Origin of the sequence: Mesorhizobium sp. B2-5-3 (genome assembly GCF_006441005.1) — a bacterium.
Lineage (GTDB): Bacteria > Pseudomonadota > Alphaproteobacteria > Rhizobiales > Rhizobiaceae > Mesorhizobium.
The window spans coordinates 110671-165265 of the sequence record NZ_VFUS01000011.1 but is presented as its reverse complement, the minus strand read 5'-3'; the positions used below and the strand labels follow the sequence as shown (position 1 = coordinate 165265).

The following is a 54595-nucleotide window of genomic DNA, read 5'->3' as shown; positions in this document are numbered from 1 at the left end:
GCCCTTCACCCTCCCCACAAGGGGGAGGGTGAAGGGCGCACCTTTGCTTCGCCGCTCGCGCGCCGTATTGCCAAAGAGGCGGGCGTCGATGTGTCTGCCGTGACCGGCACCGGCCCGCATGGCCGGGTGGTGAGGGCCGATGTCGATGCCGCCATAGCCGGCGGCGGCGCCAAGGCGGCACCCGCTGCCAAAGCTCCGGCTGGCGCGCCGGCCGCTGCTCCCGCGCCGGTAAAGGCGATGTCGGACGATCAGGTGCTGAAGCTGTTCGAGGAAGGCTCCTATGAACTCGTCCCGCACGACAATATGCGCAAAACCATCGCGCGGCGGCTGGTCGAGGCCAAGACCACCATCCCGCATTTCTACCTGACGCTCGACTGCGAGCTCGATGCGCTGCTTTTGCTGCGCACGCAGCTCAATGCGGCCGCACCGGTCAAGAAGACCGACAAGGGCGAGGCGCCCGCCTACAAGCTCTCGGTCAACGACATGGTGATCAAGGCGATGGCCATGGCCTTGAAGGCGGTGCCGGATGCCAATGCCTCGTGGACCGAAAGCGCCATGGTCAAGCACAGGCATGCCGATGTCGGCGTCGCCGTCTCGATCCCCGGCGGCCTGATCACGCCGATCATTCGCAAGGCGGACGAAAAGACGCTGTCGGTGATCTCCAACGAGATGAAGGACCTGGCCAGCCGCGCGCGCAGTCGCAAGCTGAAGCCGGAAGAGTATCAAGGCGGCACCACGGCGGTGTCGAACCTTGGCATGTTCGGCATCAAAGATTTCGCCGCCGTCATCAACCCGCCGCATGCGACGATCCTGGCGGTGGGTGCCGGCGAGGAGCGGGCGATGGTCAAGAACGGCGAGATCAGAATCGCCACCGTGATGTCGGTGACGCTGTCGACCGACCATCGCGCCGTGGACGGAGCGCTCGGTGCCGAACTGCTGGTCGCCTTCAAGAAGCTGATCGAGAACCCGATAGGCATGCTGGTGTAGGAAGAACAAGGCGGTGCGGAAATTCTTCACCGGCCTCTTCGCCGGCGGCTTGGAGGCGCAGGAATTCGCCGTCGTCACCAACGCCGAGGAAGAATACTCCCTCGCAAGGGCGGGTTGAGCAAGATGAAGACGGTTCTTTGCTACGGCGACTCACTGACCTGGGGCTACAATGCCGAGGGTGGCCGTCATGCGCTCGAGGATCGCTGGCCAAGCGTGCTGCAGACCGGACTAGGTGACGGCGTGCATGTCATTGCCGAGGGGCTGAATGGCCGCACAACGGCGTTCGACGATCACCTGGCAGGCGCCGACCGCAATGGCGCAAGAACGCTGCCGACGGTGCTGACCACGCATGCGCCGATCGACGTCATCGTCATCATGCTCGGCGCCAACGACATGAAGCCCTGGATCCACGGCAATCCCGTTGCGGCCAAACAAGGCATCCAGCGCCTGATCGACATCGTGCGCGGCCACGACTATCCGTTCGACTGGCCGCCGCCGCAGATCCTCATCGTCTCGCCGCCTCTCGTCAGTCGCACCGAAGATGCCGAGTTCAAGGCGATGTTTGCCGGCGGTGACGATGCCTCCAAAGAGCTTGCGCCGCAATATTCCGCGCTTGCCGATGAGGCTGGCTGCGGCTTCTTCGATGCCGGCACTGTGGCCAAGACCACGCCGCTCGACGGCGTCCATCTCGATGCCGAAAATACGCGAAACATCGGCGAGGCGTTGACGCCGCTCGTGCGCGTCATGCTGGAATTGTGATTGAAGGAGAAAACCGTGGCTGAGAACTACGACGTCATCATCATCGGCTCCGGTCCCGGCGGCTATGTCACGGCAGTGCGTTCCGCGCAGCTCGGTTTCAAGACGGCGATCGTCGAGCGCGAGCATCTCGGCGGCATCTGCCTGAACTGGGGCTGCATTCCGACCAAGGCGTTGCTGCGTTCGGCCGAGATCATGCATTATTCGGATCATCTGAAGGACTATGGACTGAAGCTCGACGGCAAGGTCAGCGTCGACACGTCGGCCGTCGTGGACCGCTCGCGCAAGGTTTCGCTGCGGCTCAATGGCGGCGTCGCCTTCCTGATGAAGAAGAACAAGGTCGACGTCATCTGGGGCGAGGCCAAGCTGACAAAACCGGGCGAGATCGTCGTCTCCAAGACGGCCAAGAAGCCGATGGAGCCGCAGCCGCCTGTGCCGAAAGGCGTCAAGGGCGAGGGCACCTACACCGCCAAGCACATCATACTGGCGACCGGCGCCCGGCCGCGGGCGCTGCCGGGCATCGAGCCGGACGGCAAGCTGATCTGGACCTATTTCGAGGCCATGGTGCCCAAGGAAATGCCGAAGTCGCTGCTGGTGATGGGTTCGGGCGCCATCGGCATCGAATTCGCCTCGTTCTACCGCACCATGGGCGCCGACGTGACGGTCGTCGAACTGCTGCCGGCGGTAATGCCTGTAGAGGACGCCGAGGTGTCGAAATTCGCCCAGAAGCAGTTCGAGAAGCAGGGCATGAAAATCATTCTCGAAGCCAAGGTAACCAAGGTCGAGAAAGGCGCCAACTCGATCACCGCGCATGTCGAGATGAAGGACGGCAAGGTGGAGAAGATCACGGCCGATCGCATGATCTCGGCCGTCGGCGTGCAAGGCAATATCGAGGGCCTCGGCCTGGAGACGCTTGGCGTGAAGACGGAGCGCGGCTGCGTCGTCGTCGACGGCTACGGTAAGACCAATGTGTCCGGCATCTACGCCATCGGCGATGTCGCCGGCCCGCCGATGCTCGCCCACAAGGCCGAGCATGAAGGCGTCGTCTGTGTCGAGAAGATCGCCAATTTCCCCGGCGTGCACGCCACCGACAAGCTGAAGATCCCTGGCTGCACCTATTGCAATCCGCAGGTCGCTTCGGTCGGCCTGACAGAAGCGAAAGCCAAGGCCGAGGGCAAGGATGTCAGGGTCGGCCGCTTCCAGTTCGCCGCCAATGGCAAGGCCATCGCGCTCGGCGAGGACCAGGGCTTCATCAAGACCATCTTCGACAAGAACACCGGCCAACTGCTTGGCGCCCACATGGTGGGCGCCGAAGTGACCGAACTGATCCAGGGTTTTGTCGTTGCGATGAACCTCGAGACGACCGAGGAAGAACTGATGCACACGATCTTCCCGCACCCGACGCTGTCGGAGATGATGAAGGAAAGCGTGCTCGACGCCTATGGCCGTGCGTTGAACGCATGATAGATTGGCCGCACGAGACTCAGATGCGAAAGCCGCAGGAGCTCGACCGCAAGTTAGTTCGGTTCCGGATGCGTTTTTTCTCAAGCAAGGAGAAGGCATATGGACGTGAATGGCGTGGGCTGGATCGCAGCCATCATCATCGGCGGCCTGGCGGGCTGGTTTGCCGAAATGGTCATGAAGAGCAATACCGGCGTCTTGATGAACATCATCTTAGGTATTGCCGGCGCAGTGGTGCTGAACGCGATCCTGCGAGCCTTGAACATCGGCGTATTTGGCGTCGGCTGGACCGCCTACCTGATCACCGGTTTCATCGGCGCCTGCCTGCTGATCTGGGCCGGGCGTCTGGTGCGCCGTTAGTCGGTATCGTTTCCGCCATGCGAAAACGGTTGTGGCGGCATGTACCGCCGCAGCCTTTTTCTTTGTGCTGAAAAGTCCTAGATGACGTGTAAGTGACGATCGCCGGCGGCGATCGCAAAGAAAACCAGGGTTCCGATGGTCACCGTCCTCAACACGATCGCCAATGCGCCGCGGCTGCGGCATCCGGAGAAGGCGCACAAGCCCGACCAGGACGTGCTGCGCAAGCCTGACTGGATCCGCGTCAAGGCGCCTGTGTCGAAAGGCTATGCCGAAACCCGCGAGATCGTGAAATCGCACAAGCTGGTGACGGTCTGCGAGGAGGCCGGCTGCCCGAACATCGGCGAGTGCTGGGACAAGAAGCACGCCACCTTCATGATCATGGGCGAGATCTGCACACGTGCCTGCGCCTTCTGCAACGTTGCCACCGGCATCCCGACCGCGCTCGACCCGGACGAGCCGGCACGGGTCGCCCACGCGGTCAAGCAGATGGGCCTCAGCCACGTCGTCATCACCTCTGTCGACCGCGACGACCTCGCTGATGGCGGCGCGCAGCATTTCGCCGACGTCATCCGTGCGATCCGCGCAGCGACGCCCTCGACCACGATCGAGATCCTGACGCCTGATTTCCTACGCAAGGACGGCGCCCTGGAGATCGTCGTGGCCGCCAAGCCGGACGTGTTCAATCACAATTTGGAAACCGTGCCGTCGAACTACCTGACGGTCCGGCCAGGCGCCCGCTATTTCCATTCGATAAGGCTGTTGCAGCGGGTAAAGGAGCTCGACCCTTCGATCTTTACCAAGTCCGGCATCATGGTTGGACTGGGCGAGGAGCGGAACGAAATCCTGCAGCTGATGGACGATCTGCGTTCAGCCAATGTCGACTTCATGACCATCGGCCAGTATCTGCAGCCGTCGAAAAAACACCACCCGGTAATCCGCTTCGTCACCCCGGAGGAGTTCAAGTCCTTCGAGACGATCGGCCGGACCAAGGGCTTTCTTCTGATGGCGTCGAGCCCGCTGACGCGCTCTTCTCACCACGCCGGCGACGATTTCGCCAAGCTGCGCGCCGCGCGCCAAGCGCAGCTCGAGAAATCGCTCTGATGCATGTCGCCCAAAGTGACTTCGGGTTTTGGGAGAACGGCATGCACGAAAACAAAGACTCTAAAGCGCGTCGCATGAGTCTGTGTCGACGAGACGCGCTTTAGAGCCGGTTCATGCCGAAATTCGAAGCCACCCGCCGCGTTTCCCACACACCGGAACAGATGTTCGCCTTGGTCGCCGACATCGAAGCTTATCCGCAATTCCTGCCGCTTTGCGAGGCACTGACGGTGCGCTCGCGCAAGGAGCGTGACGGGCGCACTATCCTCGTCGCCGATATGAGCATCGGCTACAAGGCGATTCGCGAGACCTTCACCACGCAGGTGCTGCTGAAGCCCGACGAGCGTGCGATCGACGTCAAATACATCGACGGTCCGTTCAAATATCTGACCAATGTCTGGCGATTCGACCCTGCCGACGGCGGCTGTGCCGTCTGCTTCTTCATCGATTACGAGTTCAAAAGCCGCATCCTCGGCGCCCTGATGGGCACGATGTTCGACCGTGCTTTCCGTATGTTTTCCGAGGCATTCGAGAAGCGTGCTGATGTCATCTACGGTGCAAAACCGGCGTGAGCATGCCCAAGCGCGTGCAATCCCAGCTTGAGTGCATGGCTGACGGTCTCCTGGCGAATGAAATCACGGCCTTCATCGGCGAACAGCACGCGCTCGGCCGTCACCGGCCGGCCGCTTAGGCCAATCCCGAACCAGACCAGGCCGACCGGTTTTTCCGGCGAGCCGCCGCCCGGTCCGGCAACGCCGGTAACGGCGAGGCTGAGCCCGGCACGGGAGCGCGCCAGCGCGCCGGTTGCCATTTCGATCGCTGTCTCGCGTGAAACCGCGCCATGAGCCTCCAGCGTGGCGGCGGAAACCCCGAGCATGTCCATCTTGGCTTCATTGGAATAGGTGATGAAGCCGCGATCGACCACGGCGGACGAACCGGCGATGTCGGTCAGCGCGACGATGATCATGCCGCCGGTGCAGCTTTCCGCCGTCGCAAGCATAATGCCGCGCTTCTGGCAGGCTCGCAGCAATGCGTTCGCCAGTTCGCTGTTGCTCATTCCGGCACCTCGCCGGGAAACACCACGCTCGCCGTGGCGATCGCCGCAATGCCTTCCTCGCGGCCGACGAAACCGAGCTTCTCGTTGGTTGTCGCCTTGATGGAGATGCGGTCGGCAGAGATGGCCAGCATCTGCGACAGGGCAGCCGTCATCGCCTCGCGATGTGGGCCGACGCGTGGCGCCTCGCAGATCAGCGTGATGTCGGCATTGGCGATGCGGCCGCCGCGCGCGCGCACCAGCTTTGCCGCATGTTCTACGAATATCCGGGAGGCAGTACCCTTCCACTGCGGGTCGGAGGGTGGGAAATGCGTGCCGATATCGCCGGCGCCGCAGGTCGCCAGCAGCGCATCGGTAAGGGCATGGAGCCCGACATCGGCATCGGAATGGCCGGACAGTTTCTTGTCATGCGGGATGGCGATGCCGCATAGCGTGACGTGGTCGCCGGGCTCGAACGCGTGGACGTCGTAGCCATTGCCGGTTCTGATATCGGGAAAGCGCATGCGCTCGCTGGAAAGTCGTTGGTCCGCCATGGCGATGTCCCGTGCCCAGGTGAGTTTGACGTTGTCCGGCGAGCCGGGAACGAGTTTGACCGGCATCTGCATCCACTCGGCGATCGCGGCGTCGTCGGTAAAGTCGGTTTTGCCGCTGTTATAGGCTTCCTCATGCATGGCCATAATCGCCAGGAATGGGAAACCCTGCGGCGTTTGCGCTGCGTGAAGCCCGCTCCGGGAAACCGTTTCGGCGACCATCCCGGCGGTGGATTCGCGTTTCAGCGTGTCGGCGACGGGCAACGCCGGGAGCGCGCCCTCGCGCTCGCCGATGGCTGCGATCGTGCGGTCGATCAGGTCCGCGTCGACGAAGGGGCGCGCCGCGTCGTGGATGAGAACCTTGTCCGGTGCGTGGCTTCTCAACGCCTGCAGTCCGAGTCGAACCGAGTCTTGCCTGGTGGGGCCACCCGCAATTGCCGTGACGCGATTGGAGTGTGCGCCGACGGCATGTCGAAAAAGTTCGTGATCCTCGGCGTGTATTGCCACGACGAGCGGGCCGATACGCGGATGCGCCAGGAAAATATCGATGACGTGGGCGATGACGGCGCGACCGCCGATCTGCTGATATTGCTTCGGGCCATCGGCCTGTCCGGCACGCGCGCCGCGGCCGGCCGCAACAATAACCACCGCGACCTTGCCGTTGGCCTCCAAAGCCTGATTTTCGCTCGCGTCAGTCATGCCGATTGGCTTAGCGCACGATCCCCAAAAGTGTAATCGGTTTTCGGAGAGATTGTAGGCCGAACAGGAAGCCCTAAAACGTCCATTGCGTGTTCGTGCAAGGCGCGGCGCTTTGCTCGGGACTGCAGCCGAGCTCGGCATTTCCCAATTGCGCCGTAATGTGGCGTCATTCCGCGTTGCACATTGCGGCCGATATGGCTAGAGAATGTGCAGCAAATGAACATGCTTGGTTTTTGTGCATGCTTGACCTGACCAAATTGACCGCACCTCTCGACGTCGGCGGCGTGAGTATCCGCAATCGCGTGTTCCTCGCGCCGATGTCGGGAATTACCGACGAGCCGTTCCGGCGACGCGCCCATGCGCATGGCGCCGGCCTGGTCGTATCCGAAATGGTGGCAAGCGGCGAGCTCGCCAAAGGCAGGGCCGGATGCGACCTGCGCATACGTCATTCGGGCCTGCCCGTCCATATGGTGCAGCTTGCCGGCCGCGAGGCGGCACACATGGCGGAAGGCGCACGCATCGCCGTCGGCGAGGGCGCCGACGTCATCGACATCAATATGGGTTGCCCCGCCAAGAAGGTGACCGGCGGCTATGCCGGCTCGGCACTGATGCAGGACCTCGATCATGCACTGTCGCTGGTCGACGCCGTGGTCGGCGCGGTCGCTGTGCCGGTAACGCTGAAGATGCGGCTCGGCTGGGACGAAACGGCGCTCAACGCGCCTGACCTGGCGCGCCGTGCCGAGCAGGCGGGCGTGAAGATGGTGACAGTGCACGGCCGCACGCGCTGCCAGTTCTATCAAGGCAAGGCTGATTGGCGCGCAATAGCCCGCGTCAAGGCTGCCGTGTCGATCCCGGTTGTCGCCAATGGCGATGTGTCTTCGCCTGCGCAAGCAGCCGCTGTTCTGGAGCAATCCGGCGCCGATGCGGTGATGGTGGGCCGCGCCCACTACGGCGCGCCCTGGGCCGCCGGAACCATCGCGGCCGCGGCGGCAGGCGAGGTTGGCCGCGTGCCGGAAAGCGCTGCGGAACTGACCGACTACATCATTGCCCATTACGAGGACATGCTTGCGCTCTACGGCGTCGAGAGCGGCCTGCGCCAGGCGCGCAAACACCTCGGCTGGTATCTGGACCGCCATGCCGGCGCCCTTGCCGACGAAAAGCGCAAGGCCATTCTCACGTCTTTCGATCCCGTGCGGACGATTACCTTGCTTCGCGAGGTGTTTTCGGCCGCCGAGCAAACACCCATGCGGAGCGCCGCATGAACGCCTCCGTCGGCCAGGGCCCGAAAATGGCGGATGCCGCCCAGATCGTGCTCAACACCATCCGCCGTCCGGTCATCATGATCAGCCCGGAGGGGTTCATCACCTTCGCCAACGCCGATGCGGAGGACTTCTTCCGCTCGAGCGCGACGATGCTCGCCCGCAACACGCTGTCAAAGCTCATCCCCTTCGGCAGCCCATTGCTGACACTGGTCGACCAGGTGCGCGAGCGCCGGGCCCCCGTCAACGAGTACCGGGTCGACGTGTCGTCTCCGCGTCTCGGCATCGAGAAGGTGGTCGATCTCTATGTTGCCCCGGTGCCGGAGTTTCCAGGCTCCGTCGTGGTGATGTTCCAGGAACGGTCGATGGCCGACAAGATCGACCGGCAGATGACGCATCGCGGCGCGGCGCGCTCGGTGACCGGTCTGGCGGCGATGCTGGCTCACGAGATCAAGAACCCGCTCTCCGGCATCAGGGGCGCTGCCCAGCTGCTTGAACTGTCCGCTTCCGACGAGGATCGCGCGCTGACGCGGCTGATAACCGACGAGACCGATCGCATCGTGTCGCTGGTCGATCGCATGGAGGTGTTTTCCGACGAGCGGCCGATTGACCGCTACCCCGTTAACATCCATGTCGTACTCGACCATGTGAAGGCGATCGCGAAGAACGGTTTTGCTAGGAAAATCAAGATATTGGAGGATTATGATCCTTCATTGCCTCCGGTTTTCGCCAACCGCGACCAGCTCATCCAGGTGTTCCTCAACCTGGTCAAGAACGCCGCCGAGGCGATCGGCGGCGATCCCCAAGGTGAAATCGTCCTGTCGACGGCCTTCCGGCCGGGCATTCGCGTTTCGGTTCCAGGCACTCAGGATCGCGTGTCGCTGCCGCTCGAGTTCTGCGTGCGCGACAACGGTTCCGGCGTCTCGGAGGATATCCTGCCGATCCTGTTCGATCCCTTCATCACCACCAAGCCGAACGGCTCGGGACTGGGCCTCGCGCTGGTGGCCAAGATCGTCGGTGAGCATGGCGGCATCATCGAATGCGAATCGACGCCGCGCGCGACAATGTTCCGCATCCTGATGCCGGCCTGGAAGGAAACGGCGCTCGGTGCCGATGAAGACGCTGAAGGAGACCGCAAATGACCGTTCGCGGCAATATTCTCGTCGCCGACGACGATGCGGCGATCCGTACGGTCCTCAACCAGGCCCTTTCGCGTGTTGGCCATGAGGTGCGCGTGACCTCCAATGCCTCGACGCTGTGGCGCTGGGTGGCGGCGGGCGAGGGAGATCTCGTCATCACCGACGTGGTGATGCCGGACGAGAACGCATTCGACATGCTGCCGCGCATCAAGAAAGCACGGCCGGAGCTGCCCGTCATCGTCATGAGCGCCCAGAATACGTTCATGACGGCGATCCGTGCCTCCGAGACCGGCGCCTACGAATATCTGCCGAAGCCGTTCGACCTCACCGAGCTCCTCAACATCGTCAACCGGGCGCTGTCGGAGCCTCGGCGCCCCAAGATCGACGCGCGGCCGGAAGAGCAGCCCGAGACCATGCCGCTGGTCGGCCGCTCGGCCGCCATGCAGGACATCTATCGCATGCTGGCGCGCATGATGCAGACCGACCTGACGGTGATGATTTCGGGCGAATCGGGCACCGGCAAGGAGCTGGTGGCGCGTGCGCTGCACGAATATGGCCGCCGCCGTGGCGGCCCTTTCGTTGCCATCAACATGGCGGCCATCCCGCGCGACCTGATCGAATCGGAACTGTTCGGCCATGAGAAGGGCGCCTTCACCGGTGCGCAGAACCGCTCAACCGGCCGCTTCGAACAGGCCGAAGGTGGCACGCTGTTCCTTGACGAGATCGGCGACATGCCGATGGAAGCGCAGACGCGCCTGCTGCGCGTCCTCCAGCAAGGCGAATACACGACCGTCGGCGGCCGCACGCCGATCAAGACCGACGTGCGCATCGTCGCCGCCACCAACAAGGATTTGCGCACGCTGATCAACCAGGGGCTCTTCCGCGAGGATCTTTTCTATCGCCTCAATGTGGTGCCCCTCAGGCTGCCGGCGCTGCGCGAGCGCTCCGAGGACGTGCCGGACCTCGTCCGGCACTTCTTCAAGCTCGGCGAGATGGAGGGTCTCCAGACCAAGCGTATCTCGTCGGGCGGCATCGAATTGATGAAGCGCTATCCCTGGCCGGGCAATGTGCGCGAACTGGAAAACCTGGTCCGCAGGCTCGCCGCGCTCTATTCGCAGGACGAGATTTCCGCCGAGATCATCGAGGCGGAACTCAAGACCGGCGAGCGTCCCGTGGTGCCGGGCGGCGGCAACCTCATTCCCGACGACCTGTCCATCGGCCAGGCGGTCGAGCATTTCCTGCAGCGCTATTTCACCTCGTTTGCCGGCGAATTGCCGCCTGCCGGGCTGTACCAGCGCATTCTCTCGGAGGTCGAATATCCGCTGGTGCTGGCCTCGATGACCGCGACGCGCGGCAACCAGATCAAAGCCGCGGAACTGCTGGGGCTCAACCGCAACACGCTGCGCAAGAAGATTCGCGAACTCGGCGTCAACGTCTACAAATCGTCGCGCCAAGCCTGAGCCGGGATAGAGCCGAAGCGCTTTTCCGGGGGACTGTGCGCGAAAGATTTCCGTCCAGGCCACACTTGTTGCATAATCGCCACAATGCGTTGCATAGATCCGACGCAATCACTGGCTCTAGACGGCGACATGGCTTCGCAGGCTCCGACACCGAACGAACCGCTTTTCAACGACCCCGGCACGCGTGACGGGCGCCGGCTGCTGGCGCTGCCCGGCGTGGTGGCGGTCGTCGGTGCGCTGGTCATGGCGGCCATTTCGTTCGCGATCCTGGTCGGCGCGACGCCGATTGCGCCCGATGCCAGGACAACCTGGGCGCTGATCGCGCTCAACGCCATCTTCGTCCTGTTGCTGATCGCACTGATCGGCCGGGAGGTGCATCGCATCGTCATGGCGCGCCGGCATGGCAAGGCAGCCTCGCGGCTGCATGTGCGCATCGTGGCCATGTTCGCGCTCGTCGCCGCCATCCCCGCCATCATGGTGGCCATCATCGCATCGATCACGCTCGATATCGGCCTCGACCGCTGGTTCGAGATTCGCACCAAGACGATCGTCAATTCGTCGCTTTCCATCGCCGATGCCTATGTGCAGGAAAACGCGCGCAACCTGCAGGGCACGACGCTGTCGATGGCCTATGACCTCGACGCGTCGCGCACGCTTTACGGCCTCGACCGAACTGGCTTCCTCGATCTGATGAGCAAGGAGGCGGTGGGCCGCTCGCTGGCGCATGCCGCGCTGATCAAGCCCGACGGCTCCTTCGTGATGAGCGCCAAGACCGATGCCGACTTCGCCATGCCGGAACCGCCGGAGGGAGCGGTCGCCAGCGCCACCGACGGCAAGCCGGTTCTGATCGAGCCGCGCACGCGCAACATCATGGGCGCCATCGTCAAGCTGCGTGAGATCGAGGGGCTCTACCTCTACACGATCCGGCTGGTCGATCCCGAGGTGATAAAGGCGCGCCAGATCGTCAGATCGAACACCGACGAATATCGCAATCTCGAAGACAACAGGCGCACTTCGCAGGTGGCTTTCGCGTTGCCTTATCTGTCGTTGACTTTGATTATCATCCTGTCGGCAATCTGGACCGGCATTGCCGTGGCCGACCGGCTGGTGCGGCCGATTCGTCAGCTCATCGGCGCTGCCGACGAGGTCGCGACCGGCAATCTCGACGTCGCCGTGCCGGTGCGCCCGTCCGACGGCGACGTTGCCTCGCTCGGCAATACTTTCAACAAGATGCTGCAGGAATTGAAATCGCAGCGCAACGAGATCCTGTCGGCCAAGGATCTGATCGACGAGCGACGGCGCTTTTCGGAAGCGGTGCTGGCCGGTGTCACCGCCGGCGTCATCGGCGTTGACCCCTATGGCATTATCACCATCGTGAACCGCTCGGCCGAGTCCATGCTGGCCATTTCGGCCAGTGCGGCGCTCGGGCAGAACCTTTCCGCCATTCTCCCGCATGTCGGCCGCGTCTTCGAGATCGGCCGCCAATCGGGCAAGCCCGTCTATCGCGAGCAGGTGACGTTTTTCCGCGCCGGCACGGAGCGGACTTTCAACGTGCAGATCACCATCGAGGCCGGCGATAACGGCACGGAGGAGAAATCCTACGTCGTCACGGTCGATGACATCACCGATCTGGTCCAGGCGCAGCGCTCCTCTGCCTGGGCCGATGTGGCGCGCCGCATCGCCCATGAGATCAAGAACCCGCTGACGCCGATCCAGCTTTCAGCCGAGCGCATCAAGCGCCGCTACGGCAAGGTCATCACCGAGGACCGCGAGGTGTTCGACCAGTGCACCGACACCATCATCCGGCAGGTCGAGGATATTGGTCGCATGGTCGACGAATTCTCCGCTTTCGCGCGCATGCCGAAGCCCGAGATGAAGTCCATAGACCTGCGTGAATCCCTGCGCGAGGCCTCCTTCCTGGTCGAGGTGAGCCGTTCCGACATCACGTTCGAGCGCATATTCGGCAACGAACCGCTCAAGGGTACTTTCGACAGCCGCTTGTTGGCGCAGGCTTTCGGCAACGTGATCAAGAACGCTGCCGAAGCGATCGACGGGCTGGAACAGAAGGACGGTTCGCACGGCATAATCCGGATTCAAGCCGGACGTCAGAATGGCGCGATTCGCATCGATGTCATCGACAATGGCAAAGGCCTGCCGCGGGAGAATCGTCAGCGGCTGTTGGAGCCCTACATGACCACGCGTGAGAAGGGCACGGGCCTCGGTCTCGCCATCGTCAAGAAGATCGTGGAGGACCATGGCGGCAGGCTGGAGCTCCACGATGCGCCTGCGGATTTCCATGGCGGGCGCGGCGCGATGATCAGCATCATCCTGCCACCTGCGGCCGTGGCGCCAGCGCGCGGCGAAAGCAGGACGGAACACGAAAGAGAAACTGAAAAGGTCGGTAATGGCGTCTGATATTCTGATCGTCGATGACGAGGAAGACATCCGTGAGCTCGTCGCAGGCATACTGAGCGACGAAGGTCACGAAACCCGCACGGCATCCGATGCCGACACCGCGCTGGCGGCCATCGCCGACCGAGCGCCGCGGCTGATTTTCCTCGACATCTGGTTGCAGGGTTCGCGCCTGGACGGCCTGGCTTTGCTGGACGAGATCAAGACCATGCACCCCAACCTGCCGGTGGTGATGATTTCGGGCCATGGCAACATCGAAACCGCGGTCTCCGCCATCAGACGCGGCGCTTATGACTTCATCGAGAAGCCCTTCAAGGCGGACAGGCTGATTCTGATTGCCGAGCGTGCGCTGGAAACCTCCAAGCTGAGGCGCGAGGTTTCCGATCTCAAGCTGCGCAGCGGCGAGACCTTCGACCTGATCGGCATGTCGTCGGCGATGAGCCAGTTGCGCCAGACCATCGAGCGCGTCGCGCCGACCAACAGCCGCGTCATGATCATTGGCCCCTCCGGATCTGGCAAGGAGCTGGCCGCGCGTGCCATCCACACGCTGTCGGCGCGCAAGAGCGCGCCTTTCGTGACGCTGAGCGCCGCCAACATCACGCCCGAACGCATGGAGATCGAACTGTTCGGCACCGAATCGAACGGCGTCGAGCGCAAGGTCGGCGCCCTGGAGGAAGCCCATCGCGGCATCCTCTACATCGATGAGGTGGCCGACATGCCGCGCGAGACGCAGAACAAGATCCTGCGTGTGCTGGTCGAACAGCAGTTCGAGCGCGTCGGCGGCACCAAACGGGTCAAGGTCGATGTCCGCATCATCTCCTCGACGTCGCAGAACCTGGAGGCGATGATCGCCGATGGCCGTTTCCGCGAGGATCTTTACCATCGCCTTGCGGTGGTACCGGTGACGGTGCCGGGACTTGCCGAGCGGCGCGAGGACATTCCTTATCTCGTTGACAATTTCATGAAGCAGATCGCCCGTCAGGCCGGAATCAAGCCGCGCCGCATCGGCGATGACGCCATGGCGGTGCTGCAGGCGCACAATTGGCCAGGCAATGTTCGCCAATTGCGCAACAATGTCGAACGGCTGATGATTCTGGCGCGCGGCGACAATGTCGATGCGCCGATCACCGCCGACCTGTTGCCGTCCGAAATCGGCGATGTCATGCCCCGCACGCCGAACCAGTCGGACCAGCACATCATGGCGCTGCCGCTGCGCGAGGCGCGCGAACAATTCGAGAAGGACTATCTGATCGCCCAGATCAACCGGTTCGGCGGCAACATTTCGAAAACGGCCGAGTTCATCGGCATGGAGCGTTCCGCGCTGCACCGCAAGCTGAAGTCGCTCGGCGTCTGACCTGAGAGGTTGAGCGGTTCGGCGTTTTATGCATTGCCGGCCCGGTTCGATACCTTGCTCAAGCAGTTCCGGCCGGAAAACCGTTACACGCTTTCTGGAATTGCTTCAGTGGCCCACGCGATTATCCATCACTGTTGAGGCGGAATCGCCTAAACAAGCCGAAGCAGATCCCCCGAGGTGACAAATGCCGCGTATTGCCTATGTGAACGGGCGCTACACCGCTCATGCCGATGCCGCTGTGCATATCGAAGACCGTGGCTACCAGTTCGCCGACGGCGTTTACGAGGTCTGCGAAGTGGCGCGCGGCTTCATCGTGGACATGCCGCGTCACCTTGCCCGGCTGGACCGTTCGCTGAGCGAGCTGTCGATCGGCTGGCCGGTCACCCCAGGCGTCCTGCCGCTCATCATGCGCGAAGTGGTCAATCGCAACCATGTCGTCAACGGCCTAGTTTACGTCCAGGTCACACGCGGCGTCGCCAGCCGCGACTTCGCCTTCCCCTCGGCTGATACCAGGCCGTCGCTGGTGATCACCGCCAGGAAGCTGGATCCCGCTGCTGGAGCCAAGCGGGCCGAGACCGGTATCGCCGTCATCACCGTGCCCGAGAATCGCTGGGATCGCGTCGACATCAAGAGCACCGGCCTGCTAGCCAATGTATTAGCCAAGCAGAAGGCCAAGGAAGCTGGCGCGCAGGAAGCCTGGTTCGTGGATACGGACGGCAACGTCAAGGAAGGCGGGTCGTCGAATGCCTGGATCGTCACCAGGGACGGCGTTCTGGTCACCAGGCCCGCCGAGCACGGTATTCTGCGCGGCATAACCCGCACCACCATGTTTGAAGTGGCGGCCAAGCTCGGACTCAAGATCGAGGAACGCGGCTTTTCCGTCGCCGAGGCCAAGGCGGCGAGGGAGGCTTTCATCAGTTCCGCGACCACGATCGCCATGCCGGTCGTGGCCATAGACGGCGACCCGATCGCCAACGGCCACCCCGGCTCGATAACACTTTCGTTGCGGCAAGCCTTTTTTGACATTGCGGAAAAAAGTCCAGCCTGATAACCGCACAGGTGGAATGAACATCAATATATCTCGTTCTGCTTGTCGTTACTGACGACAAGACGGTGTTTGCGCGCTTGACATGTGCTGGTTAATTTGGCGCATTGGCCTGCAAACCGAAGGGGATCGGCGAAAGACAAGAACAATGGCGGAACGATCGCAAAACCTTCAGGACCTGTTCCTGAACTCTGTTCGCAAGAGCAAGAACCCGCTCACCATCTTTCTCATCAACGGCGTGAAGCTGACCGGCGTCGTCACTTCATTCGACAATTTCTGCGTCCTGCTGCGCCGCGACGGCCACTCCCAGCTCGTCTACAAGCACGCCATTTCCACGATCATGCCGAGCCAGCCGGTTCAGATGTTCGATGGCGAGGAAAGCCAGGGCGCCTGATTGGCACGTGAGAAGGACCCGGACCGCAGCGTTCGCGGAAAATCAGCACATCAGCCGGGGACGGAGGCCGAGGGTCCGACCCGGGCAGTTGTCATCGTGCCGGTGCTTACCCGCCAGCCGCGCGGCGAGGACGACACCAGCCGTCCGCGGTTGACGCGCTCGGCAGAGGCCCGTCATGATGAGGCGGTCGGCCTTGCCCGCGCCATCGATCTTGATCTGATCCACACGGCCGTGGTTACCATCAACGATCCACGTCCGGCGACCTTGCTCGGCAGCGGCAAGGTCGAGGAGTTGGCGGAGATCGTCAAGGAAGGGCACGCGGAGGTGGTCATCGTCGATCATCCGCTGACGCCGGTGCAGCAACGCAACCTCGAGAAGGAATTCAACGCCAAGGTGCTGGACCGCACCGGGCTGATCCTCGAGATCTTCGGCGAGCGCGCCCGCACCAAGGAAGGCACGCTGCAGGTCGAGCTTGCCCATCTCAACTACCAGAAGGGCCGGCTGGTGCGCAGCTGGACCCACCTAGAGCGCCAGCGCGGCGGCGCCGGCTTCCTCGGCGGCCCCGGCGAAACCCAGATCGAATCGGACCGGCGCGTCCTGCAGGACAAGATCGTCAAGCTGAAGCACGAGTTGGAGACGGTGCGCCGCACCCGCGACCTGCATCGTGCCAAACGCAAGAAGGTGCCGTTTCCGGTGGTGGCCATCGTCGGCTACACCAATGCCGGAAAATCGACGCTGTTCAACAAGCTGACCGGGGCAGGGGTGCTGGCGCAGGACATGCTGTTCGCCACGCTCGATCCGACGCTGCGCCGCGTGCGGCTGCCGCACGGCACGCCGATCATCCTCTCGGATACGGTCGGCTTCATCTCGGACCTGCCGACGCATCTCATCGCGGCTTTCCGCGCCACGCTTGAAGAGGTGGTCGAGGCGGATCTCATCATCCATTTGCGCGACATCTCCGATCCTGACACATCCGCCCAGGCCGAGGACGTCGAGCGCATCCTGGCCGATCTCGGCGTCGACGCCGGCGATACCAAGCGGGTCATCGAGGTCTGGAACAAGGTCGACCTGCTCGATGAAGGCAATCGCGCACGGCTGCTTGCCGAGAGTACGGATGCCAAGGCGCCTCCCGTCGCCATATCGGCTGTCACGGGCGAAGGCATCGACGCGCTGAACGCGATCATCGAGACACGCATGTCCGGCGAGCTTGAAGATCTGACGGTGACGATCGGGCCGGCGCAGTTCGGCCTTGTCGACTGGCTTTACCGCAATGGCGATGTCGTTTCGCGAACCGACAATGACGACGGCAGCGCCACCATCTCCCTCAAGGCCACGCAAAGTGCCCGCGAAGAGATCGAAAGCAGATTGCGTCGCAAGAATAACGGCTAACGCCAGTTATTTCGCGCTCTTCGCTTCCTGCCAGAGCGCTTCCATTTCGTCCAGATCAGCCTTTTCCAGCGAGCTGCCGGAATTCTCCAGGGCCTGCTCGACATAGTGGAAGCGCGAACGGAATTTCTCGTTGGTGCCGCTTAGCGCTGCTTCCGAATCGAGCCTCAGGTGACGGCCGAGATTCACGACGGCAAACAGCATATCGCCGAATTCATCCTTGATCTCCGCGGTTTGGCCTTTGGCCAGCGCCTCGCGCAATTCGCGGATCTCTTCCTCGATCTTATCGAGGATGGGGGCTGCCTCGCTCCAGTCGAAACCGACGCGGGCGGCCTTCTCCTGAAGCTTCAATGCCCGCGTCAGTGCGGGCAGGGCGACCGGCACGCTGTCCAGAAACCCCTTGCCGTTGTCTTCCGGGTCGAGTCCGCGCGCGAGACGGGCGCTACGCTTCTCGGCCTTCTCTTGTGCCTTGATCTTCTCCCACATGCCCTTGGCCATGCCGGCACTGCGGGCCTGTTCGTCGCCGAAGACGTGTGGATGGCGGCGGATCATCTTCGTGGTGATGGCCTGGACCACGTCGCCGAAAGCGAACTCGCCGGCTTCCTCAGCCATCCGCGCGTGGTACACGACCTGCAAAAGGAGATCGCCGAGTTCGTCGCGCAGATCGTCGAGATCGTCGCGCGCGATGGCGTCGGCCACCTCATAGGCCTCCTCGATCGTGTAAGGCGCGATGGTCGAGAAATCCTGTTCGATATCCCAGGGACAGCCGGTCTTTGGCGCACGCAGCGCCGCCATGATTTCGATCAGGCGCGAAATGTCTTTCGATGGCTTCATGCGGCGGATGCTATCGCGCGGTCCGCCGCGCGGCCAATGCTGTCGGCGAGCGAAGCGGGCTTGTCCACAGTTGCGCCGAACAAGTCCGGTCAGTCGAGCACGGAAACGATCGCCTTGGCGAGCTTGTCCATGCCGTCTTCCGGCAGGCCGGCGACATTGATGCGGCTGTCGCCGACCATGTAGACGCCATATTCCGCGCGCAGCCGTTCGACCTGCGCTTCCGTGAGCCCAAGCCGGGAAAACATGCCGCGATGGCTGGCGACGAAATCGAAGCGGTCGGAATTGGACTGCCGGCGCAGCGCCTCGGCGAATTGCACCCGAAGCCGGAGCATGCGCAGGCGCATCTCCTCGAGCTCGGCTTCCCAGTCCGCGCGCAAGACCGCGTCCTCGAGCACGATGCGCACCGCCGCCGCGCCGTGGTCCGGCGGCATCGAATACATGGCACGAGCCGCCGACAGCATCTGGCCCAGCGCCACGTCGGCCTGCGCGCTGTCCCTGGCCAGGATCATCGCCGCGCCGACACGGTCGCGGTAGACGGCGAAGTTCTTCGAGCAGCTGGACGCGACGACCATTTCCGGAACTTTTTCGGCCAGCAGCCGCAGTCCGGCGGCATCGGCCTCGAGGCCATCGCCAAAGCCCTGATAGGCAATGTCGACAAACGGCAGCAGGCCGCGCTCGACGACGAGATCTGTGACAGCGGCCCACTGCGCGATGTCCAGATTGGCGCCGGTCGGGTTGTGGCAGCAGCCATGCAGCAGCACCACGTCGCCGCCCTTCGCCGTGCGCAGTGCTGCCAGCATGTCGTCGAAGCGAACGGCGCCCGATGTCGCGTCGAAATAGGGATATTCACGGATTCGCAGCCCGGCGGCGCGCATCACTGGCATGTGGTTCGGCCAGGTGGGGTCGGACAACCAGACCGTCGCGTCGGCACGGGTTCGCTTCAAAAGCTCGGCTACCAGCCGCAGCGCGCCGGAGCCGCCCGGCGCCTGCGCAGCACGGATCCGCGTCATGTCTGCATCCGCACCGAAGGCCAGCCTGGCCATCACGGTATTGAACCCGGTGTCGCCGGCGAGGCCGAGATAAGTCTTGGTGTCCTGACCCTGCAGCAGCCGCTTCTCCGCCTCGCGCACGGCCCGCATGACCGGCGTCTTGCCGTCGCGATCCTTGTAGACGCCGACACCGAGGTCGACTTTGTCGGGTCGAGGATCGGCACGATAGAGGCCGATCAGGGCAAGGATCTTGTCGGCGGCAGCCGGCTGAAGGTTTTCAAACATCTGCATGGTTCCGTTGGCGCGGCGGAGTGATACGCAAATCGACCCCCTTGCACCAGCGGTTTTAACTCGCGCCAGCCTGAATCGCATAGCCTGGCATCGCTGCGAGCTACCTCGGCGGCTGCATATCTGCGGCGTTTCGCGAAAAAATCTGCGGGGCCGGGATTAAAACCCCCACATGTTCCGTAAACAGGGCATGAAACGGTCGATGCCACGCTTCGATATCGTCGGACAACTCGGTTCGCTCAGGCGTTACGCGCGCTCGCTGACGCGCGACGGTGCCGATGCCGAGGATCTCGTGCATGACGCTCTTGTGCGCGCCTATGAGCGGCGCGGCACCTTCCGCTCGGGCGGGAACCTGCGAGCCTGGCTGCTGTCCATCGTCCACAACACGTTCGTCGACCGCATGCGCTCGCGCCGCTCGGAGGCAGCGCGCCTCGAACAGGCGGGATACCTTGCGGACGGCAGCGCGCCGGCGCCGCAGGAGCATTCGGTGCGCCTAGGCCAGGTGCGCGATGCTTTTTTCAGCCTGCCCGAAGAACAGCGCTCGGCCCTGCATCTCGTCGCCATTGAGGGCCTTTCCTACAGCCAGGCGGCCGATGCCAGCGGCGTGCCACTCGGAACACTGATGTCGCGCATCGGTAGGGCGCGCGCCGCGCTTCGGGAGATGGAGGAGGGGACTCCGACGAAGGCGAAAAATCACCTCAGGATTGTTGGAGGCCCGTCATGACAGGAACTATCGACCCCGTGACGGACGCCGATCTCGACGCCTATGTCGACGATCAGCTCGACGTCTCGCGCCGTATCGAAGTCGAGGCCTTCCTCTCCGCCCGGCCGGAAGCGGCCGCGCGTGTGATGTCGGATCTCAGGATGCGGGACGAACTGCGCGTGGCGCTGGCCGGATCAGGCGGCATGGCGAGGCCGGTGACGACCGATGCCGCGCGGCGCCTGGAGAGGGGGCTTGCCCGGGGCCGCATCTTCGGCGTCTTGCAACGTGCCGCGGCGGTGGCCGCTTTCGTCGCCGCCGGCTGGCTGGCCAACGGCATTGTCGGGCCGATGTCGGTGACCAGGGTCGTCGCCTCGCCGCAGCCGCCCGCCTATGTCGACGAGGCGGTGCGCGCACACAGGACGACCCTTGTGCGCGAAAGCATGTCTTCGCAGGCCGAGGCGCCAAACTACAATGCCGGCGAAATCCGCGCGGCGACGGCCATCGTCATGCCGTCCTTGCCCAAGGACTGGAAGGTCCGCGACGTGCAGGTCTATCCATCGCGCTTCGGCCCCAGCGTCGAGATGGCGGTCGAGACCAAGGAGATGGGCCTGGTGTCGCTGTTCGCGATACGGCCGGGAACCTTCGACGTGGTCAAGCCGACCGTCGCGCCCTCGGGCGACATTTCCTCGGCCTATTTCCAGATCGGCGAGGTCGCTTATGCGGTGGTCGCGCAGGGCGAGGTGCGGGACCTCGACCGCGCCGCCGAGACGCTTGCCAGAACGCTTTACTGATCCGTTCACAAAGGAGAATGCAAATGAACACGCCCAATCTGGGATACCGCGTCGGCGCCGGCGCCCAAAGCGGCGCCCTCTACGACGAGGGCCTGCGCCAGCACATGCTGCGCGTCTACAACTATATGGGCCTCGGCCTCGTGGTCACCGGCCTCGTCGCGTTCATGGTGTCGTCGACGCCCGCGCTCTACGTGCCAATCTTTTCCAGCCCGCTGAAATGGGTGGTGATGCTGGCGCCGCTCGCCTTCGTCCTGCTGTTCTCGTTCAAGATGCAGACGATGTCGGCGGCAAGCGCGCAGGCGATGTTCTGGGCCTTCTGTGCGGTCATGGGTCTGTCGTTGGCCTCCGTCTTCCTGGTTTTCACCGGAACCAGCATCGCGCGCACCTTCTTCATCGCCGCCACCATGTTCGGCGCCACCAGCCTCTACGGCTACACGACCCGGCGTGACCTGACCCAGTTCTCGTCCTTTCTGATCATGGGCCTGATCGGCGTGGTGATTGCCAGCATCGTCAACATCTTTCTCGGCTCGACCGCTTTGCAGTTCGCCATCTCGGTGATCGGCATCGCCGTGTTCATCGGCCTGACCGCCTGGGACACGCAGTCGATCAAGGAACAGTATGCGGAGAACTTCGACGCGGAGTCGCGGCAGAAGCTGGCCGTTTTCGGCGCCTTCTCGCTCTACCTCAACTTCGTCAACATCTTTCAGCTGTTGCTGAACTTCACCGGCGAGCGGGAATAGTCCGAACTGTAGCAGGCAACACCCTGCATCTTGCCGTGGCCGGAGGGAAATCTCCGGCCACTCTTCATTTGAGACGGCGCCTGGCCCACTTGTGCCATCGCACGTTCATCGTGACTGTGTGAAACGCAATGCAAACCGCCGCCTTGAGTTCACGCCTGGCCATTTGCTAGCCTGCCGGCCAAGCAAAGACAAACCGCGAGAACATATGGCACAGGACAGCCAGACACTTCATGGCGACGACATCTCGGCCGTTATAGTCGGGCAGGGGGCCGAACTGGTCTCGCTGCGGGATGCGGATGAGCTGGAGCTTGTGTGGCAGGCCGGACCGGCCTGGCGCCGTCATTCCCCGGTGTTGTTTCCGATCGTCGGCCGGCTGAAGGGCGACCAACTGCGCCATCGCGGCCAGACCTATCCGATGACGCAGCACGGCTTCGCCCGCGATAAGTCGTTTGCCTGGGCGGAGAGGGGTTCTCGGTCCTGCATGCTGGTGCTCACCGACGACGCGGAGACCCGAACGCACTACCCCTTCGCCTTCCGTCTGGCGGTAACCTACACTCTCGACGGCCGGCAGCTTGGCGTCACGTTCGAGATCACCAACACCGGCGACGAGCCGCTACCGGCGTCGATCGGGGCGCACCCGGCATTCAACTGGCCGCTGCTGCCGGACCTGCCCAAGGAGGCCTACCGCCTGACCTTTGCAAAGCCCGAGCATGCGCCGATCCGCCGTCTCAAGGACGGGTTACTGCTGGCGGCAAGGCAGCCGACGCCCATCGAGGGCAACATTCTCGCTTTGTCGGATCGGCTGTTTGACGAGGATGCCTTGATCCTGGACCAGCCTTCCAGCACCGCTGTGCGTTACGGTGCCGATCGTGGTCCGGCGATCGAGATGCATTGGAACGGATTCCGGGAATTGGGCGTCTGGTCAAAGCCGGGCGGCGCGCCATTCCTCTGCATCGAACCCTGGCACGGCCTCGCCAGCCCGGTGGATTTCGATGGCGAATTCGCCGACAAGCCAGGAGTGATGCTGATCGAGCCGGCCGGAAGGCGCGTGCTCGGCTATCGGATCGAACTTCAACCGCAGACGCATTAGCTGAAAGGCTGGCGTCGCGTTCATGGATGGTGGAGTTGTTCGTAAACATCCAGCTCGCTTGATTTGGAGGAATGCAGCATGGACCGATTCACCGGCGGTTGCCTGTGCGGCAACGTCCGAATTGTGGCGACTGGACGCCCATACCGGGTGGGCCTTTGTCACTGTCTCGACTGCCGCAAGCATCACGGGGCGCTTTTTCATGCTTCCGCGATTTTCCCTCAGGATGCGGTGACGATCGATGGCGAAACCCGTGACTACGCCGGGCGGTTCTTCTGTCCCCGTTGCGGCTCGACCATTTTTGGTCGCACCGCCGACGAAATCGAAGTGAACCTGGGATCCCTGGATGCCCCGGACCAACTGACGCCAACGTACGAAAGCTGGATCGTCCGTCGCGAAACCTGGTTGCCGCCGTTTCCGCTCACGAGACGATATGAGCGCGATCGTGACGCCACGGGTCGGTTCGAAGAGTAGGCGGCACGAACGGCGGGAAGGCGCCATGACCAAGGGACCGGCGGCGCTTCAATCCGGAAGGCCGGCCTTGCGGAAGCCATCGACGAAATGGTCGAGCATCGCCGGATCGCGGAAGGGCTCCGTCCAGACCCAATGGCTGGTGGTGAAATGCGGATTGCCGACGAGGAACAGTTCGACTTCCGCGCGCGCCTCGTCGAGCCGGCCGAGCTGCGCGAGGCTGGCCGCCAGGAAGCGGCGTGAGCTGGTGCGGTAAGTCTCGTCCCGGCGCAGTGTCTTGACGGCGGCTTTGTAGTCGCGCGCCGCATATTGCGCCGCGCCGAGCGTCAGATAGTACCAGCTTGCCGGAAACGGGTTGAGCCGGAACGCCTTGCGGATCTGTTCGAGTCCTTCCTCGACCCGCCCGGCCAGCACGGAGATGTCAGACAGTGTCGCCCAGGCATCGGCCTCGTTGGGGTCGAGCTCGAACGCCCTGGCGAACTCGGCATCCGCTTCGGCGAAGTCGCGCTCATAGGCAAGCAGGTTGCCGAGCACCCAGCGGCAGCCGGCGTCGTTGGGATCGATCGCCACCGCCTTGCGCGCCAGCTCCAGGGCAATGTGGCGGTTGGGTTCCACCGGTTCGCCCCAATGCACCCATCCCATCCAGTGGTTCATGGCAAGCCAGCGATAGGCCTCGGCATAGTCCGGATCGAGCGCGACCGCGCGCGTCAGCATCAGATGCGCCTCCCGCGCCGTCTGCGGCGAATCGTCGATCAGCTTGCGCGCCCGCACGCACAGATCGTAGGCCTCGAGAGTCTTGGGCCGATTGCGCGGCGGCGGCGCGCGCAGCCGGCCAAGCAGCGCCTCCACGATCTTGGCCGTCACCTCGTCCTGAACGGCAAAGATATCGTCCAGGCCGCGATCGAAGCGTTCCGCCCACAGGTGATCGCCGCTCGCCGCGTCGACCAGCTGGGCGTTGATGCGCACGCGCCCCGCGGCACGTCTTGCGCTGCCCTCCAGGAGGTAGCGCACGCCAAGCTCCCGGGCGATCTCGCGCACGTCCGCCGCCTTTCCCTTGTAGGCGAAGGTCGAATTGCGCGCGATGACGAACAGACCCGAGGCCCTGGACAGGTCGGTGATCAGGTCTTCGGTCAATCCGTCGGCGAAGGGCTCCTGTTCGGGGTCGTTGCTGAGATTGACGAAGGGGAGCACGGCTATCGACGGTTTGTCGGGCAGCGGCAAAGCTTTTCGGTTCGCGCCATCGAGGGGTTCGACGATCCCCGTGAAGCGGTAGCCGACGCGCGGAACAGTGGTGATCCATTCACCGCCGTCGGCGGACGGACCAAGCAGCTTGCGCAGCTGCGCGATCTGGACGGTGAGATTGCCTTCCTCGACGGCCGTACCCGGCCACGCCGCATCCATCAGCTTGGCCTTGTCGAGGATTTCGCCAGGCCGCCCGACGAGCGCCGCCAACAGCTTCAGCCCGCGGTAGCCGACGGCAACAGGATCATCGTTCCGAAGCAGCGTTCCCGCATCCGGATCAAGCACGAACGGACCGAAGGCAAAGCGCGATCCCTGCATAAGGCGCATCTATAGCCCGTTTGGAACTTTTGAGAACTATTTGGGAGAGCTTAATTACGGCACTGTTCGCATCCGGCACAATTCAACCTCTTTCAGGTCGAGGTCCCAAGTCGAGGACCCACCCTCAAACCATAGGAGGTTGCCATGAACGATACTCTTGCATGGACGCGGTGTCCGACCGTGCGGCCGAGAATGCCTGTAGTGCTGGCGGAAGCGTCGCGTCGGTACTTGGCGACCCTGCGAAGCATTGTCGCGGCCTGGCACGATCGGACCTGGCGCGAGCGGATACGCTTTCGCTGGGAGCTTGAGCGAATGTCGAAGGACAATCCCCATCTGATCCACGACATCGGATTGACGAGACGACAGGTCGAGGCAGAGCTGGCAAAGCCCTTCTGGCAACGGTAGACCGAATGCTGCAACCAGAGCGAGCGGAGCTCATTGAAAGTTCTGGGGTAGGGAGGTTGCCTCGAGAAGCCGGGGGCAAACCAGCAGCGCGTCGCCAGATCCAAAGCACGAACTCGCCGAGGTCATCGACCAGGTGGATCCTTACGGCTGCATCATGGCCGGCGAAATGATCTGGTTGAGCGCAAGGACAGGAGTTCCAGACCGCGGCCTCGGCCCAGCTGGCGCCCCTCGTCAACAAAATGGTTGTGGCCCAATGTTTTCTGCGCCGCTACCGATGACTTTATCGCATTGCGAGGCTATTCGGACTTATTGCTATATGCTTGGCGTCTAAATATTCATATCCTAATAAGGCTTCGCGTTGCTCACCCACATTCTTGATTTGTTCCGGGCCACCAAACACAGGCACCGGGAAATGCTCGCTCCCTTCCCGATAAACCCACAGCCGTCCGGCAACCCGGACAAGGCCGGTGAAATCGTGGCGTTCTTTACGATCAACTCCTTCTATGAGACAGAAGCCGCTCGCATGACCGCGTCAGCGTGGCGTCTTGGCCTTTCTGTCCAAGCCCGGCCATTCGCCGACGCTGGATCCTGGGTGCGCAACGCGAGCCTGAAGCCGACATTCCTTGTCAATATGCGTAGGAGGCTTCAGGGACCGCTGCTGTATGTGGACGTCGACACGGTCTTCCATCATGATCCCTGGCCGGAGCTCGCCGGTTTTGATTGCGACATCGCGGTCTATCGCGAAAGTGGCCGGCTGATGGCTGGAACCATCCTCATCAACGATACGCCGGCTGCTCGCGAGATCCTCGCCTTGTGGAAGAAGCGCAGCGATGAAAACCCGGAAGTCTGGGATCAGGTCGTGCTGCAGGAAATCCTCGACGAAGATCAGGCCTCGGCAAGCCCGCGCTATCGCGAAGGCCAGCTCCCGGCGCCGTTCTGCTGGGTGTTCGACCGCCTTGAGAATGGGAAGCCCGATAAGGTGTATATCGAGCAGCTCCAGGCGAGCCGGGAAATCTATGAGCGGCACGCTCGCGGCAAAGCACGCAGAGGTCTCAACCGTCGGCAGGACCGAGTCCGGACCATTGAGCGCATTCTTGACGAACACAGAGAGCGGCTACGCAGGTAGCCGACGACAGCCATTGCTGCAGCTTCGACGCCCTCGCGGGCGGCGACGAAGCGGCTGCCATGTGGCCCGTGATCTGCAAAGCGTTCATTCCAATTCACCAGTTTAGCAGAACGGGCACCAAAAACCGTGTCAGGAGAGTTGAGGTGGGGAGATTGGCTGCGCACAAGCAGGAGCGACATTCCTACCTTGCCGAAAGTCGCATAAGATAGATTATGGAACTAAGCTTCCAGCTCGGGTCTCAGGATCGGCCGTCGGTTGCCGGTCGAATGCGATCTTACGTCCGCCGGTTCCGGTGTGGAGACAGGGTTCACAGACTGAACCCCGTTCAACGGAGCAGCCCGCCTTGGGCGGGCTGCGTTGGCACATCCTAGGCAAGTTTACTCGGCGGCGCCGATCGCCTTGAGCCCGGCGGCGGCGCATTTGGCGTCGATATCGCCCGAAGGAGCACCGCCGACGCCAATGCCGGCCACCAAGGCATCGCCGAACTTGACCGGCAAGCCGCCAGCCTGGATCACCATGCGAGGATCCATGTCACGCATGCCGTCATTTGCCGGCTTGGAGGCTATGAATTCGGCGAGCCCCGCAGTGTCGCGACCCAAGGCTGCCGCGGTGAAGGCCTTGCCTTCGGCGCTGGATGCGGTGTGTGCGCCGGAATTATCGGCCTTGAGCAGCACTTGCGTCGCGCCGCTCCGCGCCACGATGGCGACGCTGACATTGCTGCCTTCGGCAGCGCAGGCCTCCAGCGCGGCTTGTGCTGCCTTGGTTGCCCGCTCAAGCGGCAAGTAAGGGGCGGTTGGCAATTCCTGCGCTGTGGCAGCGATAGGAGCAAGAAGCGTCACTGTAAGTATGAGTTTGCGAATCATCGGGCCTCTCCTTTCCAACTAACGGGCAAAGGTTAGCGCCTCTTGCTCTCAATGTATATTTTAGGAAGCCATCACATAGACTGCCTGTCAGGCCTGCAATGCAGATCGACAAGCATCCACCGGCCTGACAATGCAATCCTCTTTTGGCATTTTGCAATCTTGAAGCGACAGCGAACTGGCGGCGGCCGTGTGGCGATCCCAGGTGCAGGATCTCGACATCGGACCTGTATCGGCGGCTCGCTGCCAGGCGATCAGTGCCATCCAGCTATGAAGAGAATATTCTATCCGTCTGATCTATAAGGAATTTCAAGCGCCATGCCATCAAATGCCGGCTCGACATTTGCCGGAGTCTCAGCCATCACGGTAGCGTAGTCCAGCGGCCCATGCATATGGGTCAGCACAGCCTGTTTCGGGGCCAGCCGCTCGATCCACTCAAGCGCCTCGCCAAGCGACAGATGGCTCGGGTGCGTCCTGTACTGCAGCGCGTCGATGATCAGGACATCGAGATTACGCAGCCGTTCGGCAGTGGCAGCCGGAAAATCGCTGATGTCGGGGCAATAGGCTAGTCCGCCGATACGGAAGCCGAGCGATATGATGTCGCCATGGACCTGCGGCAGCGGCTCGAGGGTGAGGGCACCGCCCTCGCCTTCGATCACGACGGGCTTTGCGTGATCGATGATATGGGCGTCGACGATCGGCGGATAGGAACTGCCTGGCGGCGTCTCGAAACAGTAGCCGAAGGCCTGGCGCAGCCGCAGCATCGTTGGCTGATCGGCATGGATATCGATCCGCTGCCGCTGGTCGAGCACGAAGCCGCGCAGGTCGTCGATGCCGTGGATGTGGTCGGCATGTGGATGGGTGTAGACGACGGCATCGATGCGCTTGACCGAGGCCATCAGCATCTGCTGGCGGAAATCCGGTCCTGTGTCGATGACGACGGTGGTGCGGGCGCCGCTCTCGGCAATCCGCTCCACAAGGGCTGCCGTGCGCATGCGCCGATTTTTCGGATTTTGCGGATCGCAATTGCCCCAGTCGCCGGTGATGCGCGGCGTGCCCGGTGACGAGCCGCAGCCGAGAATGGTGAGGCGCAGCCGGTCTGTCATCGTTCAGGCGCTTTGCTCGGCGGGGCGCGGCATCTTGCCGAACAGCCGGAAGAAATTATCGGTCGTCAAAGCTGCGATTTCACCTTCGCTGACGCCGATCGTCTCGGCCAGAACCCTGGCCGTGTGCGCGACATAGGCGGGTTCATTGCGCTTGCCGCGAAATGGGATCGGCGCGAGATATGGCGCATCGGTCTCCACCAGCAGCCGGTCGTGCGGCAGGTCGGCGGCTATGGCGCGTATTTCGGGCGAATTCTTGAAGGTCAGGATGCCGGAAAACGAAACATAGCCGCCCAGCGAGACGCCGACCTCGGCCAGCCTGCGTCCCGACGAAAAACAGTGCAGGACGAATGGGAAGGCGCCCTTCCCCGTTTCTTCCTCAAGAATATGAGCCATGTCGTCGTCGGCGTCGCGCGAATGGATGACCAGCGGCAGGCCCGTCTCGCGAGCAGCGGCGATGTGGTTGCGCAAACCCTGCGCCTGCGCATCGCGGGGCGCCTTGTCATAGAAATAGTCGAGCCCGGCCTCGCCGATCGCCACCGCCTTTGGATGAGCGGACAGGCGCACGAGATCCGCCGTCGTCACGTCAAGCTCTTCGGCGGCATTGTGCGGATGGGTTCCGACGGAGCAGTACACTTCGTCGAAAGAATCTGCGATTTCAAGTATTTGCTGAAATCGCTTCACGCGCGTCGAAATGGTTACCATGCGGCCGATCCCGGCGGCCAGGGCACGGGCGACGACGGCCGCCCGTTCCTCGGCGAAGTCCGGAAAATCCAGATGGCAGTGGCTGTCGACGAGCATCAGCCGTTCGCTTCCGGCTGATCGACATAACGCGGAAACACGCCTTCTGGCACAGGCAACGCTCTGCCCGGCACAAGCGCATGGTCGGCGTGGAGATGCACGAAATTGCGCTCGTCTGCCGGCACCGCCAGCAGGTCAAGCAGCTTCGCGGCCGATCCTGGAATAAAGGGTTGGCACAGAATCGCCACGCGCCGGACCACCTCGGCCGTTGTCCACAGCACCGTTTGCATGCGCTCGGGGTTGGTCTTCTTCAGTGCCCAGGGTTCCTGTCCGGCGAAATACCGGTCGGCTTCGGCCACCACGCCGAAGATCGACGCCAGCGCCAGATGGATGCCCTGCTCGGCCATTGCCTTGCGCGCGGCGGCAAGAGCGGCCGCCGCCTGATCGAGGATTGCCTTGTCGGCATCCGTCAGCTCGCCGCGCGTCGGCACCACGCCGCCGCAGTTCTTGGCGATCATCGACAGCGAGCGCTGCGCCAGATTGCCGACGCCGTTGGCAAGGTCGGCATTGGTGCGGTTGACGATCGCTTCGTGGCTGTAGCTGCCGTCCTGGCCGAACGGCACCTCGCGCAGGAAGAAATAGCGCACCTGGTCGAGCCCGTAATGCTCTATCATGGTGAAGGGGTCGATGACGTTGCCGACCGATTTCGACATCTTCTCGCCGCGGTTGAACAGGAAGCCGTGGCCAAAGACGCGCTTCGGCAGCGGAATGCCTGCCGACATCAGGAAGGCCGGCCAGTAGACGGCGTGGAAACGCACGATGTCCTTGCCGATGATGTGCGCATCGGCCGGCCAGAATTTCCAATTATCTGCGTTTTCATCGGGATAGCCGACGCCGGTAATGTAGTTTGTCAGCGCGTCGACCCAGACATACATCACGTGCTTTTCGTCGCCGGGCACCGGCACGCCCCAGTCGAACGTCGTGCGCGAGATCGACAGGTCTTTCAGTCCCGATCTGACGAAGCTCATCACTTCGTTGCGCCGCTCGGCCGGGCCGATGAAATCCGGCTGGCCCTCGTAGAGCGCCAGCAGTTTGTCCTGATAGGCCGAAAGCCGGAAGAAATAGCTTTCCTCCTCGACCCATTCGACCGGCGTTCCTTGCGGGCCATAGCGGATATTGTCGGGACGAACCTCGGTTTCCTCCTCGCCGTAATAAGCTTCGTCACGCACCGAGTACCAGCCGGCATAGCCGCCCTTGTAGATGTCTCCATTGGCAGCCATCGCCTTCCAGATCGCCTGAGAGGCCGCGTAGTGCCGCTCTTCGGTGGTGCGGATGAAATCGTCGTTGGAGGCGTTGAGCACGGTCGCCATGCGCTTGAACTCAGCCGAATTGCGGTCGGCCAGTTCGCGCGCAGAAATGTCTTCCTTCTTCGCCGTCTGCAGCATCTTGATGCCGTGTTCGTCGGTGCCGGTGAGAAAGAAGACCTGCTTGCCGTCGAGCCGCTGAAAGCGGGCCAGCGCATCGGTGGCGATCAATTCGTAGGCATGGCCGATATGCGGCTTGCCATTGGGGTAAGAGATCGCGGTCGTGATGTAGAATGTATCGCGTGACATGAATGAACCGTCATGAATGTCTGAATGGAAGGCGTGGCGGTGGATATCGCATCGGGGTGGCGATTGCCATCCCGAGGGAACCATCACATTCGCATTGCAGACTTCAGGCGGTCGATCATGGTCAAGGCGTGCTGCTTCTTGTCGAGATTGTAGGTATCAGTCTCAGATATAGCGTCCAGCGCCTCATGCCAAGTGTCCGACAGCGTTTTGGCTCGTGCGAGATCGCCGGCCAGCGCCGCCCGGCTCGCCGCATCGGACAACAGATCGAGCGCGCGGCGGTTGAAGATATCGAACTGGATCGCCTGGTCGCGCCCGGCCACGACCTCGGCAAGACGATAGGCGCCGGCGATGTCGCTCTTGCCGGCGCTCACCAGGGCATCCAGCGTCTCGGCGATCTCCAGTCCGCCATACTGCGTCAGAAGGATCGCATTGCGGGCGCTGCCGCCTGCCCGCGTGGCCAGCGCTGCCCGCGCGGCCGGATCGCCCGGCGGCGGCGGCTCGGCAGTTTCCAGCACCGCCATCAGCTCGTCGGCATCGAGCGGCGACAGCCGAACCAATTGGCAGCGCGAGCGGATCGTCGGCAACAGGCTGCCCGGTGCATGGACGATTAGGATGAACAGCGTTCGCGCCGGCGGCTCCTCGAGATTCTTCAGCAAGGCATTGGCTGCATTGGTGTTCATGTCATCGGCCGGATCGACGATCACCACCCGGTAGCTGCCGTCATGCGAAGTCAGCGACAGAAAGCGATTGACCTTGCGGATCTCGTCGACGGTGACGACCGTCTTGAAGTTCTTGGTCTTGTCGTTCAGCGGACGGGTCAGATGCAGCACGCCGGGATGCGCGCCGGTGGCGATCTGGCGAAACAGCGAGGACGCCGGATCGGGAACGGCGAGCGTCTCCGGCGCCTGCTCGAAGGCCGGATGCTTCAGGAGATGATGCGCCAGATGGAAGGCGAGTGTCGCCTTGCCGATGCCGAGCGGTCCGGCGAAGATCAGCGCGTGCGGCAGCTTTCCAGCGCGATAGGCGGCGGCGAGCATGGCCGCGGCCTGCCCGTGCCCGACTAGGCGTGGCGTTTCGGACGGTTCGGGGACGCCGTCCAGCGTGTCATGCTGTTCCGGCGCGATGCGTTCGAAGATCATGCGGGTGCGGTCTGTCTGTTGCGCATGGGCGCCCTCGCCTCCAGTGCCGCGAACACCGTGGCGGTGACGACATTTTCTACCGCATCGGGAGCGGCGGATGCGTCGATCACAACGCAGCGCTCCGGCTCGGCCGCGGCGATCGCCAGGAACGCCTCGCGGCGCGCCTGGTGGATGGCAAGCGTTTCCTTTTCGAAGCGGTCGGGGCCGGCGCCGGCGCCGCGACGCACTGTTGCGCGTCTCAGGCCTTCCGTGGGATCGATGTCGAAGATCAGCGTCATGTCGGGCATCATGCCATTGATGGCGACCTGCTCCAGCGTCTCCATGAACACCGGGTCGAGGCCGCCGGTGACGCCCTGGTAGACGCGCGAGGAATCCAGGAAGCGGTCGCATAGGACAATGGAGCCGCGCTCGACCGCCGGGCGGATGACCTGCTCGACATGGTCGGAGCGCGCCGCGGCGAAAAGCAGCGCTTCCATCTTCGGCCCGAACGGCTCGGCGGCGCCCGAGAGCAGCACATGCCGGACCGCTTCCGCGCCCGGCGAGCCGCCCGGTTCCCGGGTGACGAGGACGTCGTACTTCTTGGCGCGCATCTTTCCCGCCAGCCGCTCGATCTGCGTCGACTTGCCTGCTCCTTCGCCGCCTTCGAAGGTGATGAAAAATCCGCGTGCCAATCGAAAGGCCTTTATCCCTTATTTGAATGGATTCTAGCGCTCTAGATAGTCCGCGTTCGGGAAAACGTCCATGCCGCCGGCGTTATCGTATGTCGCTCAAAAGCGATCTCGGCTGGAGAGAACGACATGCATAAACAAAGACGCTAAAGCGCATTGCGTGAATCCGGTTCAGCGCGACGCGCTTTAGCGGAGCCAGCCGACGGCCAGTTCCTTGACAGCGTCGAGGGCGCGTTGCGGCAGCGTGCCGATGCCGATCGATTCGGCGGCGAAAAGCGGCGTCTCCTGGCTCAGTGTGTCGCCGATCCAGACCCGCAGCACGCCTACCGGCTGCCCCTCCTCCACAGGTGCGGCAACCGGTCCGTCATAGACGATGCTCGCCGTCAGTTTGTCGCGGTTGGCTACCGGCAGGAAGATGGCGATCGGCCCTTTCGCCTTCAGCGTCACGCCGGCCTTAATGCCGCCGAAAACCTGAGCTTGGCCCACCACCTCGTCCTTGGCGAAGATTTGCGTCTTCTCGAAGGAACGGGCACCCCATTCGAGCAGCTTGCGCGCCTCCTCGGCGCGTTCCTTGTCGCTGGCGAGCCCGCTCATCGCCGCGATCACCCGCGCGCCATTGTGGCCGACCGAGCCGACTATGCCAAAGCCGGACACCTCACTGCTGCCGACCGCCAGGCCGTCGGCGCCGATGTCCATCGCCAGCAGCGGGTTGCGATTCCTCTGCGAAATCTTGTTCCAGGTAAAATCCTTCAGGCCGTAGTAGCGATAAAGGTCCGGATACTCGCGCCACAGATGCAAAGCCAGCATTGCCAGCTCGCGCACGCTCGTCTGCTGGCCCTCCGCCGGCAGCCCGGTCGAATTGACGAAAGTCGATTTGGCCAGGCCGATCTGGCGGGCGCGTTCGGTCATCTGCGCGGCGAAATTGTCCTCGGACCCGGCCAAGCCTTCGGCCAGCACGATACAGCCGTCATTGGCCGCCTGCACCGTCACGCCCTGGATCAGGTCCTCGACCCGGACCGCCGATTTGAGCTTGGCAAACATCGTCGACGTTCCCGAAGGGGCGCCGCCCGTGCGCCAGGCGTTTTCACTCACCACGAACGTGTCGTCGAGGGTCAGGCGCCCGGACTTGATGGCGTTGAACACCACTTCCATCGTCATCAGCTTGGCCATCGAGGCCGGCTGTATCGGCTTGTCGGCGTCCTTGGAAAACAACACCGTCCCTGTGTCGGCGTCTATCATGAAGGCCTGGGCTGCCTTGGTCTCGAAAAGCTGCGCGCTGGCGGGCGCGATGCAAAACAGCAGCAGGGCCAATCCCAGAAATCCGGCCAAAGGCGGAAAGACGCGCAACTGCATGAAATCTCGACCCGTTTGCCGGTTCTGGCGCAGCCAAGCTATCAGGGTTTTTTCCGCAGGATCAACCGTGCGGGAAAAATAGATCAGTTGCGCACGGCCAGGGCGTCCGGCGCACCATGCGACCAGGCCGCCTGCAGCAGATCGTCGACGCCGCCATGGCCGTCCGGGTAGAGGTTTACCGCATACCAGTCCTTGCCGTCGAATTCGGAACGCTGGATCTCTATCCTGCCGAAGGGCTCGAGCGCGGCGGCCACGCGTTTTGCCTCGGTGGCGTCATCGAAAGTGCCGGCCGCGACATAGGCCGGCGACGGCGCCTGGGGATTGGCGCTCTTCCATGAGCGCAGGATGTCGGCGGGCGACATGCCGTCGTCGTCAAGTGCGGCAAAGACATCGGCGCTCCGCACGCGCTCGTCGGCATAGGAGAGCGAGGCCACCGAAAACGGCGATTGCGGCGGCAGGCCGATATCCGGACGCTCTGGCACGATCGGACCGAAGTCGGGCAGCGCCAGGTCACCCAACGCCGGCGATTGTGCCGGCACCTGCCCTTGCGGAACCATATCGGAATTCGTCAGCTGACCCGGAAACGGCACGGCGGCAGCACCCACCGGCAGGCTGGGCGACGGTCCGTTCATGGCCACCATGACGCCGGTCGGCAGGCCGTCCGACGGATCCGGTATCCTGTTGCCTGGATGGTAGGAGGCCATCAGATACTGGTCGTCATTGCCGTCGAGCGGCGCGCGGCCAACATATTCCACCTTCACCTCGGCCGTGCCGACATTGGCATAGTCGAGCATCTGGGCGGCGCGTTCCGAGACATCGATGATGCGGCCCTGGTGGTAGGGACCGCGATCATTGACGCGCACGATGACCGAACTGCCGGTCTTGAGATTGGTGACGCGAGCGTAGCTCGGCAGAGGCATGGTCGGGTGCGCCGCCGTCAGATGGCTCATGTCGTAGACTTCGCCGTTGGCGGTCAGCCGTCCATGAAAGGCATCGCCGTACCACGACGCCAGGCCGACCTTGGCATAGTGCTTGTCTTCCTTCGGATAGTACCACTTGCCGCGAACCTGGTAGGGTTTTCCGAGCTGGTCGCGGCCGCCGCCACGCCGCATGAAGGCGACGCGAGGGCTGGCCTTCACGCCATATTCGGTTTCGGCGAAATATTCCTTGGAACGGGTCCTCTTGTGGACCATCCCTTTTGGTTCAGGCTGCGACGCGCAGGCGGCAAGCAAGGCTGCCGACATGGTGAATAGCGCGAAAGCGCAAGCACGGCGTAGACGCGGGCGCGCCGTAGTTTGCATTTTCTGATGTCCCCTACAGTCTCGACCAAAAACGCCGCGGCTTGAACGTCGCAGGAGCCAAAGCTTACCTGACCAATACCAACGACGCCTCGAACCCCTGTCCTTTGTGCGCAGGAATTGTTTATCACGCTATTAATCGATTGTGGCCGGAACCGGGCAAGATTGTGACGCCACCCTGCCCGGCGTCGGCTGCCGGGAAACATGCGGTCCGCGCATGCCGGTTGACAGATCTTTGCCGGGCACACTAGAGCATCAGCGAGATGGCTCTCTTCATTCGCCGCCAGGCTCGAATATCTGATCGAGTGACGTTGGGCGAAGAGATGTCGCTGGAGGGATGGCCGAGCGGTTTAAGGCACCGGTCTTGAAAACCGGCGTGGGCGCAAGTTCACCGTGGGTTCGAATCCCACTCCCTCCGCCATTTGCATAAAAATTTCCGCCGCGTGCAACGCCACCGCGTAATGGTTCAATGCGCTGTTCCTGCGCTGCTGCTCACAGATGGGCGGCCAGCTTGCGACCGCAAAAGTCCGGCTGTTGTGCGGACGTTGGCTGTGGAGGCGACGGATGTTGCTGCGGTACTCGAACAGTTCAAGCTTCGGGAAGTCGTCACAGAGCGCGCGAAAGCCGTCCGCCGTAAGGAAGCCCTTAGGGTTGCGCCACGGGAACGGCGCCCTGCTTTTTGAGGTGTCAGCGCCAAAGCAGCGCAGCAGTTCGTAGTCAATGAAAGTTTCACTCAGAGAGAACGTCTTTCCGTGATCTTCATCAGGTCTGCGAATTCACCGGTAGCACCTTGATTACGACCGTATTTCTTACCGGAGCTGCGTAGGAGCAGCAAGCACCAGTTCGGCTCGCGCTGCCAACGCCTCTGGACCAAACCGAATACCTTGATTTTGTATCAGCAATGAAATAACCGCCCAGCAGTGACTGCAAAAGCCGGGGGGCTTTTCGTGAATTCCTATGTAATTAACCTAGACCGGAGTCCGGCTAGGTCGGGACGGATGTATGAACGCTTTGCGTCGATTGGTTTGGAATTTGAAAGAATTCCGGCGGTTGATGGAAAGTTGCTTAGCGAAAAAAGGATGTCGGACGTTTACCAGCCGGTGCCCGGCGCAGTTTCGCTAACCAAAGAAGAGGTGGGCTGTTTTCTCAGCCACCGACGATGCTGGGAGGAAATTGCTTCGGGCCTCGAGCCGTTTGGCTCCGTTTTCGAGGATGATGTGATCATCTCCTCGCATTTACCTAGATTCGTTGGCAACGACACCAGTTGGATTCCCGTCGACGCCGATATCGTTAAACTAGAGACGGTCCTGGGAAGGGTGTGGCTGGACCGCGTGGTTTCTATGCTACCCGGCGATTTCCGCCTTAGCCTCCTGCGTAGCCTTCACTTCGGGACGGGTGGATACATAATCTCGAAAGCGGCGGCAGAACGGCTGTTAAAGCTGACCGAGCGATTCTCCGATCCCGTAGACCACGTGATGTTTAATCCTGCCTGTGGCGTCGCCAGAGGTCTGAAGACGTATCAAATACTACCTGCGCTCTGCATCCAGTCGTTCCATCTGTATCCGAAAGGATCTGATCTGGTCGACTCGCGCGCGCTTACACAGCACAGCGCCGTGCGATTCCCGGACAATTTGGAAAACATGCCCTGGTTGAAACGGAAAACAATATCGGCGCTCCGGCGCACTTGGCGCTTTCTGCGCCGATATTGGAGAACCGAAATTCCCTTCGCCGACGACCTAAACAGGGCGTGACCCCGACGGCCGAAACGCAAATATGGGCTGTTCGCTGCGGCAATACGGCCGGAGTCGGAATGGCATTCCATTCAAACCGACCGACGGCGAAATTGCCACTAGACGAACGAATCGGACAACGCATCGGGCGGCGCTTCATCGGTTCAAGCCTGAGCGGCCATGATTCCGTTCGGCGTCGGCCGCAACCCCGTCTGTTGCGGATAGCTCACCGCAACGCTATAGAGCCGCTGTCGGAAAAGGCAGACTTGGTTTGGTAAGCCCAAGTCCTTTCGGTAACGAAAGCTCTGGTCTTTGGCCTCCTGCAGGAGATCCCCACGACGAACATCGGACGCTTCTCTCGCGTCCAATCGTTCGTCCGTGTGGTTCTCAAATCCGAGGAACGCTCCGGTCGAACATCGACAAAGGAGCAGTTCATGCACAGCCGCCATCTCGATCCCATGACGTAATAATCGCTGGTGCAGGCCCTGTCGGTCTGTTCCTCGCCTGTGAGTTGCGCCTCGCCGGCCTCTCGGTGCTGGTGCTGGAGCAAGCCGAAGACCCGCACTCCCCGTTGAAGCAGCTTCCGTTCGGGCTGCGCGGCCTCTCGGTGCCCACCATCGAAGCCCTCTACCGTCGCGGTCTGCGGGACGACATCGCCGCTCCACCAAATGCGAGGGATGGGACGGGCAACGGTGGCGCTGCGACTGGCGCGCACTGGCTGGATCAACCGCGCCGTCCGGGTGGCCATTTCGCAGGTATCCAGTTCTTCCACGATGCCATCGACGCCGCGAAATGGCCCTACCGCCTGCCAGGTTCGGCCACCACCGCAATCGCGGTCGAGATGGCGCATCTCAAATCCGTCTTGGCCGCGCGCGCAATCGCAATGGGAGTCGAGATCAGGCGCGGCTTCGGTGTCGAGAACTTCGACCAGACGCGTCACCGTTCGCGCCGGCGGTGAGATTTTTCGCGGATGCTGGCTTATCGGCTGTGACGGCGGGCGCAGCACGGTGCGCAAGGCCGGCGACTTCGCGTTCGTCGGTACCAATCCGGAATTCACCGGCTATTCCGTTCAGATCGAAATGGCCGACCCGGACGGGCTCACGCCCGGCCGCCACTACACGCCGACCGGCATGTACACTTATCAAAAGCCCGGTACCGTCGCGATGGTCGAGTTCGATGGCGGGGCTTTCCACCGAACCCGGCCAATCACCTGCGACCACGTGCAGGCGGTTTTGCGCCGAGTATCCGGCGCGGACCTTACGCTGACGGCCCTCAAACTCGCCGCCACCTGGACGGATCGCGCCCACCAGGCAACGACCTACCGCAAGGGACGAGTGCTGCTTGCCGGCGACGCCGCGCATATCCATTCTCCCTTGGGCGGCCAGGGTCTCAACCTCGGGCTCGGCGACGCGATGAACCTTGGCTGGAAACTGGCCGCCGCCATCCGCGGCGACGCGCCGGACGGTCTGCTCGACAGCTATTTCAGCGAACGCCATCCGGTCGGGGCGCAAATCCTCGACTGGTCGCGCGCCCAGGTCGCGCTCATGCGGCCAAGCCCGGCAACGCGCGCGCTCGAAACCATCATCCGTGACCTGATCGACACGCGCGACGGCGCGACAGACTTCGCCGAACGGGTATGGGGTATTTCTCTTCGCTACGATCCTGGCAGCGGCCACCGGCTGGTCGGGCGCAGTGTTCCCGATTTCGAGCTGAGCGAAGGAAGAAAAATCAGCGAACTCCTCAGCCCGGGCAAGGGCCTGTTCCTTGACTTTGACGCTCGCCCATCGCTTGAAGCGCTTGCAGGCCGCTGGGGCGACCGGATCACCTACGTCGCCGGTAAGGCCAAGGATCAACTGGGCCTGAGCGCCGTGCTCGTGCGCCCCGATGGCTTCGTGGCCTGGGCCGCTGGGGATGACCCCAACCCGGAGGAAGCCGCTCAAGCCGCATCACGATGGTTCGGCGAACCCCGGAAAGGCATGTAGGCCTGCCCCCGAGGCTTTTCGTGCCGAATCGGCTAAGCCTTGAGCCTATGAACGAAACCTCCCTCTACGCGCCGGTGAAGCGGTTTCTCGAAAGCCTGGACTTTGCCGTGAAGGGCGAGATCGGCGGCTGCGACATCGTCGCGCTGCGTGAGGGGGAGCCGCCCGTCGTCGTCATTTGCGAGTTGAAGCTGGCGTTCAATCTCGAACTGGTGCTGCAAGGCGTCGACCGCGCGACCGCCTGCGACGAGGTGTGGCTGGCCGCGCGCATGTCGGCCAGGGGCAAGGGACGCGAGAGCGACGCCCGGTTCCGCAATCTTTGCCGCCGGCTTGGCTTCGGCCTGCTCGGCGTGACGGCGAGCGACCGGGTCGAGGTGCTCCTGAGTCCGGTCACCGTCGCGCCGCGCAAGAACCCACGGCGCCGCTCGCGGCTGGTCGACGAGCACCGCCGGCGCCGCGGCGATCCTGTCGCGGGCGGGGGATCGCGCAATCCCATCATGACAGCATACCGCCAAAGCGCCCTCGCCTGCGCCGCGGCATTGGCCGACGGGCCCAAGCGCCCGCGCGATCTCAAGGCGCTGACGCCGCTTGCGCCGAAAATCCTGCTGCACAATGTCTATGGCTGGTTCGCGCGCGTCGACCGCGGCGTATACGATCTGACCGACGCCGGCCGTGCCTCGCTGATGCGTTGGCCGCAGCCATCGCACGATGAATCCCGACACGGGATTTTGAACGCGCCGAGTGCCTGAGCGCGGGACAACGCCCGGCCCTTTGGTTGATTTTTCAGACAAAATATGCTGCTTGTCCCGCCCATGAAGACACTCTGCACGACGGTCATGGCGTTCTTGACCCTGGCTTTTCCGGCCAACGCCATGGACAGCGCCTTGCGCGCAGGCCTCCTGAAACTCGACCCGCAAACCCGCCTCGAACAGCGCTGTGATGCTGAAGTCCTCGACCGGATCACCCATGACGACCGCAAGTACAAGGCGGATCGGGTGGTCGCTTACGCCTTTGCCACGCCGGTCATGAGCGACGACGCCATTAAGAGCCCGGGAGCCGCCTTCCGCAGCAAGGGGCAATGGTACCGGCTGAAATTCAAGTGCGAGACGGCGCCGGACCATATGGAGGTTTTACAGCTCCGCTACCGCATCGGCGACGAGATTCCAGAGACCGACTGGGCAAAATACAATCTCTACGATTAGGTTTTTCACTGCCGTTTCGACTCGCTCGGCCGCGATTGTCGAATCCCCTCAATGGCGCCGCTGCAACGAAAGCGGTTTTGCGGCGTTGCCCGAAGCGATGTCTTGACGGCAAGGAACCATGCCTTTAGGGCGGGCTGGGCGATCGACAACGAACACTCGGCGAACAGGCAAGGGCTTCCAGGTCGATGGAAATATTTACTGCCGCAGGCTTATCGGCCCTTTTTCAGGTAATCGCGATCGATCTTGCGCTGGCTGGGGACAACGCCATCGTCATCGGCCTTGCGGCGGCCGGCTTGCCGGCCAGTCAGCGCAAACGGGCCATTCTGGTCGGCATCATCGCGGCCACCGTCCTTCGCATTTTCTTCGCCCTGATCACGCAATGGCTGCTGACAATTGGCCCCATGCTCCTCATCGCCGGCGGCCTGCTGCTGCTTTGGGTGTGCTGGAAGATGTGGCGGGAGCTGGGTGTCAGCCACGAGCAGGAGCGCGACGCGACCGAAGCGCTGTCGAATGGCGATTTCGACAAGGATGGGACCATTGCCGGCAAGTCGCCGCGCAAGACCTTCTCGCAGGCCGCCTGGCAGATCGTCATTGCCGACGTCTCCATGTCGCTCGACAATGTCCTGGCCGTGGCGGGAGCGGCCATGAACCATCCGACGGTGCTGATCATCGGCCTCGCTCTGTCGATTGCGCTGATGGGCTTCGCCGCGTCCTTCGTCGCGCGCCTGCTGCACAAATACCGCTGGATCGCCTATATCGGCCTGCTGATCATCCTTTACGTCGCCGTGAAGATGCTTCTCGACGGCGCCGTGCAGCAGTTTCCCGACCAATTCGCTTTCCTGGCGCCATGGTTCGGGTCGAGCGGCCACTGATCTGGAACCCTCGCGCCCGCCGATGTTGGTCAGTTTGAAATTGCAGCGTAGTGGTTCATTCTAATTGGGATTGAACCGGTGCCCATCGGCGCGAAGAAGCACGTCCACCTATATCGCTGGTAAGGATCAAACTTCATATGGGGAATGATCGTTCGATAAAACGTCATTAGACGCTCGCAGATGTGGTATCGATCATCGGGCGCAGCCTGGACACGTTCTCTCGGGATAAACCACTCTGCTTCTTGTGGCTCATTCAAGTAGGTAGGGTGCAGCCTGACAAAATAGCCGTCTTTGGTCATCCTGACATCGTTGGAATCGATGGGGCGGCAATCCTTGTTTCCGCAGCAGTCATAGTGAAGAACGGGATCGGTCTTGCCCGTATACCAACCGTGTGCGTCCGCATCGCCGGGCAGCACAAGCCACGCCAATGCAATATGTCCTAGCAACTGTTTCATGGGACTAGCCCCTCACCATTCTGCCTATAGCATATTAGTGAGTCCTAATCATAGCGCTGAAAGTCGCGTTGACTGGCTGCCATTACCCGGCAATTCGCTTTAAGAGCCGCGAACCAACGGCTTTCGGCTTCTTCGCTTCGATCTGCACAACGAGATCGCCGATGTCGCAGAGCTTGCCTGTTTGCCTGTTCGGGCGAGCCGTGCTATTGCGCCGCCCGAATTGAGCTCCCGCCAGAGCCGTGCAAACCGTTATATGTCGAGACTTCGAGCCGGATCAGCGTTTCCGGTTCATGTCCATTGGAACCTTGCCCATGTCCGCCCCGCGCGTCAGCTTCGTCAGTCTCGGATGCCCCAAAGCCCTGGTGGATTCCGAACGCATCATCACGCGCCTGCGCGCCGAGGGCTATGAGATCGCGCGCAAGCATGACGGTGCCGATCTCGTCGTGGTCAACACCTGCGGCTTCCTCGATTCCGCCCGTGATGAATCGCTCAACGCCATTGGTTCGGCGCTTTCGGAGAACGGCAGGGTCATCGTCACCGGCTGCCTGGGCGCCGAGCCCGATGTCATTCGCGAGAAGCATCCCAACGTTCTCGCCATCACCGGTCCGCAGGCCTATGAGAGCGTCATGGCGGCCGTGCACGAGGCGGCGCCGCCGAGCCATGATCCCTATATCGATCTCCTGCCGCCTCAAGGCGTCAAGCTCACGCCGCGCCACTATGCCTATCTCAAGATTTCGGAAGGCTGCAACAATCGCTGCACCTTCTGCATCATCCCGGCGCTGCGCGGCGACCTTGTCTCGCGGCCGGCGGCCGATGTGCTGCGTGAAGCCGAGAAACTGGCCAAGGCCGGCGTCAAGGAACTCCTCGTCATCTCGCAGGACACCAGCGCCTACGGGATCGACATCAAATACCAGGCCAGCATGTTCGGTGATCGTGAAGTGCGGGCGAAATTCCTCGATCTGTCCGAGGAACTGGGCAAGCTCGGCATCTGGGTGCGCATGCACTATGTCTACCCCTACCCGCACGTGGCCGACGTCATCCCGCTGATGGCCGAGGGAAAGATCCTTCCCTACCTCGACATCCCCTTCCAGCATGCTTCGCCGCAGGTGTTGAAGAACATGCGCCGGCCGGCACATGGCGAAAAGACGCTCGAGCGCATTCGCGGCTGGCGCGATGTGTGTCCCGACCTCGCCATCCGCTCGACCTTCATCGTCGGCTTTCCCGGCGAGACCGACGAGGATTTCGAGATGCTGCTCGACTGGCTGGACGAAGCGAAGATCGATCGCGCCGGCTGCTTCAAATATGAACCTGTACGGGGCGCGCGCTCCAACGAACTCGGCCTTGAGCAGGTGCCGCAGGAAATCAAGGAGGCGCGCTGGCACCGCTTCATGCAGCGCCAGCAGAAGATCTCGGCGACGCAATTGGCCAAGAAGGTCGGCAAGCGCCTGCCGGTGCTGATCGACGAAGCGCATGGCACATCGGCCAAGGGCCGCACCAAATACGATGCGCCTGAGATCGATGGCTCCGTCCATATCCAGTCGCGCCGCCCGCTGCGCGCCGGCGACATTGTCACCGTCAAGGTCGATCGCGCCGACGCCTATGATCTCTACGGTTCGGCCGTCTGAGGACCACGATTTACCACATTTCGCGATAGTTCCGGCCATTTACCCTGTTTGGCCGCCGCCTGCCTTATGGTTTCCGGACCGTAAACGCAGGAACTCAGGATGGACCCCAGACCTGTCCGCCAGGATTATATCGCGACGCTGGACCTGTTGAGGCTGGCGGCGGCGCTGGCCGTTGTGCTGTTTCACTATTTCTTCCGCGGCGCGGCTGCCGACGGCTTTCTCACGACGGGCTATCCTCATGCCGCTCCACTCGCTCTGTACGGCTATCTCGGCGTCAATCTTTTCTTTCTGATCAGCGGTTTCGTCATCGCATGGTCGGCGGAAGGCGGCGGCTGGGAAGAATTCGCCGTCGCGCGTTTCGCGCGTCTATATCCGGGCTTTCTGCTCTGCATGACGATAAGCTTCGCGGTTATCGCCTTTTCCGGCACGCCGCTGCTCCCAGCCTCCTTCAGCCAGTATCTCGCCAATCTCACAATGTTCGCGCCGGCCGTCGGCCAACCTTTCATGGACGGCGTCTACTGGTCGGTCGTGCTTGAAGTGGTTTTCTACGGCTGGGTGACGCTGGCCCTGATTGCCGGCGTTTTCCAGCGATGGAAATTGGGGCTGATCCTCGGCTGGCTGGCGATCTCGGCGGTCAATGAACTCTTGCTCGGCAGCGGCGCGGCGCGGCTTCTGTTTCTCACCGAGTTCGGGCCGTTCTTCGCCGCCGGCATGCTGGTCCATCATCTCCACGCGCATGGTCGCTCAGTGCCGGCCTTGCTGTTGCTGGCGGCGGCCTTCGTGCTCTCCAGCTATACGCTATCGGTGACGCAACAGTGGATGATCGGGCATTATGGCATTGCGGTCTCGTCCGCCCATCTCGTGGCCGCCAACCTAGCGATGCACGCGGCGCTGATCGGCGCTGTCCTGCTGCGCGACCGGATCAGACCGTCGCCGCTCACGCTGGCTCTCGGCGGGCTGACTTACCCGCTTTACCTTCTTCACCAGAATGCCGGCTATCTCTTCATCAACGCCTTGACGCCGCTGGCCGGCAAATGGGTTGCAGCGTGGACCTGCGTGGCGCTCATGGTTTTGGTGTCGTGGGCGATCTGGCGCTATTTCGAGCGGCCGGTGCAGCGTTGGCTCAGGATCCGGCTCAGTCTCGTGGTGGACGCCGGCCTGGTGCGGTTTCGCCATGTCTCGGTGGCCGCGCAAGCCGCCGAATGAGAAAGGGCGCCGCGCGGCGCCCTTCCCTGACGAACGTACGTAGAGCTTATTGCGGCAGCTTGTCGTCGACGCCCTTGACGTAGAAATTCATGCCGAGCAGCGTGCCGTCATCGGCGACCTCGCCGTCCTTCAGCCATGGCGAGCCGTCCTGCTTGGCGATCGGTCCGGTGAAGGGATTCCAGCCGCCGGCAATTTTCTTTTCGGTCGCCTCGGCCATTGCCTTCACGTCGTCGGGCATATTGGTGTAAGGCGCGAGCTTCACCGCGCCGTCCTTGATGCCGAGCCAGACATTGTCGGGCTTCCAGGTGCCGTCGATCGCTGCCTGAACCCGGCTGGTGTAATAAGGTCCCCATTCGTCGGTCAGCGAGGTCAACTGCGCGTTCGGCGCGAACTTGATCATGTCGGAGGACTGGCCGAAGCCGTGCAGCTTGCGCTCCTCGGCCACCTGCAGGGCCGCGGTCGAATCCGTGTGCTGGACGATGATATCGGCTCCCTGGTCGAACAGGGCCTTGGCCGCATCGGCTTCCTTGCCCGGATCGAACCAGGAATTCACCCAGACGATCTTGGCCTTGAAATTCGGATTGATCGACTGCGCGCCGAGCATGAAGGAGTTGATGCCCATCACCACTTCCGGGATCGGGAAGGAGACGATGTAGCCGGCGACGCCGGACTTCGATTCCTTGGCCGCGATCTGACCGAGCACATAGCGGCCTTCATAGAAGCGCGCATTGTAGATGCCGAGATTGTCCGCCGTCTTGTAGCCGGTGGCGTGCTCGAACATCACCTTGGGGAACTTCTTGGCGACCTTCACTTCGGCGTCCATGAAGCCGAAGGACGTGCCGAAAATGATCTTGCAGCCTTCGCGCGCCAGCCGCTCGAAAGCACGGTCGGCATCGGGGCCTTCGGAGACGTTTTCAAGATAGGCGGTCTCGACCTTGTCGCCGAGCGCCTTTTCGACTTCGAGGCGGCCCTGGTCGTGCTGGTAGGAATAGCCGAAGTCGCCGATAGGGCCGGTATAGACCCAGCATGCCTTCAGCTTGTCGGCGGCCTCCGCGGACGCGACCAGCGAAAATGCCGCTGTCGTCGTCATCAGGGCAATAAGCAGTTTTTTCATCGTGTTACCTCTCTGAGTTAAGCCTTGGAGCTTCCCGTCTTGTTATTGTTGTCAACGATCCGGAACGAATGGCTGCCCCAAGGAAGCCGGTGTGTTCATCATCGTCAGACGCTTGTTGCGCGAGATTAGAACGAGAACCACGACCGTCGCCAGATAGGGCAACGAAGAAAGCAGTTGCGAAGGCACCGGAATACCAAAAGCCTGTGCATGAAGCTGGCCGATCCACACCGCGCCGAAGATATAGGCGCCCGCCAGCACCCGCCACGGCCGCCAGGACGCGAACACCACCAACGCAAGCGCGATCCAGCCGCGGCCCGCGCTCATGTTCTCGACCCATTGCGGGGTGTAGACCAGCGAGAGATGGCCGCCGGCAAGACCGGCGCAGGCGCCGCCGAAGATCACCGAGAGATAGCGGTAGCGGATGACCCTGATGCCGAGCGCATGCGCCGAGGCGTGGCTGTCGCCGATCGAGCGCAGCGTCAGCCCGGTGCGCGTCCGGAACAGGAACCACATCACCGCCGCCGTCAGCGCTATCGAGATGTAGAACAGCGGATCCTGGCCGAACAGCAGTCTGCCCACCACCGGGATGGAGCTGAGCCCGGGAATATCGAGATTGGGCAACCTGACGCCGGGCTGGCCGACGAAACTGGTTCCCATCATGCCGGAGAGGCCGAGGCCGAGCAGTGTCAGCGACAGGCCGGTCGCCACCTGGTTGGTGGCCAGCGACAGCGTCATGACGGCAAACAGCAGCGAGAACAGCGCGCCCATGGCGATGGCCGCCAAGAGCCCGATCCAGGGCGAGCCGGTCAGATAGCCTGCGCCGAAACCGCCGACGGCGCCCATGATCATCATGCCTTCGACGCCAAGGTTGAGCACGCCGGAGCGTTCGACCACCAGTTCCCCGATCGCCGCAATGAGCAGCGGCGTCGCCGCCGTGGCGATGGTCAGGAGGATGTTGACGGTGATGTCCATCAGCGGGCTTCCTTCAACTTTGGCGCGGCCTCGAGCTTCGCGGCACTCTCCGATTTGGTCAGCGCCAGACCGATCAACCGGATGCGGTAATGGATGAGCGTGTCGCAGCCGAGCACGAAGAACAGCAGCATGCCCTGGAACACGCGCGCCACCTTGTCGGAGATGCCGAGCGCGCTTTGCACCGCCTCGCCGCCGAGATAGGTCAGGGCCAGCACCAGGCCCGCCGCGACGATGCCGAGCGGATTGAGCCGGCCAAGGAACGCCACGATGATGGCGGTGAAGCCGTAGCCGGGCGAAATGACGGGCTGAAGTTGCCCGATGGCGCCGGAAACTTCCGATATCCCGGCAAGCCCGGCCAGGGCGCCCGACAACAGGAAGGCGAAGAAGACCATGCGGTTGAGGCCGAAGCCGGCGAAGCGCCCTGCCCTCGGGCTGGAGCCGAGCACGCGAACCTCGAAACCCTTGAGCATGCGGCTCATCATCAGCCACACCAGCACCGCCGCGACCAGCGCGAACACGAAGCCCCAATTGGCGCGGCCGGCATCCGGCATCAGTTCCGGCAGGATGGCGGAATCGCCGAATTGGATGGTCTGCGGGAAGCCATGGCCCTGCGGGTCGCGCCAGGGTCCGCGCACCAGCCAGTCGAGGAAGAGCTGTGCGACGTAAACCAGCATCAGGCTGGTCAGGATCTCGTTGGTGCTGAAGCGGGTTTTCAGAAATGCGGGGATAGCCGCGTAGGCGGCACCGCCGACCATGCCCAGCAGAAGCATCAGCGGCAGCACCAATGGGCCCTCGAACCCAGGAAACAGCACCGGAACGGCCGAGCCGAAGATGGCGCCGAAGACGAACTGGCCTTCGGCGCCGATGTTCCAGATGTTGGCCTTGTAGCAGACCGACAGGCCGACCGCGATCAGGATCAGCGGCGCCGCCTTGATCGCCAGCTCGTGCAACTGCCAGACTTGGCTGACCGGCTCGATGAAATAGATGTTGAACGCGCTGAACGGATTGACTCCGAGCAGCGCGAACATGATGCCGCCCGCGATGATCGTCAGCGCGAAGGCGATGAATGGCGACAGCATGGAAAACAGCGCCGAGCGCTGCGGCCGTTTGACGAGTTCGAGGCGCATCATGCCGTCTCCAGCGTGTGTTCGGCGTGGCCTGGTTCGGCGCCGCCCATCAGCAGGCCGATTTTTTCGAAGGTCGCCTCGGCGATCGCCAGCGGCCTGGACAGTTCGCCATTGTGCATCACCGCGATCGCATCCGATATCTCGAACAGCTCGTCGAGATCCTGGCTGATGACCAACACCGCCGATCCGCTGCGGGACAGTTCGATGAGTGCCTGGCGGATATGGGCGGCTGCGCCTGCATCGACACCCCAGGTCGGCTGGTTGACCACCATGACGTCAGGCCTGCGGTCGAGTTCGCGGCCGACGATGAATTTCTGCAGATTGCCGCCGGACAGCGCTGCCGCCTCCGGATCGGGCGCGCTCTTGCGCACGTCCATCGCCTCGATGATGCGCTGGGCGGCGGCATAGACGGTGCCGCTCTTGACCATTCCGCCCGTCCCGACGAAGGTCTTGCCGTCGGTGGCATGGCGCGACAGGAGCAGGTTTTCCGAAAGCCGCATGCGCGGGGCGGCACCATGGCCGAGGCGCTCCTCCGGCACGAAGGCTGCACCCAGCAGCCGGCGCCCGGTGATGCTGAGGCTGCCCGCATCCTTGCCGCGAATGCGCACCGAGGCGGCATCCGGCTGCGGGACTTCACCGGAAACGGATTCGAAGAACTCGCCCTGGCCGTTGCCCGCGACACCGGCGATGCCGATCACCTCGCCGGCGCGGACGGTGAGATTGATATTCTTGAGCGGGATCGAAAACGGCGTCGCCGGCTTGCGGCTGAGGCCGCGGATTTCGAGCAGGGACTGTGCCGTTTCGATGCCCGCGACCGGCGCGCGCACCACGGCCTGCACTTCGTTGCCGACCATCATGCGGGCCAAGGACGCGGCGGTCTCCTCGCGCGGATTGCAGTGGCCGACCACCTTGCCGTGCCGCAGCACGGTGGCGCGGTCGCAGATGCGTTTGACCTCCTCCAGCCGGTGCGAGATGTACAGGATCGATTTGCCTTCCGAGCGCAGACGTTCGAGCGTCTCGAACAGCTTGTCGGCCTCCTGCGGCGTCAGCACCGAGGTCGGCTCGTCCAGGATGATGAGTTGCGGCGTCTGCAGCAGGCAGCGGATGATCTCGATGCGCTGGCGCTCGCCCACCGACAGGTCCCCTACCAGCGATTCAGGATCGAGCGGCAGGCCGTAGCTGTAGGAAAGCGCCCTCGCCTTGGCCGCGATGCTGCTGATCGGGGAGCCGTCATCCAGGGAAAGCGCGATGTTCTCGGCCGCCGTCAGCGCCTCGAACAGCGAGAAGTGCTGGAACACCATGCCGATGCCGAGCTTTTTCGCGACGCCCGGGCTGGTAATTCTGACGGCCTGGCCATTCCAGAATATTTCGCCGGAATTGGGCTCCAGCGAGCCGAACAGCATCTTGACCAGCGTCGATTTGCCGGCGCCGTTCTCGCCGAGCAGCGCGTGGATCTCACCCTTGGCTATGTCGAGGTCGACATGATCGCACGCCGTCAGCGTGCCGAAAATCTTGGTCAGGCCGCGAACCTCAAGCAGATTCGCTCCGTTATGATTTGCACTCACAGTGCCTCCCATCCGGGTTCCCGGATATGTTCTGTGTTCCCGCAAGCATCGTATGCGCGGCCAGCTCTCATGCGAAAGCAGCACTCGACTTGAAAGAGCTTCAAGAATTTCAGCGGAAACTCAAGGGCAAAGATCAGTCTTCTTCGCGCAACCACGCGGCGGGCCGCCTTTTCGCGCAAACCGTGCCCGCACCTGCGGCAGAGAGCTCAAAACCAGGGCAGTTCCCGTCAGGGAACCAGTATGGTCGTGCCCGTGGTCCGGCGGCCTTCAAGATCCGCATGGGCTTTGCCCGCGTCCTTGAGTGCATAACGCTGGTTGATCTTGATCTCGACGGCGCCGCTAAGCACGACTTCGAACAAGGCCGCGGCCGAGGCGTCCAGATCCTCGCGTTTTGCATTGTAGACGAACAACGTCGGCCTTGTAGCGAACAAGGAGCCTTTCTGCGCCAGCAGCGACATCGAGAATGGCGGGATCGGTCCCGACGACTGGCCGAAGCTGACGAACATGCCGAGCGGCTTCAGGCAGTCGAGCGAGGCCGGGAATGTGTCGTTGCCGACGGAGTCGTAGACGACGTCGCATTTTTTGCCGCCGGTGATGGCCGCGACGCCGGCAACGAAATCCTGCTCCTTGTAGTTGATGACATGGTCGAAGCCGTGTGCCTTTGCGAGTTCGATCTTGTCGCTCGAACTTGCCGTGCCGATGACGGTCGCGCCCAGATGCTTCGCCCATTGGCCGAGAATGAGCCCGACGCCGCCGGCTGCCGCATGGAACAGGATGGTGTCGCCTGCCTTGACCTTGAAGGTCCGGCGCAAGAGATATTCGGCGGTCATGCCTTTCAGCATCATTGCTGCCGCCTGCTCGTCGCTGATGCCGTCCGGCACCTTGACGACCTTGCTGGCATCGATGACGCGCTCCTGCGCATAGGCGCCTGTGGTGACGGCATAGGCGATCCGGTCGCCGGGCTTCAGCCAGTCAACGCCCTCGCCCACAGTCAGGACCAAACCGGCGGCCTCGCTGCCGGGAATAAGCGGAAACCCGCCGGGCGGCGGATAGAGACCGGAGCGATGATAGACGTCGATGAAATTGAGGCCGATTGCCGTGTGCCTGACCAGGATCTGCCCTGATCCCGGTTGGCCGGGATCGGTGTCCTCATAGGTCAGGACTTCCGGACCGCCATGGGCGTGGATGCGGACTGCTTTGGGCATGGTGGGCTTCCTTGAGAAATTTGCCGATCAGGCTTTTTTGGCACCGAGATTTGGAAAGAACTGCATGATGCCGCCGATACAGGCGAGATAGAGCCCGGTAACGGTAATGCCAATCTTTATGAAGGTGCTGACCTGCGCGCCCAGCACGCCGATCTGGTCATAGAAGGCGGCGAGTGCCGCTTGCGCAAGCGCAAGCGCGCCGAAAGCGCACCACAAAAGAGTCATTGCGAGATTGATGCGCCGCAGCCGCACCACCCTAACCGGATGGATGAAGTTGATCGGAACGAATGTCAGGATGCCCGCCACCACGACCACCGCGAACGAGACCCATTGTCCCGGCTCGATGACGAAGAGCGTGAACACCACCATGTTCCAGACAACGGGGAATCCCTTGAAGAAATTCTCCTTCGTCTTCATGCCGGTGTCTGCATAGTAGATCGCGCTGGACACCACGATGATGGCCGCCGACAGGAACGACAGGCCCTCGCCCATGAAGCCGCGCTGATAGAGCGCGAAGGCCGGGATCAGCACATAGGTGACATAGTCGATGATGTTGTCGAGGAGCTCTCCCGACCATGTTGGCAGGATTTCCTTGACCTCGAGCTTGCGCGCGATCGGCCCGTCTATGCCGTCGACGAACAGCGCCAGCCCCAGCCACCAGAACATGGCCGTCCAGCGCTCCTCGCTCGCCGCCACCAGCGACAGGAAGGCCAGGAACGAACCCGAGGCGGTCAGGAGATGCACCGAAAAGGCGCGCGCCTGCGGCCAGGTGACTTTCTTCTTCGGCCGCGGAATCCGGTCGGCGATTTTCTTGGCGGCTTTCCTGGCCGTTGTGTTCTTGCTCACGGGCCCTGCCAGTCCAGCTTGCAGATTTCGGCTGAACGGCCGCCGAAATTCCAGTTGCGACCAAAGGCTCGCATCTTGCTCTTGTCGGACTTGGCCACGATGATCTCCGGCGCGATCCAATATTCGGAATTGCTGATCACCGTGTCCTTGTCGCGGTCCTTGCCGGCAATTGGCGTGACCGCCCCATCGATGATCTTCGGTATCTGGAAGATACGCGTCTTGTCGCGTGTCTCATAGGTAATCGGCACTTGTTCGACACCGAGGAATTTGCCGACGAGGATCGAAAGCAGCGACGTCGTCCCGCCCGCCTTGCCGGTGAAAATCTTCGTCAACGCCTTGACCGCATAGATCGAGGCTCTGACGTCGATGAACAGGCCGGCGGTCCAGTTGCCGCGGCTCATATAGCCGGGGATTTCCATGATCAGCCCGAGATTAAGCCCTGACAGGTCGACCTCTCCGAAATGACCGGCATCGATACGGAAACCCGCCCAGGTCTGGCAATAGCCTTCGGTCGGAGGATGGCTGCCCAGCGACAGCACGCAAGGGCAAAAAACCGTGCAATTGCAGGAGAGTACGAGCTCCCCCTTCATTGCCCAGCTCGGATCCGTCATCGAGTTTCCCCCACTCATAGCGAGACTACTAGCAGCGCGGCTGCCCAGACAAGCAGTATCGCACCGGCCAGCCGGGTTGGAAGCCTGCCCGCGGCTTGTTTTTCGATCAGGGTGAACAGGCCGATCAGCGCCATCCAGAAGACGTTCATCACGCCCACGGCGAACATCACCAGCATCAGTGCCCAGCAACAGCCAAGGCACCAGATGCCTTGCGCGACGCCGAGCCGGAAAATGGCTGCAGGCCGCGCGCTCCAGTTGGCAAACAGGATCGCGAAGGGGTTCCTGCATTTCTTCAGGCAGGCCTCCTTCAGGCCACTGAACTGGTAGAGGCCGGCGACCAGCAAGGCGACAGCGCCGGCAATGCCCAGAACCGGATCGAACATCTGGCCTGACGAGGCGAACGCATCGATGGCGAGCGTCAGCGCCGCAAACCCAGCCGACGCGGCCAGCCATGTCGAGAGATAGCCGGCGACCAGCACCAGCGGATGGACGACCGGCTCATGCCTGATCCTGGCCGTATCGGCGATCTCGCAATAGGTTCGGATCATCGGCGCCGCCGAGGGCAGCATCGTCGCGGTCGCCATCAGGAACCACATTGCCGTCAGCGCACCGGCGCGCGGGCCGATATCTCCGTCCAGGGGCGCGGCCGAGAGGCAGAGGGCGAAGAACCGGGCCAGCGAATCGGGCAACGGCAGCTGCGGCAGGGTTTTCAACAAGGCGTCGCCGGGCGCGCCGATACCCGCGGCGCGTCCCTCCGCGGCGCGGACCGCCATTGCGGCCAGGGACAGCCAGGCAAGCAGGATGCCGGCGCCGACAACGAGGTTCACCGTCAAACGCGGGTTGCGTGCGATATCGGCCGTCGCACGGCCTGCGCTGTCGAGATGGCTGAAGTCGTCCTGGCGGCCGGTCATGACCTTCGAATGGGCCGAATCGCCCCGTTGATCAAGCCGTATGACCTGACCTATATGCTCATCGAGTGGCGGGGCGCGTGCGCTGCCCCGCATCGCAAGCCGGAAGTCGATCTTGGAGCATCAGAAAACAGCACGGATACTCATCGCCGGCACGGGGCCGGCAGGGCTGATCGCCGCGCTCGGTTTCGCCGATGCCGGCTTTCCGGTGACGCTCGTCGGGCCGGAGGCATCCGCCCGCGATGGCCGCACGACGGCACTGATGAACCCTGCCTTGAAGGTGCTTGAGCGGCTGGGCGTCCTCGCCGACATCAAGCCGCAGGCCGCGCCCCTCAAGGTGATGCGCATCGTCGACGCGACCAACCGGTTGATCCGCAGTCCGGTCGTCACCTTCCGCGCCAGCGAGATCGACGAGGATCAGTTCGGGCTCAACCTGCCCAATAGCGTCCTCATTCCCGCGCTCGCCGGCAGGGTTGCCGCGCATTCCGGGATCGCGTGGCTGACATCCATGGTCGATGCCTGGCATCTCGGCGCCGATAAGGCTCGCGCGGCCCTTGCCGACGGCAGCGTGATCGAAGCATCCCTGGCGGTTGCCGCCGACGGACGCCTGTCGCCGGCGCGCCAGGCGGCGGGCATCTCGACCGCCGCCCGGACTTATCCCCAGGCAGCGCTGGTGCTCAACTTCTCCCACGGCCGCGATCATGCCTTCACCTCGACCGAGTTCCATACCGAAACCGGTCCGTTCACGCAGGTTCCGCTGCCCGGCAACCGCTCGAGCCTGGTCTGGGTGGTCAAGCCGGAAACCGCCACGGAACTTGCCGCGCTGGACGATGCGACGTTGTCGCTGCGGGTCGAACAGCGGATGCAGTCCATGCTGGGCCGGGTGACGGTCGAGCCAGGCCGGCAGGTCTATCCGCTTGCAACGGCGACGCCGCTGCGTTTTGCGCGCGACCGGGTGGCGCTTGTCGGCGAAGCCGCCCACGTATTTCCGCCGATCGGCGCGCAAGGGCTCAATCTTGGCATCAGGGATATCGACGATCTTATTGGAATCGCGAATGAAAATTATGAAGACCCAGGGGCCGCGAAAGCCCTCGCCATCTATGACTTCAAGCGCCGGCCCGATATTCTGGCGCGCAGCAGCGCGGTCAATCTACTGAACATGTCGCTGCTTTCCGACCTGCTGCCGGCGCAGATGGCGCGCGGTGCCGGGCTCGGCGTGCTTGGTGGTTTTGCACCGCTTCGCGCTTTCTTCATGCGCGAAGGGCTCCGTCCCGGCAGCGGGTTTGCGGCGCTTGGCGGTGGCTTGGGAAAGCAAGCGCGCCAGCAGTGAGCTTGCGAACACATTTGCTGCCGGCAGGCATCGATGGCCGGCAACTCGCCCACAATCTTTGCTCCGTATCACACGCAGCTTGAGGACGCTCAAAGCTTCGGGATTGAATTGATTCGGAGTCTGCGCCAAATAAAGCTAAGGAATTCAGTGGTGAGTACGATGAGAACAGCCAAATTCGCGATCGGACAGGTGGTTCGCCATCGGCTGTTTCCGTTCCGGGGCATCATTTTCGATGTCGATCCGCAATTCGCCAATACGGAGGAATGGTACGAGGCGATCCCCGTCGACGTGCGCCCGCGCAAGGACCAGCCGTTCTACCATCTGCTCGCCGAGAATTCGGAAACCGAGTACATCGCCTATGTGTCCGAGCAGAATCTGCTCGAGGACCAATCGGGAGAACCGGTCCGCCACCCGCAGATCAAGGAAATGTTCGACAAAAAGCCGGACGGACGCTACGAACCGAAACGGCAGTCCAGGCATTGATCACCTCAGGCACTGATCAGTGAGTCAGGTGCAGAAGCAAAAAAGCGGGGCATGACCCCGCTTTTTTGTGGCTTTGAGAATGCCCGAACCGATCAGTTCGCGGTCTTCGCCTTGTCCTGCTCTTCCTTGAGCTTCTTGGCGAAGTCCTGGTTGTTCTTGGCGACGAAATCCTGGAGCTTCTTCTGCCGGTCCTCGATGTCCG

Annotated in this window: 53 protein-coding genes, 1 tRNA gene and 1 pseudogene (1 of these 55 cut by a window edge); 32 read left to right on the top strand and 23 right to left on the bottom strand. The window is 62.7% G+C overall.

What is annotated here, in order from left to right:
- The 6 genes from FJ867_RS23530 to FJ867_RS23505 all read left to right on the top strand — a co-directional run.
- Positions 1–987: 2-oxo acid dehydrogenase subunit E2 (locus FJ867_RS23530; protein ID WP_140818740.1), on the top strand; the 987-nt coding region annotated here is incomplete at its 5' end.
- A 123-nt stretch (positions 988–1110) separates the two neighbouring features.
- Positions 1111–1746 carry an SGNH/GDSL hydrolase family protein gene (locus FJ867_RS23525; RefSeq protein WP_140515426.1) on the top strand — a complete coding sequence of 212 codons (636 nt, stop codon included), beginning with the start codon at positions 1111–1113 and terminating at the stop codon, positions 1744–1746.
- 15 nt (positions 1747–1761) lie between these two features.
- Positions 1762–3207 carry a dihydrolipoyl dehydrogenase gene (gene lpdA / locus FJ867_RS23520; RefSeq protein WP_140625155.1) on the top strand — a complete coding sequence of 482 codons (1446 nt, stop codon included), beginning with the start codon at positions 1762–1764 and terminating at the stop codon, positions 3205–3207.
- A gap of 99 nt (positions 3208–3306) precedes the next feature.
- The gene (locus FJ867_RS23515) at positions 3307–3564 is read left to right on the top strand and encodes a GlsB/YeaQ/YmgE family stress response membrane protein (protein WP_140498561.1); all 258 of its coding nucleotides are present in this window, start codon (positions 3307–3309) and stop codon (positions 3562–3564) included.
- A 135-nt stretch (positions 3565–3699) separates the two neighbouring features.
- Positions 3700–4665, top strand: a complete 966-nt coding sequence (lipA, locus tag FJ867_RS23510; RefSeq protein ID WP_140625153.1) for a lipoyl synthase — start codon at positions 3700–3702, stop codon at positions 4663–4665.
- A gap of 113 nt (positions 4666–4778) precedes the next feature.
- A complete protein-coding gene (locus FJ867_RS23505; protein ID WP_140498563.1) occupies positions 4779–5234 on the top strand; it encodes a type II toxin-antitoxin system RatA family toxin in 456 nt (151 codons plus the stop codon).
- On the opposite strand, the gene FJ867_RS23500 is transcribed toward FJ867_RS23505, so the two are convergent.
- Complete coding sequence (locus FJ867_RS23500; RefSeq protein WP_140818738.1) at positions 5213–5719, bottom strand: CinA family protein; 507 nt, start codon at positions 5717–5719, stop codon at positions 5213–5215. The genes FJ867_RS23505 and FJ867_RS23500 overlap by 22 nt on opposite strands.
- A complete protein-coding gene (locus FJ867_RS23495; RefSeq protein WP_140818736.1) occupies positions 5716–6945 on the bottom strand; it encodes a bifunctional 2-C-methyl-D-erythritol 4-phosphate cytidylyltransferase/2-C-methyl-D-erythritol 2,4-cyclodiphosphate synthase in 1230 nt (409 codons plus the stop codon). The genes FJ867_RS23500 and FJ867_RS23495 overlap by 4 nt, the downstream gene beginning before the upstream one ends.
- 239 nt (positions 6946–7184) lie before the next feature.
- On the opposite strand from FJ867_RS23495, the gene dusB reads away from it, so the two are divergent.
- The 8 genes from dusB (at position 7185) to hflX (ending at position 17397) form a co-directional block, all read left to right on the top strand.
- Positions 7185–8207 (top strand): tRNA dihydrouridine synthase DusB, encoded by a 1023-nt coding sequence (dusB, locus tag FJ867_RS23490; protein WP_140818734.1) that lies wholly within the window; start codon positions 7185–7187, stop codon positions 8205–8207.
- Positions 8204–9346, top strand: coding sequence for a nitrogen regulation protein NR(II) (locus tag FJ867_RS23485; protein WP_140818732.1), 1143 nt, complete (start codon positions 8204–8206; stop codon positions 9344–9346). The genes dusB and FJ867_RS23485 overlap by 4 nt, the downstream gene beginning before the upstream one ends.
- Positions 9343–10803 (top strand): nitrogen regulation protein NR(I), encoded by a 1461-nt coding sequence (gene ntrC / locus FJ867_RS23480; protein ID WP_140515418.1) that lies wholly within the window; start codon positions 9343–9345, stop codon positions 10801–10803. The genes FJ867_RS23485 and ntrC overlap by 4 nt, the downstream gene beginning before the upstream one ends.
- A gap of 129 nt (positions 10804–10932) precedes the next feature.
- On the top strand, positions 10933–13218 hold the full coding sequence (locus tag FJ867_RS23475) for a PAS domain-containing sensor histidine kinase (protein WP_181167322.1): 2286 nt from the start codon (positions 10933–10935) through the stop codon (positions 13216–13218).
- A complete protein-coding gene (locus tag FJ867_RS23470) occupies positions 13208–14569 on the top strand; it encodes a sigma-54 dependent transcriptional regulator (RefSeq protein WP_140498569.1) in 1362 nt (453 codons plus the stop codon). The genes FJ867_RS23475 and FJ867_RS23470 overlap by 11 nt, the downstream gene beginning before the upstream one ends.
- Positions 14570–14753: 184 nt before the next feature.
- A complete protein-coding gene (locus FJ867_RS23465; protein ID WP_140686439.1) occupies positions 14754–15617 on the top strand; it encodes a D-amino-acid transaminase in 864 nt (287 codons plus the stop codon).
- Between the two features lie 145 nt (positions 15618–15762).
- Positions 15763–16008: an RNA chaperone Hfq gene (gene hfq, locus FJ867_RS23460; RefSeq protein ID WP_006202172.1), complete on the top strand. Its 246-nt coding sequence runs from the start codon at positions 15763–15765 to the stop codon at positions 16006–16008.
- Positions 16009–17397, top strand: a complete 1389-nt coding sequence (hflX, locus tag FJ867_RS23455) for a GTPase HflX (RefSeq protein ID WP_140561174.1) — start codon at positions 16009–16011, stop codon at positions 17395–17397.
- A gap of 6 nt (positions 17398–17403) precedes the next feature.
- Here the strand turns inward: hflX and mazG are convergent, their stop codons facing one another.
- Both mazG and FJ867_RS23445 read right to left on the bottom strand, forming a co-directional pair.
- Entirely contained in the window at positions 17404–18228 is an 825-nt protein-coding gene (gene mazG, locus FJ867_RS23450) for a nucleoside triphosphate pyrophosphohydrolase (protein ID WP_140557241.1), read from the bottom strand.
- Between the two features lie 89 nt (positions 18229–18317).
- Positions 18318–19502 (bottom strand): amino acid aminotransferase, encoded by a 1185-nt coding sequence (locus tag FJ867_RS23445; protein WP_140818730.1) that lies wholly within the window; start codon positions 19500–19502, stop codon positions 18318–18320.
- 205 nt (positions 19503–19707) lie between these two features.
- Here FJ867_RS23445 and FJ867_RS23440 point away from each other — a divergent pair, with 205 nt between their 5' ends.
- The 5 genes from FJ867_RS23440 to FJ867_RS23420 all read left to right on the top strand — a co-directional run bounded on the left by FJ867_RS23440 (position 19708) and on the right by FJ867_RS23420 (position 23300).
- Positions 19708–20229 carry a sigma-70 family RNA polymerase sigma factor gene (locus FJ867_RS23440; RefSeq protein ID WP_246675104.1) on the top strand — a complete coding sequence of 174 codons (522 nt, stop codon included), beginning with the start codon at positions 19708–19710 and terminating at the stop codon, positions 20227–20229.
- Entirely contained in the window at positions 20226–20999 is a 774-nt protein-coding gene (locus FJ867_RS23435; protein ID WP_140818728.1) for an anti-sigma factor, read from the top strand. The genes FJ867_RS23440 and FJ867_RS23435 overlap by 4 nt, the downstream gene beginning before the upstream one ends.
- Before the next feature lie 23 nt (positions 21000–21022).
- On the top strand, positions 21023–21739 hold the full coding sequence (locus FJ867_RS23430) for a Bax inhibitor-1/YccA family protein (RefSeq protein ID WP_140498577.1): 717 nt from the start codon (positions 21023–21025) through the stop codon (positions 21737–21739).
- A 205-nt stretch (positions 21740–21944) separates the two neighbouring features.
- Positions 21945–22829 (top strand): aldose 1-epimerase family protein, encoded by an 885-nt coding sequence (locus tag FJ867_RS23425; protein WP_140818726.1) that lies wholly within the window; start codon positions 21945–21947, stop codon positions 22827–22829.
- A gap of 78 nt (positions 22830–22907) precedes the next feature.
- Positions 22908–23300 carry a GFA family protein gene (locus FJ867_RS23420; protein ID WP_140498579.1) on the top strand — a complete coding sequence of 131 codons (393 nt, stop codon included), beginning with the start codon at positions 22908–22910 and terminating at the stop codon, positions 23298–23300.
- A 48-nt stretch (positions 23301–23348) separates the two neighbouring features.
- On the opposite strand, the gene FJ867_RS23415 is transcribed toward FJ867_RS23420, so the two are convergent.
- Entirely contained in the window at positions 23349–24866 is a 1518-nt protein-coding gene (locus tag FJ867_RS23415; protein ID WP_181167321.1) for a winged helix-turn-helix domain-containing tetratricopeptide repeat protein, read from the bottom strand.
- Between the two features lie 135 nt (positions 24867–25001).
- On the opposite strand from FJ867_RS23415, the gene FJ867_RS29150 reads away from it, so the two are divergent.
- Positions 25002–25262: a DUF1127 domain-containing protein gene (locus tag FJ867_RS29150; protein ID WP_348641436.1), complete on the top strand. Its 261-nt coding sequence runs from the start codon at positions 25002–25004 to the stop codon at positions 25260–25262.
- Between the two features lie 358 nt (positions 25263–25620).
- Positions 25621–26388, top strand: a complete 768-nt coding sequence (locus tag FJ867_RS23405) for a putative nucleotide-diphospho-sugar transferase (RefSeq protein ID WP_210239466.1) — start codon at positions 25621–25623, stop codon at positions 26386–26388.
- Between the two features lie 377 nt (positions 26389–26765).
- On the opposite strand, the gene FJ867_RS23400 is transcribed toward FJ867_RS23405, so the two are convergent.
- From FJ867_RS23400 to FJ867_RS23365, 8 genes are all read right to left on the bottom strand, one after another.
- Positions 26766–27251, bottom strand: a complete 486-nt coding sequence (locus FJ867_RS23400) for a heme-binding protein (protein ID WP_140498580.1) — start codon at positions 27249–27251, stop codon at positions 26766–26768.
- A 281-nt stretch (positions 27252–27532) separates the two neighbouring features.
- Positions 27533–28354 carry an MBL fold metallo-hydrolase gene (locus tag FJ867_RS23395; protein ID WP_140632737.1) on the bottom strand — a complete coding sequence of 274 codons (822 nt, stop codon included), beginning with the start codon at positions 28352–28354 and terminating at the stop codon, positions 27533–27535.
- A 3-nt stretch (positions 28355–28357) separates the two neighbouring features.
- Positions 28358–29152 carry a TatD family hydrolase gene (locus FJ867_RS23390; RefSeq protein WP_140818725.1) on the bottom strand — a complete coding sequence of 265 codons (795 nt, stop codon included), beginning with the start codon at positions 29150–29152 and terminating at the stop codon, positions 28358–28360.
- Positions 29152–30705 carry a methionine--tRNA ligase gene (metG, locus tag FJ867_RS23385; protein WP_140761992.1) on the bottom strand — a complete coding sequence of 518 codons (1554 nt, stop codon included), beginning with the start codon at positions 30703–30705 and terminating at the stop codon, positions 29152–29154. Before metG ends, FJ867_RS23390 begins: the two co-directional genes overlap by 1 nt.
- Before the next feature lie 83 nt (positions 30706–30788).
- Positions 30789–31844, bottom strand: a complete 1056-nt coding sequence (locus FJ867_RS23380; RefSeq protein WP_140818722.1) for a DNA polymerase III subunit delta' — start codon at positions 31842–31844, stop codon at positions 30789–30791.
- A complete protein-coding gene (gene tmk / locus FJ867_RS23375) occupies positions 31841–32515 on the bottom strand; it encodes a dTMP kinase (RefSeq protein ID WP_140561191.1) in 675 nt (224 codons plus the stop codon). Before tmk ends, FJ867_RS23380 begins: the two co-directional genes overlap by 4 nt.
- A gap of 183 nt (positions 32516–32698) precedes the next feature.
- Positions 32699–33865: a D-alanyl-D-alanine carboxypeptidase family protein gene (locus tag FJ867_RS23370; protein WP_140515404.1), complete on the bottom strand. Its 1167-nt coding sequence runs from the start codon at positions 33863–33865 to the stop codon at positions 32699–32701.
- An 83-nt stretch (positions 33866–33948) separates the two neighbouring features.
- Positions 33949–35166 (bottom strand): septal ring lytic transglycosylase RlpA family protein, encoded by a 1218-nt coding sequence (locus FJ867_RS23365; RefSeq protein WP_140498587.1) that lies wholly within the window; start codon positions 35164–35166, stop codon positions 33949–33951.
- Between the two features lie 328 nt (positions 35167–35494).
- Here FJ867_RS23365 and FJ867_RS23360 point away from each other — a divergent pair.
- The 7 genes and pseudogenes from FJ867_RS23360 to FJ867_RS23335 all read left to right on the top strand — a co-directional run bounded on the left by FJ867_RS23360 (position 35495) and on the right by FJ867_RS23335 (position 40946).
- A tRNA-Ser gene (locus tag FJ867_RS23360) sits at positions 35495–35584 on the top strand.
- 499 nt (positions 35585–36083) lie between these two features.
- Complete coding sequence (locus FJ867_RS23355; protein WP_140561196.1) at positions 36084–36914, top strand: glycosyltransferase family 25 protein; 831 nt, start codon at positions 36084–36086, stop codon at positions 36912–36914.
- A 250-nt stretch (positions 36915–37164) separates the two neighbouring features.
- Positions 37165–38359 (top strand): annotated as a pseudogene (locus FJ867_RS29400) (FAD-dependent monooxygenase); the annotation flags it as partial.
- A gap of 78 nt (positions 38360–38437) precedes the next feature.
- Positions 38438–38875, top strand: a complete 438-nt coding sequence (locus tag FJ867_RS29395) for a hypothetical protein (RefSeq protein ID WP_348641437.1) — start codon at positions 38438–38440, stop codon at positions 38873–38875.
- Positions 38876–38922: 47 nt separating this feature from the next.
- A complete protein-coding gene (locus FJ867_RS23345) occupies positions 38923–39621 on the top strand; it encodes a DUF2161 family putative PD-(D/E)XK-type phosphodiesterase (protein ID WP_140525192.1) in 699 nt (232 codons plus the stop codon).
- A 45-nt stretch (positions 39622–39666) separates the two neighbouring features.
- A complete protein-coding gene (locus FJ867_RS23340) occupies positions 39667–40074 on the top strand; it encodes a DUF930 domain-containing protein (protein WP_140498595.1) in 408 nt (135 codons plus the stop codon).
- A gap of 185 nt (positions 40075–40259) precedes the next feature.
- Complete coding sequence (locus tag FJ867_RS23335; protein ID WP_140498596.1) at positions 40260–40946, top strand: TerC family protein; 687 nt, start codon at positions 40260–40262, stop codon at positions 40944–40946.
- A 29-nt stretch (positions 40947–40975) separates the two neighbouring features.
- Here FJ867_RS23335 and FJ867_RS23330 read toward each other — a convergent pair whose 3' ends face one another.
- Positions 40976–41401 carry a hypothetical protein gene (locus FJ867_RS23330; RefSeq protein ID WP_140498597.1) on the bottom strand — a complete coding sequence of 142 codons (426 nt, stop codon included), beginning with the start codon at positions 41399–41401 and terminating at the stop codon, positions 40976–40978.
- A gap of 311 nt (positions 41402–41712) precedes the next feature.
- On the opposite strand from FJ867_RS23330, the gene rimO reads away from it, so the two are divergent.
- Positions 41713–43026 carry a 30S ribosomal protein S12 methylthiotransferase RimO gene (rimO, locus tag FJ867_RS23325; protein WP_140498598.1) on the top strand — a complete coding sequence of 438 codons (1314 nt, stop codon included), beginning with the start codon at positions 41713–41715 and terminating at the stop codon, positions 43024–43026.
- A gap of 99 nt (positions 43027–43125) precedes the next feature.
- Complete coding sequence (locus FJ867_RS23320; protein ID WP_140818720.1) at positions 43126–44232, top strand: acyltransferase; 1107 nt, start codon at positions 43126–43128, stop codon at positions 44230–44232.
- Between the two features lie 46 nt (positions 44233–44278).
- Here FJ867_RS23320 and FJ867_RS23315 read toward each other — a convergent pair whose 3' ends face one another.
- From FJ867_RS23315 to FJ867_RS23280, 8 genes are all read right to left on the bottom strand, one after another.
- The gene (locus FJ867_RS23315; protein ID WP_140686426.1) at positions 44279–45346 is read right to left on the bottom strand and encodes a BMP family ABC transporter substrate-binding protein; all 1068 of its coding nucleotides are present in this window, start codon (positions 45344–45346) and stop codon (positions 44279–44281) included.
- Between the two features lie 51 nt (positions 45347–45397).
- Positions 45398–46318, bottom strand: coding sequence for an ABC transporter permease (locus FJ867_RS23310; RefSeq protein WP_140498601.1), 921 nt, complete (start codon positions 46316–46318; stop codon positions 45398–45400).
- A complete protein-coding gene (locus FJ867_RS23305; protein ID WP_140664452.1) occupies positions 46318–47448 on the bottom strand; it encodes an ABC transporter permease in 1131 nt (376 codons plus the stop codon). The genes FJ867_RS23310 and FJ867_RS23305 overlap by 1 nt, the downstream gene beginning before the upstream one ends.
- A complete protein-coding gene (locus FJ867_RS23300; protein WP_181168422.1) occupies positions 47445–49022 on the bottom strand; it encodes an ABC transporter ATP-binding protein in 1578 nt (525 codons plus the stop codon). Before FJ867_RS23300 ends, FJ867_RS23305 begins: the two co-directional genes overlap by 4 nt.
- Before the next feature lie 215 nt (positions 49023–49237).
- On the bottom strand, positions 49238–50215 hold the full coding sequence (locus FJ867_RS23295; RefSeq protein ID WP_140557210.1) for a quinone oxidoreductase: 978 nt from the start codon (positions 50213–50215) through the stop codon (positions 49238–49240).
- A gap of 27 nt (positions 50216–50242) precedes the next feature.
- Positions 50243–51061, bottom strand: coding sequence for a phosphatidylcholine synthase (gene pcsA, locus FJ867_RS23290; RefSeq protein WP_140498605.1), 819 nt, complete (start codon positions 51059–51061; stop codon positions 50243–50245).
- A complete protein-coding gene (locus tag FJ867_RS23285) occupies positions 51058–51672 on the bottom strand; it encodes a DUF1326 domain-containing protein (RefSeq protein WP_140515399.1) in 615 nt (204 codons plus the stop codon). The genes pcsA and FJ867_RS23285 overlap by 4 nt, the downstream gene beginning before the upstream one ends.
- A 14-nt stretch (positions 51673–51686) precedes the next feature.
- Positions 51687–52583 (bottom strand): DUF2182 domain-containing protein, encoded by an 897-nt coding sequence (locus FJ867_RS23280; RefSeq protein ID WP_181168421.1) that lies wholly within the window; start codon positions 52581–52583, stop codon positions 51687–51689.
- Between the two features lie 112 nt (positions 52584–52695).
- Between FJ867_RS23280 and FJ867_RS23275 the strand changes: the two genes are divergently transcribed.
- Positions 52696–53910, top strand: coding sequence for a UbiH/UbiF family hydroxylase (locus FJ867_RS23275; protein ID WP_140498607.1), 1215 nt, complete (start codon positions 52696–52698; stop codon positions 53908–53910).
- 159 nt (positions 53911–54069) lie between these two features.
- On the top strand, positions 54070–54393 hold the full coding sequence (gene hspQ, locus FJ867_RS23270) for a heat shock protein HspQ (protein ID WP_181165343.1): 324 nt from the start codon (positions 54070–54072) through the stop codon (positions 54391–54393).
- 92 nt (positions 54394–54485) lie between these two features.
- Here hspQ and FJ867_RS23265 read toward each other — a convergent pair whose 3' ends face one another.
- On the bottom strand, positions 54486–54595 hold the 3' end of the coding sequence (locus FJ867_RS23265; protein ID WP_140498608.1) for an invasion associated locus B family protein. The gene runs 520 nt beyond the window's last position; only the last 110 of its 630 coding nucleotides appear in the window; the start codon falls outside the window, past its right edge; it ends in the stop codon at positions 54486–54488.

Bases quoted from the DNA above. Each gene is read 5' to 3' on its own strand.
- metG (WP_140761992.1), bottom strand. From the start codon at position 30,705: ATGTCACGCGATACATTCTACATCACGACCGCGATCTCTTACCCCAAT.
- FJ867_RS23525 (WP_140515426.1), top strand. From the start codon at position 1,111: ATGAAGACGGTTCTTTGCTACGGCGACTCACTGACCTGGGGCTACAAT.
- FJ867_RS23330 (WP_140498597.1), bottom strand. From the start codon at position 41,401: ATGAAACAGTTGCTAGGACATATTGCATTGGCGTGGCTTGTGCTGCCC.
- FJ867_RS23300 (WP_181168422.1), bottom strand. From the start codon at position 49,022: ATGGGAGGCACTGTGAGTGCAAATCATAACGGAGCGAATCTGCTTGAG.
- FJ867_RS23515 (WP_140498561.1), top strand. From the start codon at position 3,307: ATGGACGTGAATGGCGTGGGCTGGATCGCAGCCATCATCATCGGCGGC.
- FJ867_RS23475 (WP_181167322.1), top strand. From the start codon at position 10,933: ATGGCTTCGCAGGCTCCGACACCGAACGAACCGCTTTTCAACGACCCC.
- FJ867_RS23320 (WP_140818720.1), top strand. From the start codon at position 43,126: ATGGACCCCAGACCTGTCCGCCAGGATTATATCGCGACGCTGGACCTG.
- hspQ (WP_181165343.1), top strand. From the start codon at position 54,070: ATGAGAACAGCCAAATTCGCGATCGGACAGGTGGTTCGCCATCGGCTG.
- FJ867_RS23505 (WP_140498563.1), top strand. From the start codon at position 4,779: ATGCCGAAATTCGAAGCCACCCGCCGCGTTTCCCACACACCGGAACAG.
- FJ867_RS29150 (WP_348641436.1), top strand. From the start codon at position 25,002: ATGAACGATACTCTTGCATGGACGCGGTGTCCGACCGTGCGGCCGAGA.
- rimO (WP_140498598.1), top strand. From the start codon at position 41,713: ATGTCCGCCCCGCGCGTCAGCTTCGTCAGTCTCGGATGCCCCAAAGCC.
- mazG (WP_140557241.1), bottom strand. From the start codon at position 18,228: ATGAAGCCATCGAAAGACATTTCGCGCCTGATCGAAATCATGGCGGCG.
- FJ867_RS23395 (WP_140632737.1), bottom strand. From the start codon at position 28,354: ATGACAGACCGGCTGCGCCTCACCATTCTCGGCTGCGGCTCGTCACCG.
- FJ867_RS23370 (WP_140515404.1), bottom strand. From the start codon at position 33,865: ATGCAGTTGCGCGTCTTTCCGCCTTTGGCCGGATTTCTGGGATTGGCC.
- FJ867_RS23425 (WP_140818726.1), top strand. From the start codon at position 21,945: ATGGCACAGGACAGCCAGACACTTCATGGCGACGACATCTCGGCCGTT.
- FJ867_RS23305 (WP_140664452.1), bottom strand. From the start codon at position 47,448: ATGATGCGCCTCGAACTCGTCAAACGGCCGCAGCGCTCGGCGCTGTTT.
- FJ867_RS23340 (WP_140498595.1), top strand. From the start codon at position 39,667: ATGCTGCTTGTCCCGCCCATGAAGACACTCTGCACGACGGTCATGGCG.
- FJ867_RS23500 (WP_140818738.1), bottom strand. From the start codon at position 5,719: ATGAGCAACAGCGAACTGGCGAACGCATTGCTGCGAGCCTGCCAGAAG.
- FJ867_RS23495 (WP_140818736.1), bottom strand. From the start codon at position 6,945: ATGACTGACGCGAGCGAAAATCAGGCTTTGGAGGCCAACGGCAAGGTC.
- FJ867_RS29395 (WP_348641437.1), top strand. From the start codon at position 38,438: ATGCGGCCAAGCCCGGCAACGCGCGCGCTCGAAACCATCATCCGTGAC.
- FJ867_RS23335 (WP_140498596.1), top strand. From the start codon at position 40,260: ATGGAAATATTTACTGCCGCAGGCTTATCGGCCCTTTTTCAGGTAATC.
- FJ867_RS23365 (WP_140498587.1), bottom strand. From the start codon at position 35,166: ATGCAAACTACGGCGCGCCCGCGTCTACGCCGTGCTTGCGCTTTCGCG.
- FJ867_RS23280 (WP_181168421.1), bottom strand. From the start codon at position 52,583: ATGACCGGCCGCCAGGACGACTTCAGCCATCTCGACAGCGCAGGCCGT.
- FJ867_RS23485 (WP_140818732.1), top strand. From the start codon at position 8,204: ATGAACGCCTCCGTCGGCCAGGGCCCGAAAATGGCGGATGCCGCCCAG.
- hfq (WP_006202172.1), top strand. From the start codon at position 15,763: ATGGCGGAACGATCGCAAAACCTTCAGGACCTGTTCCTGAACTCTGTT.
- FJ867_RS23380 (WP_140818722.1), bottom strand. From the start codon at position 31,844: ATGATCTTCGAACGCATCGCGCCGGAACAGCATGACACGCTGGACGGC.
- ntrC (WP_140515418.1), top strand. From the start codon at position 9,343: ATGACCGTTCGCGGCAATATTCTCGTCGCCGACGACGATGCGGCGATC.
- FJ867_RS23310 (WP_140498601.1), bottom strand. From the start codon at position 46,318: ATGGACATCACCGTCAACATCCTCCTGACCATCGCCACGGCGGCGACG.
- FJ867_RS23420 (WP_140498579.1), top strand. From the start codon at position 22,908: ATGGACCGATTCACCGGCGGTTGCCTGTGCGGCAACGTCCGAATTGTG.
- FJ867_RS23345 (WP_140525192.1), top strand. From the start codon at position 38,923: ATGAACGAAACCTCCCTCTACGCGCCGGTGAAGCGGTTTCTCGAAAGC.
- FJ867_RS23470 (WP_140498569.1), top strand. From the start codon at position 13,208: ATGGCGTCTGATATTCTGATCGTCGATGACGAGGAAGACATCCGTGAG.
- FJ867_RS23285 (WP_140515399.1), bottom strand. From the start codon at position 51,672: ATGACGGATCCGAGCTGGGCAATGAAGGGGGAGCTCGTACTCTCCTGC.
- FJ867_RS23465 (WP_140686439.1), top strand. From the start codon at position 14,754: ATGCCGCGTATTGCCTATGTGAACGGGCGCTACACCGCTCATGCCGAT.
- dusB (WP_140818734.1), top strand. From the start codon at position 7,185: ATGCTTGACCTGACCAAATTGACCGCACCTCTCGACGTCGGCGGCGTG.
- FJ867_RS23435 (WP_140818728.1), top strand. From the start codon at position 20,226: ATGACAGGAACTATCGACCCCGTGACGGACGCCGATCTCGACGCCTAT.
- FJ867_RS23430 (WP_140498577.1), top strand. From the start codon at position 21,023: ATGAACACGCCCAATCTGGGATACCGCGTCGGCGCCGGCGCCCAAAGC.
- FJ867_RS23390 (WP_140818725.1), bottom strand. From the start codon at position 29,152: ATGCTCGTCGACAGCCACTGCCATCTGGATTTTCCGGACTTCGCCGAG.
- FJ867_RS23315 (WP_140686426.1), bottom strand. From the start codon at position 45,346: ATGAAAAAACTGCTTATTGCCCTGATGACGACGACAGCGGCATTTTCG.
- FJ867_RS23445 (WP_140818730.1), bottom strand. From the start codon at position 19,502: ATGTTTGAAAACCTTCAGCCGGCTGCCGCCGACAAGATCCTTGCCCTG.
- lipA (WP_140625153.1), top strand. From the start codon at position 3,700: ATGGTCACCGTCCTCAACACGATCGCCAATGCGCCGCGGCTGCGGCAT.
- FJ867_RS23415 (WP_181167321.1), bottom strand. From the start codon at position 24,866: ATGCGCCTTATGCAGGGATCGCGCTTTGCCTTCGGTCCGTTCGTGCTT.
- FJ867_RS23400 (WP_140498580.1), bottom strand. From the start codon at position 27,251: ATGATTCGCAAACTCATACTTACAGTGACGCTTCTTGCTCCTATCGCT.
- FJ867_RS23440 (WP_246675104.1), top strand. From the start codon at position 19,708: ATGCCACGCTTCGATATCGTCGGACAACTCGGTTCGCTCAGGCGTTAC.
- FJ867_RS23295 (WP_140557210.1), bottom strand. From the start codon at position 50,215: ATGCCCAAAGCAGTCCGCATCCACGCCCATGGCGGTCCGGAAGTCCTG.